We start from the raw sequence: 54,104 nt of genomic DNA, 5'->3' as shown, positions 1-54,104 counted from the left end.
AAGGGCGTCACCAACTTGAATCATGTTTGCTCCTTGTGCAATGTGTAAGTACCAATGAAAACGGCCCACATTGTGGGCCGTTTTCTAATCAACTGCAGTGATGAAGTCGTAAAGACTTAAACCGCAGCTGCCTTTTCCACCAAGCGGGTCGCAACCCAGTTCTTGGTTTTGGAAATGGGCTTGCTCTCTGTGATTTCGATCACATCGCCCAACTTGTACTCGCCTTTTTCGTCGTGGGCGTGATACTTGCTGGTCTTTGCAACGATCTTGCCGTAAAGCTCGTGCTTCACACGGCGCTCAATCAGCACGGTCACAGTCTTAGCACGCTTGTCGCTGACCACCTTGCCAATCAAGGTGCGCTTGAGGGATTTTTTAGCTTCCGTCATTTATCGCTCCTTATTTGGCGGATTTTTCAGCGCTTTGCTTTTCGACAAGAATAGTCTTGGCGCGAGCAATATCACGGCGCGCAGAGCGCAGCGAAGCGGTGTTGTTGATCTGTTGCGTGGCTTTTTGCATACGCAGGCCAAAGTGGGCTTTTTGCAGCTCTTTGACTTCGTTTTGCAGGCCAGCAACGTCTTTTTGGCGCAGTTCAGCAGCTTTCGTCATTTCGATATCTCCTGAATTACTGGCCGATCATGCGGCTGACAAATGTAGTACGCAATGGCAGCTTGGCAGCGGCCAAACGGAAAGCTTCGCGAGCGAGTTCTTCGGGCACGCCGACGATCTCAAACACAATCTTGCCGGGCTGGATTTCAGCCACGTAGTACTCGGGGTTACCTTTACCGTTACCCATACGCACTTCAGCAGGCTTTTGGGAGATCGGCTTGTCAGGGAACACACGGATCCAGATACGACCACCACGCTTCACGTGACGGGAAATTGCACGACGTGCAGCTTCAATCTGGCGAGCCGTCAGACGGCCGCGGTCAGTACATTTCAGACCGAAGTCACCGAAGGCAACCGAGCTTCCGCGGGTTGCGATACCGGTGTTACGGCCCTTTTGCTCTTTGCGGTATTTCCGGCGAGCGGGTTGCAACATGATTATTCTCCTTTACCGTCAGCTGCTGCAGCTGGCGCGGCGACTTTGCGAACGCGCTTAACGGCGGGTTTAGCGTCAGCACCAAGTGCTTCTGCGGGTTTGTCGCTGCCATCAGCAGGAGCGGCATTGCCACCTGCGGGACGACGTGCACCACGGGGAGCAGCGCCTGGGCGTGCACCACGATCGTCACGGCGGGGACCGCGTGGACGACGCTCTTCTTCAGCGCGAGGCTCAACGGCTACTGGCAGATCGTTGCGTCCCAAGGTATCACCCTTGTAGACCCAAACCTTCACGCCAATGATGCCGTAGGTTGTCTTGGCTTCAGAAGTACCGTAGTCGATATCAGCACGCAGTGTGTGCAAAGGCACGCGGCCTTCACGGTACCACTCGGTACGTGCAATTTCGATACCGTTCAAACGGCCAGACGACATGATCTTGATGCCAAGAGCGCCCAAACGCATAGCGTTTTGCATGGCACGCTTCATGGCGCGACGGAACATGATGCGCTTTTCGAGCTGTTGGGTGATGCTGTCAGCAATCAGCTTTGCATCGATTTCAGGCTTGCGCACTTCTTCGATGTTCACTGCCACTGGCACGCCCAATTGCTTGCCCAGGTCACGCTTCAAGTTTTCGATGTCTTCACCCTTCTTGCCGATCACCACGCCCGGACGCGCCGAGAAAATGGTGATACGTGCGTTCTTGGCAGGACGCTCGATCAGGATGCGAGAAACCGATGCGTTCTTGAGCTTGGCCTTCAGGTATTCACGAACCTTGATGTCTTCCGACAGCATGCCGGCGAAATCACGGTTGCTTGCGTACCAGCGAGAAGACCAGTTACGGCTGATCGCCAAACGAAAGCCGGTTGGGTGGATTTTTTGTCCCATATCTTCCTGGCCTCTTTCAGTTTCCAACCGTCACGTACACATGGCACGTGGGCTTGCGGATTTGATTGCCACGGCCCTTTGCACGGGCTGTGAAGCGACGCAAAGAAGCACCTTGCTCAACGTAGATAGTTTTCACCTTCAATTCGTCGATGTCAGCGCCGTCGTTGTGTTCAGCATTGGCAATAGCGGACTCCAGAACCTTCTTGATAATCACAGCAGCTTTTTTCTGTGTGAATTGCAAGATGTTCAGAGCTTGATCAACTTTCTTGCCACGGATCAGGTCCGCGACCAGACGACCCTTGTCAACAGACAAACGGACGCCACGAAGGGTTGCACGAGTTTCCATGGTCACCTCCTTATTTCTTCTGGACTTTTTTGTCCGCAGGGTGACCCTTGAAAGTACGTGTGAGCGCGAACTCACCCAACTTGTGGCCAACCATTTGATCGGTGATATAGACAGGCACGTGCTGCTTGCCGTTGTGAACGGCGATGGTCAAGCCGATGAATTCGGGCAGGATCATGGAGCGACGGGACCAAGTCTTAATCGGCTTCTTGTCCTTGGTTGCCACGGCCTTTTCGGTCTTGGCAATCAGGTGATGGTCGACGAAAGGACCTTTTTTCAGTGAACGAGTCATTTACCTACCCCTTACTTCTTGCGACGCGACACGATCATGACCTGCGTGCGCTTGTTGTTACGGGTACGGTAGCCCTTGGTCAGATTACCCCAAGGATCGACTGCATGACGGCCTTCACCGGTCTTGCCTTCACCACCACCGTGCGGGTGGTCAACAGGGTTCATCACCACACCACGGACGGTTGGGCGGATACCCATCCAACGCTTCACACCGGCCTTGCCCAACTGGCGCAGGCTGTGCTCTTCGTTGGCCACTTGACCGATAGTCGCGCGGCAGTCGATGTGGATCTTGCGGACTTCACCGGAACGCACACGCACCTGGGCGTATGTGCCTTCACGAGCCAACAGTGTGGCGGAAGTACCGGCAGATCGGATGATCTGAGCGCCCTTGCCCACTTGCAACTCTACGCAATGGATGATGGAACCCACTGGAATGTTGCGGATAGGCAATGTGTTGCCAACGCGGATAGGAGCTTCGGAACCGTTTTGAATGGTTGCGCCGACTTCCAAGCCACGTGGAGCGATGATGTACTTGCGTTCACCGTCTGCATAGCACACCAAAGCAATGTGTGCGGAGCGGTTTGGATCGTACTCAATGCGTTCCACTTTCGCGGGGATGCCATCTTTGTTACGGACGAAATCCACCACGCGGTAGTGATGCTTGTGACCACCTCCCTTATGACGGGTAGTGATGTGGCCGTTGTTGTTACGGCCGGCTTGCTGGAACTGGGGTTCCAACAAAGCTGCGTGGGGCGCACCCTTGTACAGGTGGTCACGCGAAATCTTCACCACGCCACGACGGCCTGGGGAAGTGGGTTTCATTTTAATGACAGCCATGATTACGCAGCCTCCCCGCCGAGGTTCAGCTCTTGACCAGGCTTCAGGGTCACGTAAGCCTTGCGAACGTTGTCGCGACGACCCACAGACTTACCGAAACGCTTAGTCTTGCCCTTGGTGTTCACCACAGAAACGCCTTTAACCTCGACCTTGAACATCAATTCCACAGCGGCCTTGATTTCATACTTGGTAGCGTCTTGCAGCACTTTGAAAGTCACAGCATTACTCTTTTCAGCAACCATAGTGGCCTTTTCGGACACGATGGGAGCGACGAGCACTTGCATCAAACGACCTTCGTCGAATTTGGTCAGATTGGGACCGTGGCTCATGCAAACATCTCCTTGAGTTTGTCCATAGCAGCCTTGGTTACCAATACCTTGCGGTAGTGAACCAGCGACAGAGGATCCGCATAACGGGGCTCAACCACCAAGACATTCACCAGGTTGCGGGACGCCAAGTACAGGTTTTCATCAACCTCGTCAGCGATCACCAACACGGATTCCAGATTCATTGCCTTGAACTTTGCAGCCAAAGCCTTGGTCTTGGGAGATTCCACTTTCAAGGAATCCACCACTGCCAAACGGCCTTCGCGCACCAACTGAGACAAGATAGAAGCCATACCTGCGCGGTACATCTTCTTATTGATCTTCTGGCCAAAGTTTTCATCAGGCATGTTCGGGAAAATACGACCGCCGCCACGCCACAGTGGGGAGGAAGTCATACCAGCACGCGCGTTACCGGTTCCCTTTTGCTTGAAAGGCTTCTTGGTGCTGTGCTTGACCTGCTCACGGTCTTTTTGCGCACGGGTACCTTGACGGGCGTTGGCTTGGAAAGCCACCACCACTTGGTGCACCAGATCTTCGTTGTAGTCACGACCAAATACCGCTTCAGGAGCGTCGTACTTGGAAGTTGCCTGACCTTGTTCATTCAGGAGTTCGACTTGCATCAGTTCGCTCCTTGAGAGGCTTTGGCTTTGACAGCAGGACGCACGGTCACGAAACCGCCCTTGGATCCAGGGATCGCACCCTTGATCAACAAGAGTTGACGGGCTTCGTCAACACGGATCACGTCCAGATTTTGAGTAGTCACGGTGGCATCGCCCAGGTGACCAGTCATGCGCTTTCCGGGGAAAACGCGACCAGGATCTTGAGCCATACCGATAGAACCGGGCACATTGTGCGAACGGCTGTTACCGTGAGATGCGCGCTGGGAGGACATGTTGTGGCGCTTGATAGTACCGGCATAGCCTTTACCAATCGAAGTACCTTGCACGTCGACCTTTTGACCCACCGAGAACACATCAGTCACAGGCACAGTAGCGCCTGTAGCGTATTTCGCAGCAGATTCAGCAGTTACGCGGAATTCTTGGATGATTTCGCCGGCTTCAACACCAGCTTTGGCCAGGTGGCCAGCAACGGGCTTGGTGATACGCGAAGCTTTGCGCGCACCGAATGTAACCTGCAAGGCCACATAGCCATCGTTCTCTTGGGTTTTCACCTGTGTCACACGGTTGTTAGACACATCCACCACGGTAACGGGAACTGCGTCCCCGTCGTCCGTGAATAGACGCATCATGCCAACTTTGCGACCCAGCAACCCTAAGTGATTGCTAAGACTCATTGTTTTCTCCGTAACTTCCACCCACGCCAACTTCAATTGGCCGCCGTGTTTTGATGATGGAAGACTGTTAATAAAACCCCGCTCTCCAGCCATAAGCCGAAGAGCAGAGCCAGTGAGTATAGCCTGCACTTGCGCTTGACGCAAGCTCCGGCCTTCTCACATAGAAAGTCCCGCATTTTCATGCGGGACTGATTCGCTTATTGCAGCTTGATTTCCACGTCCACGCCAGCGGGCAGGTCGAGCTTCATCAGTGCGTCCACGGTCTTGTCCGTAGGATCCACGATGTCCATCAAACGCTGGTGGGTGCGAATTTCAAACTGGTCACGACTGGCCTTGTTCACGTGGGGTGAACGCAGAATGTCGAAACGCTTCATGCGTGTTGGCAAAGGCACGGGGCCCTTGACAATTGCGCCGGTGCGTTTAGCGGTATCAACGATTTCAGCTGCCGATTGGTCGATCAGCTTATAGTCAAACGCCTTCAGGCGAATGCGGATTTTTTGCTTGGCTGCCATGGTAATTCCTTAATGTACGAATTACGCGATGATTTTGGCAACCACGCCAGCGCCCACGGTACGACCGCCTTCGCGAATAGCGAAACGCAGGCCTTCTTCCATAGCGATGGGGTTGATCAACTTCACAGTGATGGACACGTTGTCGCCAGGCATCACCATTTCTTTGCCTTCAGGCAACTCGATCGCACCGGTCACGTCCGTAGTACGGAAGTAGAACTGGGGACGGTAGTTGTTGAAGAAAGGAGTGTGACGGCCGCCTTCGTCCTTGGACAGAACGTAGATTTCGCCGGTAAAGTGGGTGTGGGGCTTGATGGAGCCGGGCTTGCACAGCACTTGGCCGCGCTGCACGTCTTCACGCTTGGTGCCGCGCAACAGGATACCGACGTTGTCGCCTGCTTGACCTTGGTCCAGCAGCTTGCGGAACATTTCCACGCCAGTGCAGGTGGTCTTTTGGGTGTCAGCGATACCAACGATTTCGATTTCTTCGCCGACCTTGACGATACCGCGCTCCACGCGACCGGTCACCACGGTGCCGCGGCCGGAGATGGAGAACACGTCTTCCACGGGCATCAGGAATGCGCCGTCCACTGCACGCTCAGGGGTGGGGATGTAGGTGTCCAGTGCGTCAGCCAGCTTCATGATGGCTTCTTCGCCCAAAGCGCCCTTGTCGCCTTCCATGGCGAGCTTGGCAGAACCACGCACGATGGGAGTGTCGTCGCCAGGGAAGTCGTACTTGGACAGGAGTTCGCGAACTTCCATTTCCACCAGTTCGAGCAATTCTTCGTCATCGACCATGTCGCACTTGTTCAGGAACACAATGATGTAAGGAACACCCACTTGACGAGCCAGCAGGATGTGCTCGCGGGTCTGGGGCATAGGGCCGTCAGCAGCAGAGCAAACCAAGATAGCGCCGTCCATCTGAGCAGCGCCAGTGATCATGTTCTTCACATAGTCAGCGTGACCGGGGCAGTCCACGTGAGCGTAGTGGCGGTTGGCGGTTTCGTATTCGACGTGGGCGGTATTGATGGTAATACCGCGTGCTTTTTCTTCAGGAGCAGCGTCGATCTGGTCGTAGGCCTTGGCAGATCCACCGAACTTAGCAGCCAACACGGTGGTGATAGCAGCTGTCAGGGTGGTCTTGCCGTGGTCCACGTGACCAATCGTGCCCACGTTCACGTGGGGCTTGGTACGGGTGAATTTTTCTTTTGCCATGTTTCAAATCTCCAAAGAGCTAATTCCGTGTGGTGGTTTTACGTCTGCACGGTGTTGCTGGTTCGCCCCGCACGGGAACAGGGCGGCACACCGTCGCAGACAACAAAAAATTACTTAGCGCGAGCTGCCATGATGGCTTCAGACACGTTACGCGGAGCTTCCGAGTAGTGCTTGAATTCCATCGTGTAAGTGGCACGGCCCTGCGACATCGAACGCAGCGATGTGGAGTAGCCGAACATTTCAGACAATGGCACTTCGGCTTTGATCGCCTTGCCACCGCCCACCATGTCGTCCATACCTTGCACCATACCGCGGCGTGAGGACAAATCGCCCATCACGTTGCCGGCGTAGTCTTCAGGCGTTTCCACTTCCACAGCCATCATGGGCTCCAGAATCACGGGGTTGGCTTTGCGGCAACCTTCCTTGAAACCGAAGATAGCGGCCATCTTGAACGCGTTTTCGTTCGAGTCCACGTCGTGGTACGAACCGAAGGTCAAAGTAACCTTCACGTCCACCACGGGGTAGCCCGCCATCACGCCTTGGGTCAGGGCTTCAATCACGCCCTTTTCCACAGCAGGAATGTATTCGCGAGGAACCACACCGCCCTTGATCGCGTCGACGAACTCAAAGCCCTTACCGGCTTCGTTCGGCTCCACGGTGAACACGACGTGACCGTATTGACCTTTACCACCGGACTGACGCACGAACTTGCCTTCGACGTCGGACACGCTCTTACGAATGGTTTCGCGGTAAGCCACTTGGGGCTTGCCCACGTTGGCTTCCACACCAAATTCGCGCTTCATGCGGTCCACGATAATTTCCAAGTGCAATTCGCCCTGACCACCAATGATGGTCTGGCCAGATTCTTCGTCGGTTTGCACGCGGAAAGAGGGATCTTCTGCAGCCAGACGGCTCAAAGCAATACCCATTTTTTCCTGATCAGCCTTGGTCTTAGGCTCGACGGCTTGGCGAATCACGGAGTCAGGGAACACCATGCGCTCCAGGGTGATCACGGCAGCGGGATCGCACAAGGTTTCGCCTGTGGTCACATCCTTCAAGCCGACGCAAGCAGCGATGTCGCCAGCGCGGATTTCGTCCACTTCTTCACGGTTGTTAGCGTGCATCTGCACGATACGGCCGATACGCTCTTTCTTGCCGCGCACCGCGTTGTACACGGTGTCGCCCTTCTTCAGCACGCCGGAGTAGACGCGAACAAAGGTCAACTGGCCCACAAACGGGTCGGTCATCAACTTGAACGCCAAAGCAGCAAACTTTTCGTTGTCGTCGGCCTTGCGGGTGACTTCCTTTTCGTCTTCGTCAAAGCCCTTGATGGCCTTCACGTCCAGAGGAGAAGGCATCAGTTCAATCACAGCATCCAACATACGCTGCACGCCCTTGTTCTTGAACGCGGTACCGCACAACATGGGCTGGATTTCACCAGCGATGGTGCGAGCGCGCAGACCAGCGGTGATCTCTTCTTCGGTCAGCTCACCCTCTTCGAGGTACTTGTTCATCAAGTCTTCAGAGGCTTCGGCAGCAGCTTCCACCATCTTCTCGCGCCACTCTTTGGCAACCGACACAAGTTCTGCGGGGATCTCTTCGAAGTTGAACTTCATGCCCTGGGAAGCTTCGTCCCAGATGATGGCCTTCATCTTGCGCAGATCAACCACACCGGTGAAGTTTTCTTCAGCGCCGATCGGGATCACGATAGGCACAGGGCTGGCCTTCAAGCGCAGCTTCATCTGGTCCACGACCTTGAAGAAGTTGGCACCGGTACGGTCCATCTTGTTCACAAAAGCCAAACGAGGCACTTTGTACTTGTTCGCCTGACGCCACACGGTTTCAGACTGGGGCTGCACGCCACCCACTGCGCAGTACACCATGCAAGCGCCGTCCAACACGCGCATGGAACGCTCCACTTCAATCGTGAAGTCCACGTGTCCGGGAGTGTCAATGATGTTGATGCGGTGTTCAGGGAAGGAAGAATCCATGCCCTTCCAGAAGCAAGTCGTAGCGGCGGAAGTAATAGTGATACCGCGCTCTTGCTCTTGCTCCATCCAGTCCATCGTGGCCGCGCCATCGTGCACTTCGCCGATTTTGTGGTTCACGCCGGTATAGAAAAGAATACGCTCGGTCGTGGTGGTTTTGCCGGCGTCAATGTGCGCAGAAATACCGATATTGCGGTAGCGCTCAATGGGGGTAGTGCGAGCCATGATGGATCCTTGGTTGATCAAATTCTTGAGGGGGTCTGCCGCACCATGCAGCAAGACAAACGACTTTCAGAGTGTGGCCAGCCCACATGACAGCGCCATTGCGCTGCCCGGACCTGCCAAGCTCTGAAAGCCGCGATTTCCGTTGCTTAGAAACGGAAGTGAGAGAAGGCCTTGTTGGCTTCAGCCATACGGTGCACTTCGTCACGCTTCTTCATGGCGCCGCCACGGCCTTCAGTGGCTTCCAACATTTCGTTGGCCAGGCGCTGAGCCATGGACTTTTCGCCACGCTTGCGGGCGGCTTCCTTGATCCAGCGCATGGACAAAGCCAAACGACGGACAGGGCGCACTTCCACAGGCACTTGGTAGTTAGCACCACCCACGCGGCGGGATTTCACTTCCACCATGGGTTTCACGTTGTTGATGGCAACGGTGAAGGCTTCCAAAGCGTCTTTATCGGGATGCTTTTTAGCGATCAGCTCGAGTGCACCGTAAATGATGCGCTCTGCAACCGCTTTTTTGCCGCCTTCCATGATCACGTTCATGAATTTGGACAGCTCGACGTTGCCGAACTTGGGATCCGGCAGGATTTCACGTTTAGGGACTTCGCGACGACGTGGCATATTTCACCTCATATTGCTTCAGTTGGCGTCTTCTCAGACACCGCGAGCGTTATTCAAAACACTCACTTACTCGACCCACACGGACAATTCCGGGCTTTGGGTCACTTCGCTGTATCTCCGCGCCACGCGGGGAACAGCACCGAAAAATTCGAACCTACAGAGCTTATTTAGCCTTTGGCTTCTTAGCACCGTACTTGGAACGAGACTGCTTGCGGTCTTTCACGCCTTGCAAGTCCAAAGAACCGCGAACGATGTGGTAACGCACACCTGGCAAGTCCTTGACACGACCGCCACGAACCAGCACCACGCTGTGTTCCTGCAGGTTGTGGCCTTCGCCGCCGATGTAAGAGATGACCTCAAAACCGTTGGTCAAGCGCACTTTGGCGACTTTACGCAGAGCGGAGTTAGGCTTTTTAGGCGTTGTGGTGTACACGCGAGTGCATACACCGCGACGCTGCGGAGAGTTCTGCATAGCAGGGCTCTTCGACTTGATGGTCTCGACCTCACGGCCTTGACGCACGAGTTGGTTAATGGTTGGCATTGAAAAACGTCCCTAAACGTTTGAATATTACGAAAACGTGAATCCCTTCGGAATTTCCGAAAAGCCTTCTAATGTAGCAGATCAAGGGTTTCTACGCAAACTGTGCGCCGCCATCAGCGGATCCACAGTCGCATGGCGTCCCAGGCACGGCCGATGATGCCGGCCTGCTCCACCCCGTCCAACGCCAGTAAAGGCACTTCCGCCACCACTTGCTCGCCCGCCCGCACCCTCAATGTGCCGAGCACCTGCCCCTTGGCGACCGGCGCCACGATAGGCTCGTTGCGGACCACTTCGGTCTTGAGTTGCGCGGCCGTACCGGCGGGCACCGCCACGATCACGCCTTGCGGGCGACCCAGCTTGACTTCCGAATTGGCGCCCTTCCACACCTTGGGCGTGACAACGGCGGCACCAGCGTCATACAGCTTGACGGCTTCAAAAGCGGTGTATCCCCAGTTCAGGAGCTTCTGGGATTCATTGGCGCGGGCATTTTCACTTTCGGTACCCAGCACGATCGACAGCAAACGGCGGCTACCGGCCGCCGCCGGCGTACCCGCAGGCGCGCCTGCCGTGGCCAGCGCAGGGAAATCGCGCTTGGCCGTCGCCACCAGGCAGTAGCCAGCGGCATCGGTGTGACCGGTTTTCAAGCCATCCACTGTCGGATCGCGGAACAGCAGCAAATTGCGGTTGCTGTCATTGGCGGCCGGCGTTCCGGGATAGCGGTATTTTTTGATGGCGTAGTAACCCACGTACTCCGGGAAGTCGCCCATCAGGCGGGTGGCCAGAATGCTCAGATCGCGCGCCGTAGTGGTGTGACCGGCTTCGGTCAAACCTTCAGGGTTTTTGTAGCCGGTGTTTTTCATGCCCAGAGCCTTGGCCTGGTCATTCATCATTTGCACGAAGCGCTCCACCGAGCCTCCCACTCCTTCAGCCAGCGCCATGGTGGCGTCGTTGCCGCTCTGGACAATCATGCCTTTGACGAGATCTTCCACCGGCACTTGCATCTTGGGGTCGATGAACATGCGGGAGCCGGGCATCTTCCAGGCGCGCTCGCTGACCGGCAGGGTCTGCTTCAAATCGATTTTTTTAGACCGCAAGGCATCAAACACCAGATACGCCGTCATCAGCTTGGTAAGTGATGCTGGTTCGACCGGCATGTCGAGGTCTTTGGACGCCAGAATTTGGTTGGACGTGACATCCAACAACAAGTAAGCGCGGGCCGCCACTTCGGGCGGGCGCGGGGCCTCAGCGGCAACAGCAAAGCTCAAGGCCGCCAGAACGGAGGCAATCAGAAGTTTCATAAATACGTCAAGTAGGGGGATTCAGAAAGAGAAGCGGCACGGCGTACGGGCAATACACCCTCAAGCACGGAGATGGCGGGCCACCAGGTTGCGCAGCAGCGGCAATTGTCCATGAAAGAAATGACCGCCACCGGGCACCACCGTCACCGGCAGGCTTTGCGGGCGGGCCCAATTCATCACATCGGCCAGGGGCACGGTGTCATCTTGCTCGCCATGCAGCACGAGGGTCCGGTCATGAAAGTCCGGCGTGACGGGTGCCACGGTAAAACGGCTGGCTGCCGTACCCACCAGCACCACTTTGGCCGGGTCACGCCCGGCCAGCGCTGCCAGCGCATGGCTGGTGACAAAGGCGCCGAATGAGAACCCGGCCAAAGCCAGAGCGCCATCCGGGGCCGCGTGCGCCACCACCGCCAGCAGGTCTTGCAACTCGCCGGTGCCGTTGTCATGGACACCGGCACTGCCCCCTACGCCCCGGAAGTTGAAGCGCACAGCACGCCAGCCGGTTTGCACAAAGGCACGTGCCACGGTCTGCACCACTTTGTTGTCCATGGTGCCGCCAAACAAGGGATGGGGATGCGCGATCACGGCGGTGCCGCGCCATGCCGAAGCCGGCGTATCCGCAGGCTCGTCGATCAGCCCCTCAATCACGCCAGCAGGGCCGGTGATTTGAAATTTTTGGGTAGAGGAATTCATTTTGCTACTAATTTCATAGCTACCCGCGCAATATGCACGAGCGCTACGACCTCAAAAGGCATGGATCAACGACCGAGATGTGCGGGGGTGAGCAAACGCTCCACGACCTTGCCGTTCTTCAGGTGGGACTCAACGATCTCGTCAATATCTTGCGCATCCACAAAGGTGTACCAAACCGCCTCGGGGTAGACCACGGCCACCGGACCGGCAGCGCAGCGGTCCAGACAACCCGCCTTGTTCACCCGCACCTGGCCGGGGCCGGACAAACCCGCCTCTTTGACCAGCTGCTTGCAACGGTCAAACCCTTCTTGGGCGTTGTGGTGGGCGCAGCAGTCCTCCCCGTTTTTGCGCTCGTTGAGGCAAAAGAAGATGTGGCGCTCGTAGTACGAAGGGGTGGGGGTTGTGGTGTCGGTCATGGAAGGATTTTAGTTTTTTGCATCCCGCCGCCCGAGATGGCCGAGCAGATAAACCGACGCCCCATAAGGCCACAACCAGCCGACCCACTGGGCCAGCCCGTTGAAACGGATGAAACGCCCCTGCTCCCACAGCTGCAGGGTTTGCGAAAAGTAAGGGCTCTCCGGTGCCTGATTGAGCAAACTCAGGTAGACCCCGAGCGACAACAACGCCAAAGCCGCACTCGCCCGCCAGGACGCGAACACCAGCAACAAGGCCAACGAGCCCCCTGCGAACAAACCGATCTGCGCAGGCACATCCAGCCACGCCCAGGCGTGCACCGGCCCCCAACTCAATGCGGCCGACAACGCAGACACCAGAATGGCAGACACCGAAGTCACCGCCACCACCACCGTGCGGCGCCACACCGCCCGCACCACACAAAAACCCAGCAAACAAGGAATCAGCAGCCCGAGCGCCACACACAGTAACTCGGTGCTGGGGGCCAGCGGCAGCAAATCGGCATCCCGCACAGGCAGCCAGGCTTCGAAACGCGAATCCTCTACATAGCTTTGCACCAGCGTTTCCAACCGCGTCACCACCTGCCCCAGCCCCAAAGGCACCGAGGCAGGAAACAACAAGCCCACAGGCCAAGTGGCAAGCAACACGATACCGCCGCGGGAGTGCGGCACAAACCAGCGGCTGCGCAGCTGATTCCAGCGGTCAATCACGCCCGCTTTTTGCAACACAAACGCGAGCGCAGCACCGCTCCACGCACCCGCAGCATTGAGCAAAAAATCCTCCCGAGACGGCACGCGCGAGGGCAGATAGCTTTGCAAGCCCTCCATCACCAAGGACAACAGCATCACCCCGGCGGGCGCCCACCAGACCTGGGACGAACGCCAGCCCGAACGCAAAGCTGCCAGGGCGACCAACCCGCCCAGCGGCACATAGCCGGCGACATTGACCGCGACATCAAACCCCGTCCAATATCGGGGCGTGGGGGCCAGCAAAAACTCCCAGCTGGCGATGCCTTGATCGCGCCACTCCACAAACGGGAACAGGCTGGCGTACACCACCAGCGCGGCATACAGCGCTGCCAAAGGCCATGCGGTGGATTTGTGCATGGCGAGCGCCGATCAGAAAGGTTTGACGACCACCAGAATGACGATGGCCGTGAGCAGCAGCACCGGGATTTCGTTGAACCACCGGTAAAACACATGGCTGCGTGGGCTCACACCCGCCTCCAGCTTGCGCAGCATGACGCTGCACGCGTGGTGGTAGCCCATGACGAGCAACACCAGCGTGAGCTTGGCATGCATCCAGCCACTGCCAGGGCCTTTGCCAATGCCGTAACCCAGCCAAAGGTACAGCCCCAGCCCTACTGCGGGCACCGCCAGCATGGTGGTGAAGCGCAGCAGCTTGCGCGCCATCAGCAACAGGCGGGCGCGCTCGGCGTCCGACCCGGCGGGCACCAAGGCCAAGTTCACAAAAATGCGAGGCAGGTAAAACAAGCCGGCGAACCAGCTGGCAATAAAGACGATGTGGAAGGCTTTGATCCAGAGCATGAGCAAGTGTAGCCCCCGCGCTCCGCCGCTGCGCGGATCAGCGCGCGCAACACTCCCGGGTCGGGCGGGGTGGGCGCTCTGCTCCATGTCCCCCGGCCTTCGGCCTCCTCCTTGACTTACGCAGAACGCCCACCCCGCCCGACTAACTCAGGGCGCAGCAAAACGTACAGGCAAAAAAACCCCAGCACACGGCTGGGGTGGTAAGCCTATTTGCTGTCACACATCAAGGCCCCGCTCAGGGAGGAAAAGCGGGGGATAGCAAGCTATCCGGAGCGGAATTTAGCAATGTTGCGAGCGTGTGACAAGTGTTTTTTCGCAATACCCTTTATATTGACTAAGGTATCTAACAAATTAACCAAATAGTCAAGTCGGCGGTGGCGAGGCTTTCGGGCACAATTTTGGGCATGACCACCTACGCACCCTTTCCTGCCGGACGCCCGCGTCGCCTGCGCCGCGACACTTTCACCCGCAACCTGGTGCGTGAAAACGCCCTGACTGCCCACGACCTGATTTACCCCGTGTTTGTGGTGGATGGCCAGGGACAGCGGGTGCCGATTGCCTCCATGCCCGGCGTGGAGCGGCTCAGCCTGGATTTGTTGCTGCCGGTGGCCGAGCAATGCGTGAAGCTGGAAATCCCGGTAATGGCCCTGTTCCCGGTGGTGGACCAGTCACTCAAAACCTACGACGGCGCCGAAGCCCTGAACCCGGACGGCTTGGTGCCCCGTGTGGTGCAAGCCCTGAAAAAAGAATTCCCCGAGCTCGGTGTGATGACCGACGTGGCACTGGACCCCTACACCACCCACGGCCAGGACGGCATTCCCGACACCCGCCCCGAGGAAAACGGCTACATCCTGAACGAAGAAACCACCGCCCAGCTGGTGCAGCAGGCCCTGACCCAAGCCCGTGCCGGCGTGGACATCGTGGCTCCCAGCGACATGATGGACGGCCGCATCGGCGCCATCCGCAACGCCCTGGAAGCCGAAAAGCTGGTGCACACCCGCATCATGGCCTACAGCGCCAAGTACGCCTCGGCCTTCTACGGCCCCTTCCGCGACGCGGTGGGCTCCGCCGGCAACCTCGGCAAGGGCAACAAAAAGGTCTACCAGATGGACCCCGCCAACACCGACGAAGCCCTGCGCGAAGTGGCGATGGACATCGCCGAAGGCGCGGATATGGTGATGGTCAAACCCGGCATGCCCTACTTGGACGTGGTGCGCCGTGTAAAGGACGAATTCAAAGTGCCCACCTTCGCCTACCAGGTGAGCGGCGAATACGCCATGCTCAAGGCCGCCGCGCAGAACGGCTGGCTGGACCACGACGCGGTCATGCTGGAGAGCCTGCTGGCCTTCAAGCGCGCGGGTGCCGATGGCATCCTGACCTACTTCGCCCTCGACGCCGCACGCGCGCTGAAAACCTGACGCTATCAAAACAGGAGCTGCTTGCGCATATTCCACGAGCGCTAGCGGCACTTTTTACCCATAAGGCACGCCATGCGCATCTTTCACATCGAGCCGGGGCCTATTCGCGAAAGCGCCGACCTGGAAGCCCTGTCCGCGCAGGGCTTGGACCCGCAGGGCTATGTGTGGATTGCCTGTGGCCGGCCGGAATTCGAGGCGGAGCAGGCGCGGGTGCAAGCGGCCTTGCAAGCCTTGTGCGGCGTGCAACTGGTGGACCTGCACATCTCTGACCTGATCAACAAACAGCTGCCCTCGCACTACGACTACACCTCGCAGTACGACCTGCTGGTGTTCCGCAGACTGGCGGCTGGCGCCACGGGCAAATCTGCCAGCACACCGGTCGCCGCACCGATGGGCAACCGCCTGAGCGGGCCGCCCATTCTGCGGCGCATCGACACCAGCCCCGTGGGCTTTGCGGTGTTTGACCGGGTGCTGCTCACCGTGCACCCCGACGACTGCACGGTGCGCGACACCTACGCCGACAAGCTGCTGCAAACCGCGAGCGCCGAGTCCCGTGCCGCGGGTGCACGCCTGCCCACCAGCCCGGCAGACCTGATGCTGCGCATCGTCAACTCCATGGTGGACGGCTACCTGGCACTACGGCGCGAACTCACCCAGCAACTCGACCACTGGCAGAGCGAATTGCTCAACCCGCAGACCCGATTCACCAATTGGGGCGCCCTGCTGGAAGCCCGCATGACCTTGCATCGCCTGGACGATGTGTGCGAAGAGCAACGCTCCAGCATTCAAGACTGGATCGAAGCCGTGAAAACCTGGCCCGAACCGGAAAGCCCGCTGGAGGCCCGCGAACGCGAGCTGCTGCAAGTGCGCAGCCGGGACGTGCTGGAACACATCGAGCGTGTGGTGCACCATGTGCGCCGGCTGGAGCAGAGCGTGGAAACCGCGGTGCAAATGCACTTCAGCGTACAGGGCAGCCGCACCAACGACATCATGCGCACCCTGACGGTACTTACCGCCATCTTTTTGCCGCTGAACCTGATGGCCGGCATTTTCGGAATGAACTTCGACTTCATCCCCCTGCTGCACCAGCAAAGCGGCTTCTGGTGGACCTTGGCTGCCATGGGCCTGACGGCGGCCGGGCTGGCCCTCATCTTCTGGCGCAAGCGCTACCTCGCCCGCACCACCCGCTGAGGCCGTGCCACGGGCGTCACGGGCCCCGCGGGACGCTCTGCCAACCGTGTCCCCTACCGCCCTGCTCTCGCAGGGCAGAACGGCGAGGGCCAGGCCCGATCAACCCACGTGCAGTTGCAAAAATGCCAACGTCCGCTGGCGGGCCAAGGCCGCCGCCTCGGCGTTGTAGGCACCGCGGTGGTCGCAGTTGAAGCCGTGTTGGGCCGGGTAGATCTGCACCTGCACGCCGGGCTGCGCCTCGGTAAACGCATGCACGGTATCGATGGGAATAGCGTGGTCCTGCTCGCCAAAATGCGCCAGCACCGGGCAGGTGGGCACCCGGGCTGCCTCGGCGGGCGTGGTCATGCCGCCACCGTAGTAGGGCACCGCAGCGGCCAAGCCCTTCACCTGCTCAGCGGCGCGCCAGCTGAGCCAACCGCCCCAGCAGTAACCGAGCACCGCCACCTTGCCGGCGCGGGCGGCATAGTCCACGGCGGCCTGCACGTCTTGCATCACGCCCGGGGCAGGCAAGGCCTCGACCTGCGCTTTCAAAGCCACACCGGCCGCAATGTCGCCTTGGGTGTAGCCCAGCTCCACGCCGGACTGCACGCGCTGAAAGGTCGCCGGTGCCACCACCCAATAGCCGTCCGCCGCATAGCCATCGGCTACCGCACGGATATGCGCGTTGACGCCGAAGATCTCCTGCAACAGCACCAAGCCGCCCTTGGGGGCACCCACCGGAGTTGCCACGTAGGCGGGAATGGAAGTGCCGTCGGCGGCGGTGAGGGTGATGGTGCTGCCCATGGATGCGTCCTGAAAAATCAATGTGAAATTACTGGGCCTGGAAGCCGCTGGCCTTGATCAGCTTGGCCCAGACCTGGGTGTAAGCCTGCTCGCGCTTGGCGAGCTGCTGCTGGTTCATAAAGCCCACAGTGAGGCCCATGGCCGTGAGATGGTCTTTGACATCAGGCATAGCGACCACTTTGGCCAGAGCGTCGGAGAGCTTGTCCAGCGTGGCTTTGGGTGTACCGGCAGGAGCGAACAGACCGTAATACGGCAAATCCTCCAGACCGGCCAGCCCCAGCTCGCTGAAGGTCGGCACATCCGGCAGGATGGCCTGACGGCTGCCGCCCAACACGGCCACGATGCGGATCTTGCCGGCCTTGTGGTTTTCGATAAAGTCCGGCACGGAGCCCACACCGGCGGCGATCTGGTTGCCCAGCATGTCGGCCATCATGGGGGCGCTGCCACGATAGGGGGCCGCCACCAGGTCCAGCTTGTATTTCTCGCCCAGCACCTTCACCAGGAATTCCGGTGTCGAGGCCGGTGCCGGCACGCCCAGCGTGCCTTTGCCGCCCTGGGTGCGTACCCAGGCCATGTACTCGGCGGTGGTCTTGGCAGGCGTACCGCCCGAGACGGCCAGCGCATTCACAAAGGTGGCGAAGCCGGCCACGGGCACAAAGTCGCGGGCGGGATCAAATCCGGGGTTTTTGACCACCTGCGGCAGGATGGAGATGGTGTGGTCGTGGCTCAAGAAGATGGTGTTGCCATCCGGCGCTGCGGCCTTGAGCGTCTGGGCAGCAATCTGGCCGCCGGCGCCGGCCTTGTTTTCCACCACCACGGCCACGCCAAGCTGGTCTTTGAGTTTGTCAGCCAAAGTGCGGGCAATCGCGTCGGTGCCACCGCCTGCAGGAAAACCCACCAGGATGCGCACCGGCCCGGTTTGGGCATGGGCCGCGCTGGCAAATGCCACGGCCATCAATGCAGCCACTGCAGCGCCTGAAGCAGTGCGAACACTGTGAGTGAAAGCGCTGCGTGCGCCTGCCATTGCCTGAGTCAACCAAGTCGTCATAAAACTCTCCGAATTCATGGGGTGATGCCGCCCCGCGCGGCCACAACGCGCTAGCGTAAGCCAAAACCGGGCCACACCGGTACCATGGGCGCATGCAAGCTATCGTTCTTATCACCGGCGGCTCCCGTGGCATTGGCGCAGCCACCGCCTTGGCCGCCGCAGAAGCCGGCTACGCCGTGGCCGTCAACTACGCCCACAACTCCCTGGCCGCCGATGAGGTGGTGCGGCAGATCCGCCAGCAAGGCGGCAACGCCATCACCGTGCAGGCGGATGTGGCCATTGAGACCCAGGTGCTGGCCATGTTTGCCAAGGTGGACGCCAAGCTCGGCCGCATCAGCGCGCTGGTGAACAGTGCGGGCGTGGTGGACCAGGCTTGCCGCGTGGCCGACATGACGCTGCCGCGCCTGCGCCGCATGCTGGACACCAATGTGCTGGGCAGCATGCTGTGCGCCCGCGAGGCGGTGCGCCGCATGAGCACCCGCTACGGTGGTGAGGGCGGCAGCATCGTCAACCTCTCCAGCGTGGCGGCCACGCTGGGCTCGCCGGGGCAGTATGTGGACTACGCCGCCAGCAAGGGGGCGATTGACAGCTTCACCGTGGGCCTGGCCCGCGAGGTGGCGGGTGAAGGGGTGCGGGTGAATGCCGTGCGCCCGGGCATCATCGACACCGACATTCATGCCAGCGGCGGGCAGCCGGACCGCGCCCAACGCCTGGCACCCCAAGTGCCCATGCAGCGCCCGGGCCGCGCGGAAGAGGTGGCCGCCAGCATCCTCTGGCTGATGAGCCCGCAGGCCAGCTACACCACCGGCGCGCTGATCGACGTGGCGGGCGGCCGCTAAAGGCGCCAAGGCGCTGCCAGACGCCCTTCTCCGCGCACCGCGCACCGCGCACCGGCCCGGTGCATTACCATGCGCCCTCTGCCCCCCCGGCAGCCAACCGGACCCTGCTATGGACCTCAAACCTCTGGTGACTCTGCTGGCCATCGTCAACCCGCTGGCCATCGTGCCGTTTTTCATTCACTACACCCAAGGCTTCTCGGGGGCGCAGCGGCGCAACACCATCTGGGTGTCGTCCTTCAGCGCGTTTGTGGTGATTGCCATCAGCGCTTTGCTGGGCCTGCAGATTCTGGAGTTCTTCGGCATTTCGCTGGCGAGCTTTCAGGTGGGTGGCGGCATGTTGCTGCTCACCAGCGCGCTCAACATGTTGAACGCCCAACCTGCAGAGGCCAAGCCCAGCAGCCATGAGCTGCAAGACGGCGCGGAAAAAGCCGCCATGGGCGCCAGCATTGCGGTGGTGCCGCTGACCATTCCGCTGCTGACCGGCCCGGCCACCATGTCCACCGTGGTGATTTATGCCGACAAGGCCAAAACCTTTTTCCAACTCAGCACCCTGGTCGGCTACGGCGTGGTGGTGGCGCTGGCCACAGCGGTGTGCTTTTCGCTGGCCCAGCCGATTGCCCGCTTTCTGGGCAAAACCGGCATCAATGTGATGACGCGGCTGATGGGTCTGATTCTGGCCGCGCTGGCGGTAGAAGTGATGAGCGACGGGCTGACCAAACTGTTCCCCGTGTTGCACGGCGGCTGAGCAGCCACTGCCGCCCTGTAAAGGGCATTGCAGTGCGGCTTACACCTCGGCGATGCCGCTGCGGTTCAAAAAGTCGCCCACCAGCTCAAGGCGCAGCAAAGGGCTGTCCAGCTCCAGCAGGCTCTGGCGCAAGGGCTGCGGCAATTGCAGCAGCTCACACCAGCGGTTGGCCACCCAGGCGCAGTCGTCAAACCGGTAGGGCAGCTGGGCCGAGAGGCGGTCGCCCTCACCCCGCAGGTGCAGGTTCTCCAACAATGATTGCAGGGCCTGCGACACCACCCGCAAGTCATCCGGCACCGGCACCGCCTGATCGGCGGGCAGCAGCTCCACATCGGCCACCCAGAGGCCGTGTTTCAAGCGCTCCCGCCGGGTGATGCGAAAACGCTCACCCGCCGTACAGCGCACCAGCAGCAAGCCGGCCTTCGGGGCCGACAAGGTACTCACGGTGGTCAGGGTGCCCACGTCGGCAAACACCTCGTCGGCCACGCCATCGCGGGCCTGCGGATCGGGGCGACGCACTTCCTCCCCTTTGGTGAGTGCCACGATCCCGAAGGGCGCACCGGTGTCGTCACAGCGGCTGATGAGGTCGAGGTAACGCACCTCAAAAATTTGCAGCTGCAAGCTCCCGCCCGGAAACAACACCGTGTTCAGCGGGAACAGCGGCAGCGACTGGAGCGTGAGCAGGTCCGACATGACGAGGCTGCCGCTTCAGGGCCGCGCGGGCTGGGCGGCCTGCGTTTGCTGCACCCACTGCTCCAACTGCTGAACGGCGGAGGCCGCCGCCGCCGATAGTGCGCGCACACCGCCTGCGGCATCGGCCGAGGCGGCGGGGCTTTGCACCAGCACCTGGCGCTGGGCCACCAGCGCTTCACCGCCGGGTGCCGGCTGGGACAGCGTGGCGCGCAAGCGCAGCAGCCCGGTGCTGGACTGGGGCGTGTCAAAAAGCTGGCTGAACTCCTCCAACTCCAGGCGCAAGATGAGAGCGCCTGCCGGGGCTTGCACGCCCTCGTTGGCATTGATGACGGCGCGGTGCTCCGCCAACGCAGCCCGCAGTTGCTGGCGCAGCAGCTGGGCGGGCGGCATGGTCCAGCGGGCCTGGGCGTAGGGCTGGAGCAGGTGGGCGTCGCTGTAATTCAGGCGATAGAGCACGGCCGTGCTGTCCAACGCGGCGGGCGCCAGCACATCGGCCAGCACCATGGGGGGCTGGGGCGCCATGCGGTTGGCAGGGGCCTGCACCACCGCACCGGGGCCGAAGTCATACACCAGTGCGGGGCCGGGACGTGAGGTACCGCAGGCAGTCAGCACACCAGCGAATACCAAGCCCAATACGGCTCTAGCGCTTGATTTACTTGCGCAAGTAGCTAGCATTTTGATAGCAAAAGAAGGCATGGCGTTTCCAATCCAATAGCGGGGCATATCACTCACGGTGCGGCCGGGGCCGCAGCGGGCGCCACAAAGCCCCGCTCCCCGGGGCCGGGCGCGGTGCCGCCACGCCCCCACAGCAGGCTTTGCGGGTTGTCGCCCACGGTTTCGGCAGTGCGCCCCACCTGGCGCACCGTGCGCCCGGTGTCTTCCACCGCACGGTTCAAGCGGGGTAGCAGCTGGCTTTGCACTTGGCGGCTGGTGGCAGCTAGGGCATCCGTGCTCTGGGCAATTTTGTCCAGGGTGCCGCCGGGCTCGCCGATACGGCGGTTGGTGCGGCGGAACTCTTCGGCCGAGTTGCGCACCGCCTCGGCACTGGTGCTCAAGCGCTCCGCCGTGGCCTGCATGCTTTTCAGGGTGAGGTCGGCCTGCGACACCATGCGTGGCAGGTTCATCGCGTCCGGAGCGGCATTGGCGCCCAGCACCTGGTCGGCCCGCTGGCTCAGGGCACTGATATTGGCCGCCGCCTGGCTGAGGTTGTTGATCGCGCCCATCAGCTGTTTCTGGTTGTCGGTGGCCAGCAAACCGTTCATGCGGATGCTGGCTTGCTCCAGCTGCGTCAGCAAATTCCCGCCCTGCTCGGTCAGGCGCGACACCATGCTCGCGCGCATCGGAATGCGGGGCGCTGCGTCGCCCTGCGCGACCAGGGCTTTGCTGCCCTCTTCCTTGTCATCCAGCTGAATGAACGCCAGGCCGGTCACCCCCTGAAAGCCCAGGGCCGCAAAGGTGCTGGTGGTGATGGGTGCGGCCTCGTTGACGGCAATACGCAAGAGCACGTTGCCGCGCTGCACCGGGTCCAGCGCAATCTCGGTCACCCGGCCCACCAGCACGCCCTTGTAGCGCACAGCAGCTTGGGGTTGCAGGCCGGTGACCCCTTCGGGGCTGGAGATTTCAAACACCCGCTGCTCCGTGGTGTCGCGGGTAAGCCAGACGGCCAGCGCCGTCAGCACGGCCAGCAGTAGCAGCACAAAGGCACCTGCGGCGAAGGCATGGGATTTGTTTTCCATCGTTGTGTCTTTCTAGGCGGGGTGCACCGGCGGGCGCAACAGTGCCTGTGCGCGGCGACCCCGGCCGCCCCGAAAAAAATCGTGCACAAAAGGGTGGTCAAAGTCCACCACCGCCTGCGGGGTGGCGTTGACGACCACATGCTTGTCGGCCACCACCGCCACGCGGGTACTGAGCTCGAAAATCGTATCCAAATCGTGCGTCACCATCACCACCGTCAGGTCCAGCTCATGGTGCAGGCTTTGCAGCAAGGCGCAAAAAGCGTCTGCGCTGTCCGGGTCCAGCCCGGCGGTGGGCTCGTCGAGCAGCAGCAGGGGCGGGTCCATGGCCAGCGCGCGCGCTAATGCCACACGCTTGACCATGCCGCCCGACAAGTCTGCCGGCATTTTGTGGGCGTGCTTGGCATCCAGCCCCACCATTTGCAGCTTGACCATGGCCACATCGCGCACCAAGCGGGCGGGCAAGGTACCCCGCTCGCGCAAAGGGAAGGCGATGTTTTCCAACACCGTGAACGCCGAAAACAAGGCCCCGTGCTGAAACAGCATGCCCACCCGGCTGGATGCGCCCGCGCGGCCTAGCTCCGCCGCAGGACGGCCCTGCACGGTCACCGTGCCGCGGGCCGGGGTTTCCAGCCCCAGCATCTGGCGCAACAGCACCGTTTTGCCGCCACCCGAACCACCCACGATGGACAGCAGTTCGCCCTGGGCGACGTCCAGGTCGAGGTCCTGGTGAATCACCGTGGGTACGCCGGCCGTTTTGAACACCGACCACAGCTTGTCGATACGCACCATGGGCTCAGGCAAGTTCATACCCCCACCGATTTGAAGATGACGGCAAACAAGGCGTCCACCAGAATCACCATGGTGATGGAGCTCACCACCGAGGCGGTCGTGCCTTCGCCCAGGCTTTGGGTGTCGGGCTTCACCCGCAGCCCGTAGTAGCAGGCAATCAGCGCAATCAGCACCCCGAACACGCAGGACTTGCCCACCGCCAGCCACAGGTTGGCAATGTTGACGGTTTTGGGCAGCGCCGTGAAAAAGTAGGCTGGGGTCAGGCCCATGGCCAGGTCGGCCGCCAGCATGCCCCCGAGCATCGCAGCCAGCGTGGTCCACACGGTGACCAGAGGCATCGCCACCGCCATGGCCAGCGTGCGTGGCATGACCAGCCGGAACCCTTTGGGGATGCCCATGACGCGCATGGCATCGAGCTCTTCGGTCACCCGCATGACACCGATTTGCGCGGTAATGGCCGAGCCCGAGCGCCCCGCAACCAGAATGGCCGCCAGCACCGGCCCCAGCTCGCGGATCAGTGCCAGGCCGAGAATGTTCACGATAAAACTGTCGGCCCCGAACTGGCGCAGTTGTTTGGACATGAGGTAGGCCAACACCACGCCGATCAAAAACCCCACCAGGGCGGTAATGGGCAGCGCAGTGGCGCCGATGCGGTACAGGTGGCCAGACACATCGCGCCACGGCGCGTGCAGGGGATGGCGCAGCAGCTGCAAAATGTCCAGCAGCAACTGGCCCATCAGACGCACCGCACCGGCAGCGTGATAGCCCACCCGGCTGACACGGCGCCCCAGCCCCAGAAACAAGGACAACACATTGGGCGACTCTGGCGGGGGCATGGGCACCGAGAAGCTGGCTACGCGCTCCAGCACGGCCTTTTGCACCGGCTCGGCATGCAGGGTCGCAGGCCAGTGGCGGCCCCAGGCATCCCACAGCACTTGCGCCCCGGTATGGTCCAGACGCTGCACCGAGGACACATCCCACGCCACCGGAGCCGCGCCCGCGCGGTTGGCCGATACCGGCTGCAACTGCTGCTGCAAGCGCCCCCATACCTGCGGGGCAGAGAGGCTCTCCGCCGTCCAGCGGCCGTGCAACACCACGCGCAGACCGTCGGGGCCATGGGTGGTGCTGAGTCCGGGCTGGGTATCCTCCACGATGCGGCAAATACAGAGTGAATAAGCTGCGCATGGTACCTGCTCACCAAGGCAGGCTACATTGCAGACCAACAAGAAAATGCACGCTATGGCTGAAACCTCGTCTTTACTCCAGCTCGTGGGTGCGGTGCTTTTTGGCATCGCCCTCGTCCACACCTTTTGCGCCAAGTTTTTTGAGTCGCTCGCGCACCGCCATCCGGCCCATGCGGGGCTGCTGCATTTGCTGGGCGAAGTGGAGGTGGTGTTCGGCTTCTGGGCCTTTGTGCTGGTGGCGGCCATGGCCTTGATGGCCGGCAGCCAGGAGGCGATTCGCTACGCCGAGTCGCGCCAATACACCGAGCCCTTGTTTGTGTGTGTGGTCATGGTGATTGCGGCCTCCCGCCCGGTGTTGGAAGCCGTGCGCGCCACGCTGGCGGGCATCAGCCGCCTGCTGCCGCTGCCACCGGCCATCGCGCTGGCTTGGTTGGGCCTGGCGGCGGTCCCTCTGCTGGGTTCTTTGATCACCGAGCCGGCGGCGATGACGCTGGCCGCGCTCATGCTCGCGCCCCAAATCTTCCGCCCGGAGGTGCCGGAGCGCCTCAAGTACGCAGCGTTGGGGGTCCTGTTTGTGAATATTTCCATCGGCGGCACGCTCACTTCGTACGCTGCGCCGCCGGTGCTGATGGTGGCCTCCACCTGGCACTGGGACACCGCCTACATGGCCAGCCACTTCGGCTGGAAGGCGGCCTTGGCGGTCGTCATCAACGCCACGACGGTGGTGTGGCTGCTGCGCAAGCACCTGACCCCCGCGTCACGCACCACCGCCCCTGCGGGTGCGCCCGTGCCCTGGCTCGTGAGCCTGGTGCACCTAGCATTTCTGGCAGGCGTGGTGGTGCTGGCCCACCATCCGGTGCTGTTTTTGGGGCTGTTTTTGTTCTTCCTGGGGTACACCCAGGCCTACTCGAAATTCCAAACGCCGCTGATTCTCAAAGAAGGCCTGCTCGTGGGCTTTTTCCTGGCCGGACTGGTGGTGCTGGGCGGTATGCAGCAGTGGTGGCTGCAGCCCATCGTGTCCAGCCTGGCGCCCACCGCGCTGTTCTTTGGAGCGCTGGCCTTGACTGCGGTGACCGACAACGCAGCCCTCACTTACTTGGGCTCGTTGATCCAGGGCATCTCGCCGGCCGCGCAGTACATGCTCATGGCGGGCGCGGTCGCAGGCGGCGGGCTCACGGTGATTGCCAACGCCCCCAACCCCGCCGGAGCCGCTCTGCTGCGCCAGGGCTTTGAAGACCAATCGATCGGTGCGGGCGGCTTGCTGCTCGGCGCCCTGCTCCCCACCGCCGTTGCAGCGGCCTGCTTTTTGATGCTATGACCCACGACACCACTTTCGACTACATAATCGTCGGCGCAGGCACCGCCGGCTGCCTACTGGCCAACCGCCTGAGCGCCAATGCCTCCAAGCGGGTGCTGCTGATCGAGGCCGGTCGCAAGGACGACTACCACTGGATTCACATTCCGGTGGGCTACCTGTATTGCATCGGCAACCCGCGCACCGACTGGATGTTCCACACCGCCGCCGAAGCCGGGCTGAATGGCCGCAGCCTGCGTTACCCCCGGGGTAAGACGCTGGGCGGCTGCAGCAGCATCAACGGCATGATTTACATGCGCGGCCAAGCCCGCGACTACGACGGCTGGGCCCAGCTCACCGGCGACGCCAGCTGGACCTGGGACAACAGCCTGCCCTATTTCAAGCTGCATGAAGACCACTACCAAGGTGCCAATGCCGCGCACGGCGCCAAAGGCAGCGCCTCTCCCCTGATCCAAAACGTCACCACCGACTACGGCAAGGTGCTGCGCCACCACAAGGCAGGGGGCGAGTGGCGGGTCGAAAAGCAACGCCTGCGCTGGGACATTCTGGACGCCTTTGCCCAAGCGGCCACCGAGGCCGGCGTGCCCGCCACCGACGACTTCAACCGCGGCAACAACGAGGGCGTGGGCTACTTCGAGGTGAACCAAAAAAACGGCTGGCGCTGGAACACCGCCAAAGCTTTCTTGCGCCCCATGTGCTACGCCCGCCCCAACTTCGAGCTGTGGAATGGCGCCCAGGTGGCCAAGCTGGTAGTAGAGCCCCACGCGGGCAGTGGCCCGCTGGATGCGCCCTTGCGCTGCACCGGCGTGCAGGTGTGGAACGGCAGTGAGATGGTGACCGCCACCGCCCGTGCCGAGGTCGTGCTGTGTGCCGGGGCCGTGGGCTCGCCGCACATCCTGCAGCTCTCCGGCATCGGCCCTGCGAACCTGCTGCAAAACCACGGTGTGCCGGTGGCGCAAGACACGCCGGGGGTGGGCGCCAACCTGCAGGACCACCTGCAGATCCGCGCGGTCTTCAAGGTGAAGAACACCACCACGCTCAATACCCAAGCCAACAGCCTGTGGGGCAAGGCCAAGATCGGGCTGGAATATGCCCTTAAGCGCAGCGGCCCCATGAGTATGGCGCCCAGCCAGCTGGGCGCCTTCACCCGCAGCAGCCCTGACCGGCCCTACCCCAACCTCCAGTACCACGTGCAACCGCTGAGCCTGGATGCCTTCGGGGAGCCGCTACACACCTTCAATGCCTTCACCGCCAGTGTGTGCAACCTCAACCCCACCAGCCGGGGCACGGTGACCCTGCAGTCCCCGGACTTCCGCGCCGCACCGCGCATTGCCCCCAACTACCTGAGCACTGATGAGGATCGCCAGGTGGCCGCAGATTCGTTGCGCATCACCCGCCGCATCGTGGCGCAGCCCGCCCTTCAGAAGTACCAGCCCGAGGAATACAAGCCGGGCGTGCAGTTCCAGACGGATGCGGAGCTGGCCCAGCTGGCCGGCGACATTGCCACCACCATCTTCCACCCCGTAGGCACCACCAAGATGGGGCGCGTGGAAGGCCCTGACCACGACCCCCTGGCCGTGGTGGACAGCCGCCTGAAAGTGCGGGGCGTCGCCGGGCTGCGGGTGGTGGATGCGGGCGTCATGCCCCTGATTACTAGTGGCAACACCAATTCGCCCACGCTGATGATTGCCGAGAAGGCCGCCCAGTGGATTGCAGAGGACGCAGAACTGCGGCAATGAAGGGTTTGTCCTGATGCCCAAGTGCATGCAGGGCGGCTACAGTCCTTTCAACGCTGAACCACACAGCAACTGCGAGGCCCCAAGCCAAGCGAGAAACGACGCCGAGGAGACGGCTAAAAACCACATCAAATAATTCTGCACATAACGATGCAGCTTCACAAAAGCACCGGCAACCCCGGTGCTTTTTTATTTTCCTCATCAAATCAGGTCCTAGCGCTCATGGAATATGCGCTAGTAGCTATCAAATCAGGAGCAAAGGGGCGCGTCTAGCGGATGCGACAATCCCCGCATGGAATTGCTCATCGCCTCGCTCGCTTCGGCTCTGGCCGGTTTTATTGACTCGATCGTGGGCGGTGGTGGCCTCATCCTCACTCCGGCGCTGTTTGCGTTGTTTCCCAATGCCCACCCGGCCACCCTGTTCGGTACCAACAAGGGCGCGGCGGTGGCAGGCACCGCATTCGCAGCGGTGCAGTACAACCGCCGGGTGAGCCTCGCCTGGCGGGCCATGTTGCCGGCCACCTTGGTGTGCTTTGCGGCTGCTCTGAGTGGTGCCTGGGTGGTAACCATGGTGTCGCCCCAGTACATGCGCAAACTGCTCCCGTTCATTCTGGTGCTGGTGCTGGCCTACACCCTGATGAAAAAGGACCTGGGCCAGCAGCACACGCCCCGCTTTGCCGGCCGGCAGGAGGTGTGGGTGGCTTGCGGTATCGGCGCTTGTATCGGCTTTTACGATGGATTTTTCGGCCCCGGCACGGGCAGCTTTTTTGTGTTTCTGCTGGTGCGGGTACTGGGTTACGACTTTTTGCACGCATCGGCTGGCGCCAAGGTGCTCAACACCGCCTCCAACTCGGCTGCGCTAGTGCTGTTCAGCCTCACCGGCCATGTCTGGTGGCACTACGTGGTGGTGATGGCGGTGGCCAATGTGCTGGGCAGCCTGGGCGGCACCCACTTGGCACTCAAACACGGAACGGGTTTTGTGCGCTCGGTGTTTATTGCCGTGGTGTCGGCCCTGATTTTGAAGACGGCTTACGACGCCTTCCTGCGCGGCATATAGCCCGTTGAGCGCCCGCTTATCGGCCTGCGGGCAACGGAATGTCTTTGGCAACGCGTGGCTTGCCAATCGGCGCCGTTGCCTTGCCTTGACTGACCGCCGCCAGATCTTCCTCGCTGGGGTACTGGCCCAGTAACCAATAGTCGAAGGTGCGACGCGCAATCGGGGCGGCAGAGGCCGCGCCGAAGCCCGCGTTTTCCACAATCACGGCCAGCGCGATCTTGGGGTCATCCGCCGGGGCAAACGCGATATAGAGCGAGTGGTCACGCTGGTGCTCTTCCATGGCCGAGGCGTTGTACTTCTGGTTTTTGCCCAGACTCACTGCCTGCGCGGTACCCGTTTTGCCACCACTGAGGTAACCGGCGCCGGCAAACACCCGGGTGCCCGTGCCGCCTTGCGTCACGCCCACCATGGCGTCACGCACCACTTTGAGGTTCTCCGGCTTGAAGGCCAAGTCAATCGGCGGCTCGGGGGCAATCGGGGTGCGCACACGGGTGGTGGCATCCTGGGTGGCAATCACCAATTGCGGCTTGTGTTTGACGCCGTTGTTGGCCACGGTGGACACCGCTTGCGCGATCTGCAGCATGGTGAAGCTGTTGTAACCCTGGCCAATGCCCAGCGAAATGGTTTCGCCCGCATACCACTTCTGCTGCTCGGGGCGCTTGTAGTACTTGCGCTTCCACTCCTGGCTCGGCAGCACGCCGCGCACCTCGCCATTGATGTCAATGCCGGTGATTTGCCCGAAGCCCAGGGGCTTCATGAAGTCGTGCATGGTGTCCACGCCCAGCTCGTTGGCTAAGGAGTAGAAGTACACGTTGCTGGACTCCACGATGGCGCGGCGCATGTCCATGATGCCGCCGCGCTCGTTCTCGGGGCTGCCGAAGCGGTTGCCACCGAACATGTAAAACCCGGGGTCATTGATCAGGGTCTGCGGTGTGCGCGTGCCCGTCTCCAACGCCGCCAGCGCCATGAAAGGCTTGTAGGTGGAGCCCGGCGGGTAGGTGCCGCGCAGCGCGCGGTTGAGCAGCGGCTTGTCGATGGACTCGTTGAGCATTTGCCAGTTTTCCTGGTCAATGCCTTCTACAAACAGGTTGGAGTCGAAGGTCGGTTTGCTCACGAACGCCAGCACTTCACCGGTTTTGGGGTCCATGGCCACCAGCGCACCACGCCGGGTGCCATACATCTCTTCAATCAGCTTTTGCAGCTTGATGTCGATGGACAGCACCACCACGTTGCCGGGGGTGGACGGGTTGCTGGCGAGCTTGCGCACCGCGCGCCCGCCAGCAGAAGTTTCGATGCGCTCTACCCCGGTCACGCCATGCAGCACCGGCTCAAAGCTCTGCTCCACGCCAAGCTTGCCAATGTATTCGGTGCCACGGTAGTTGGCCTGGTCGTCGCTGTCGTCAATCTTCTCTTTTTCCGAAGGGTTGATACGGCCGATGTAGCCGATCACATGGCTGGCCAACTCGCCATAGGGGTAGTTGCGAAACAGGCGCGCCTTGATCTCCACCCCGGGAAAGCGGAAGCGCTGCGCGGCAAAGCGCGCCACCTCGGTGTCCGTCAAGCGGGTGCGTATGGGCAAGGACTCGAAGCTCTTGGACTCGTCCATCAGCTTCTTGAAACGGCGACGGTCACGCGGCGTGATGTCCACGACCTTGGACAGCTCTTCCAGGGTTTCTTCTACGCCACCGCTTTTGGACGGCGTAATTTCCAGGGTGTAAGCCGAGTAATTGCTCGCCAACACCACACCATTGCGGTCGACGATCAGGCCCCGGTTGGGCACGATAGGCACAATCGATGTCCGGTTGCTCTCGGCCTGCGCGCGCAAATCGTCATGCCGGTAGATCTGCAGGTACATCAGCCGTGCCAGCAGCAACACAAAGCAGGCGAGCACCAGCACACTGACCACAAACACCCGGGTGCGGAACCGCGCCAGGTCCACCTGCACATTGCGCAACTCGGTCATGCAGCGGGCACCTTAGAGGGGGCGATTTTCATCGGGGTCCGGTGCGCGGCGCTGGGGAGCCAGCAACAGCACACTGGCCACAGGCCATAGCGCGGCCTCCAACACCGGTGCCAACAGGAGCAACCAACCCGGAAACGCGCCGCCACCCGACAAACGCAACAACAACTCCAGCGCATGCGCCACCGCAAACAGCGGGAACACCTGCGCGGCCTGTGACGGCACCGAGAACCACAACAAACGGCGGTGTACCGTGATCGCCATAAAACTCAGCACGGTGTACGACATCGCATGCTGGCCCAGCAGTGCGCCTTGGTGGACATCCATGAACAAGCCGAACACAAAGGCCGCACCAATACTGACGCGCAACGGCTGGTGCACCGTCCAAAACACCAAGACCAGGGCAAGCACATCCGGCATCCAAGCCGCACGGCCCCACAAGCCCATGTTGAACAACATATTGATCAACAAGGCCGCCAACAAACTGCCCCAAATAAACAGCGGCTTGGCCGGCAGCAGCAGTTGCTGCCCTTGACGCATGATCATGGTTTGGCCCCTTTGGACTTGGCTGCAGGAGCCACGGGCTCGGGTACAGGGCGGGGGGGGATTTTGTCGCTCAAAGGGTCCAACACGACAACGTGCTCTGCGCCGGACACCAAGCCCAAGGGCACGCAATAAATGCGGGCAAATACTGCATCTACGCGGCGCTCTACTTTCTCGACCCGGGCTACCGGCAAACCGGGCGGGTACACCCCATCCACACCGCTGGTGGTCAGCAAATCGCCCACTGCCACATCGGCGTTGGCGGCCATGTAGCGCAGCTCCAGCGCGTCCGCATGGGACGAGGTGTCGCCAAAGGCCACGCCGCGCGCGCCCGTGCGGGCATTCAACACAGGAATCGCATGGTCCCGGTCAGTCACCAAAGTCACTTCGCTCATCAAGGGGTACACGCGGGTGATCTGGCCGATCACCCCGGTCTCATCCAGCACCGGAGAGCCCACCGCCATGTGGTGGGCGAGGCCTTTGTCGATAATGACTTTGCGGGTGTAAGGGTCGGCAGCGTCATAAATGACCTGTGCCGCATGGAAGGTGGCCGTGAGACGCGGGGTCAGGTCCAGCAATTTGCGCAAGCGCTGGTTTTCCAGCTCCAGCTCTTCCACCTGGTTAGCACGCTGCGATTGCATGCTCAACTTGCGACGGGCTTCTTCTTGTGCAGTTTCTGCAGTGGCCAGGGTCGAAAAGTAATTGACGACCCGACCACCCAGCTCCACCGGCTGCAAAGCCAGCCACTGAACCGGGTACAGCGCCGCAGCCAAGGCCACGCGCACCGGTTGCATGACCTTGAAGCGGGCGTCCGCCACCATCAGCAGCAGTGCCAGCGCACTACAGACGGCCAACTTGGACAAGGCCGAAGGGCCTTGTCGGAAAAACGGAGGGGGGTCTCTATCCAGCGTACCGAGTGGCATCGCTGTGTCCGGTATTCAATAGGCGGGAAACTTATTCGCTGGTGAAAATGGAACCCAAACGCTCCATCTGCTCCAACGCGATACCGCACCCGCGCACCACGCAGGTCAGCGGGTCTTCGGCGACCAGCACCGGCAGGCCGGTTTCTTCCGCCAACAAGCGGTCCAGGTCACGCAAAAGCGCGCCGCCGCCGGTCAGCATCATGCCGCGGTCGGCAATGTCTGCACCCAGCTCGGGGGGGGTTTGCTCCAAAGCGTTCTTGACGGCCGACACGATGTTGTTCAGCGGGTCGGTCAGCGCTTCCAGAATTTCGTTGGAAGAAATGGTGAAGCTGCGTGGCACGCCCTCAGACAGGTTGCGGCCGCGGACTTCCATTTCCTTGACCTCGGAACCGGGGAAGGCAGAGCCAATCTGCTTCTTGATGGCTTCGGCGGTAGGCTCGCCGATCAACATGCCGTAGTTGCGGCGGATGTAGTTGATGATGGCTTCGTCAAACTTGTCGCCACCCACGCGCACAGAGCCCTTGTAGACCATGCCGCCCAGGGAAATCACGCCCACTTCAGTGGTACCACCACCGATGTCCACCACCATAGAGCCGGACGCTTCCGATACGGGCAGACCTGCGCCAATGGCAGCTGCCATGGGTTCTTCAATCAGATACACGTCGGAGGCTCCGGCGCCGAGCGCCGATTCGCGGATCGCGCGACGCTCCACCTGGGTGGAACCGCAAGGCACGCAAATGATGATGCGGGGGCTGGGTTTGAACACGCCACGGGGCAGCACCATTTTGATGAACTGCTTGAGCATTTGCTCGGTGACGGTGAAGTCGGCAATCACGCCGTCTTTCATCGGGCGGATGGCTTCGATGTTGCCAGGTACCTTGCCCAGCATGGCCTTGGCTTCTTTACCGACCGCTTGAATGGTTTTTTTGCCCTGGGGGCCGCCTTCGTGGCGGATGGCAACGACCGAGGGCTCATTCAACACAATGCCTTGTCCGCGGGCGACGATCAAGGTGTTGGCGGTACCCAAGTCAATCGCCAAGTCAGTCGAGAAGTACTGACGGAAAGCTCCAAACATTACAAATCCTCTCAGGCACGCAGCGCGCTTCGGCGCTGCGTCACCGGTTTTAACAAATTCAAAATCGTAAGATTGGCGTCAAAGTCCGCAGTTCTACGGTCTCTCGGCCAAAGGCAGGATAATAACCCATCGCCTGTGAATAACTTGCCGGGGCATGCGTGGTTTTTCACGAATTACCCTTGGTTTCAACTCTTCTACACCCATGTCACTGACATCTTCCGACATCGCGCGCATCGCCAATCTGGCGCGGCTTGAACTTCAGCCCGAAGAAAGTGAGCGCATACTCACTCAACTCAATGGATTTTTCGGCATTGTGGAAGCCATGCGGTCGGTAGACACCTCCGGCATCCAGCCGCTCGCCCACCCGGTGGCGGCAATTCAGGACATCGCCTTGCGCCTGCGCGAAGACGCCGTATCCGAGCCCGACCAGCGCGACGCCAACCAGCGCAATGCCCCCGCCGTGGAACGTGGCCTATTTCTGGTCCCCAAGGTTATTGAGTAAAGCACCGTATTGTTATGACGACTCCCCTCTCCACCCGCGCGCCGCACGACCTGAGCGTTCAGGAACTGGTGCACGCCCTTGCAGACAAGCAAATTTCCGCGACTGAGCTGGCCCGGCATTTTCTGGACCGCAGCGCCGCTCACGCCGATCTGGGCGCTTATGTCGATGTGCAAGCCGAAGCCACACTGACCCAAGCCCGCGCAGCGGATGCCCGCATTGCCGCCAGTACCGCAGGTCCGCTGGAAGGTCTGCCGCTGGCCCACAAAGACATTTTCGTGACCCGCGACTTCGCGACCACCGCCGGCTCCCGCATGCTCAAGGGCTACCACTCACCCTTTGACGCCACCGTGGTGCGCAAATTGGCCGACGCTGGCGCAGTCACCCTCGGCAAGGTCAATTGCGACGAGTTCGCAATGGGCTCCAGCAATGAGAACACCGCGATTACCCCTGTGGGCAGCGAGACCGTTCAGCCCGTACGCAACCCGTGGGACACCGCACGCATTCCCGGCGGCTCCTCCGGTGGCAGCGCAGCCGTGGTGGCAGCCCGCTTGGCGCCGGCAGCCACTGGCACGGATACGGGTGGCTCCATCCGTCAACCCGCTGCGTTTTGCGGCATCACTGGCATCAAGCCGACCTACGGCCGCGCGTCGCGCTACGGCATGGTGGCGTTTGCCTCCAGCCTGGACCAAGCCGGCCCGATGGCGCGCAGCGCCGAAGATTGCGCCTTGCTCTTGTCCGCCATGTGTGGCCCCGACCCGGACCGTGACTCCACTTCTCTGGACGCCCCCGCGGAGAACTTCTCTCGCAAACTCAACGACAGCATTGAAGGACTGCGCATTGGCGTACCGAAAGAGTTTTTCGGGGAAGGTTTGTCAGACGACGTGCGCACGGCTGTAGATGCGGCGCTCAAGCAGTACGAGCAGTTGGGCGCCAAGCTGGTGCCTATCGCCTTGCCGCGCACCGAATTCTCCATCCCGGTGTACTACATCATTGCGCCAGCCGAAGCGTCCAGCAACCTGAGCCGCTTTGACGGCGTCAAGTTCGGCCACCGCGCCAAGGACTATGGCGACCTGGCCGACATGTACAAGAAGACCCGCGCCGAAGGCTTTGGCGATGAGGTCAAGCGCCGCATCATGATCGGCACCTATGTGCTGAGCCACGGCTACTACGACGCCTATTACCTGCAGGCGCAAAAAATCCGCCGCATGATTGCCGACGATTTCCAGAACGCGTTCAAGGAATGCGATGTCATCGCCGGTCCGGTGGCGCCAACAGTGGCATGGAAGATTGGCGAAAAATCGGATGACCCGGTGGCCAATTACTTGGCCGACATCTTCACCCTGTCCGGCTCATTGGCGGGCCTGCCGGGCATGAGCATTCCTGTGGGCTTTGCCAAAGCGGATGCCGACAAGGGCCTGCCCATCGGCATGCAACTGCTGGGCAACTACCTGGACGAAGCCCGCCTGCTCAACGCAGCCCACCGCTTCCAACAAGCCACCGATTACCACCTCGCCAAGCCCGCTGGATTCTGAACATGAGTGAGACTGTGAACACATTTGAAGCACAACAACAGGGTCGCCCGACGGGCCCGCTGGTGCATGGCTACGAGGTCATCATCGGCTTTGAGACGCACGCCCAGCTCTCGACGCAATCGAAGATTTTTTCGCGCGCCAGCACCGCGTTTGGCGCAGAAGCCAATACCCAGGCCTGCGCGGTGGATTTGGCCCTGCCCGGCACCTTGCCCGTGATGAACAAAGGCGCGGTAGAACGCGCCATCCAGTTCGGCCTGGCCATTGGCTCCCACATTGCGCCGCGCAGCATCTTTGCCCGCAAAAACTACTTCTACCCCGACCTACCCAAGGGCTACCAGATCAGCCAATTTGAAATTCCAGTGGTGCAAGGTGGCGCGGTGGAATTCTTCCTCGAAACAGGCAAAGGCGCCGACTTGGTGCGGGAAAAGAAAACCGTGCGCTTGGTGCGCGCCCACTTGGAAGAAGACGCCGGCAAATCGCTGCACGAAGACTTCATCGGGCAAAGCGGTATCGACCTGAACCGCGCAGGCACCCCCTTGCTGGAAATCGTGACCGAGCCGGACATGCGCTCCAGCGCCGAGGCGGTGGCCTACGCCAAAGAGCTGCACAAAATCGTGACCTGGATCGGCATCTGCGACGGCAACATGCAGGAAGGCTCCTTCCGCTGCGACGCCAACGTGTCGGTGCGCAAACCCGGCCAGCCCCTGGGCACCCGCCGCGAAATCAAAAACCTGAACAGCTTCAAGTTCATGCAGCAAGCCATCGATTACGAGGTGCGCTGGCAGATCGAGCAGATTGAAGACGGCCACGAGATCCAGCAAGCCACCGTGCTCTTCAACCCCGACACGGGTGAAACACGTGCCATGCGCACCAAGGAAGACGCGGCCGATTACCGCTACTTCCCTGATCCGGATTTGCCTCCGCTATGCATTTCGGAGCAGTGGGTGCAGGAAGTACGAGGGCAAATGGCCGAATTGCCTCGCAACATGGCAGCGCGCTTCCAAGCCGACTATGGCCTGAGTGAATATGACGCCACGCAGCTCACACAGAGCTTGGCACTGGCCACTTACTTTGAAGCAGCTGCCAAAGCGAGTGGACAAGCGAAACTGGCCAGCAACTGGATCACCGGCGAATTGGCCCGGCGCCTGAATGGCCAAGACCTGCCGGTAGAGCAATCTCCGGTAGCCGCGCAGACATTGGCCCAACTGGTGACACGCATTGCCGACAGCACCATTTCCAACAGCGCCGCCAAACAGGTGTTCGATGCCTTGTGGGACGGCGCCATGGAAGTCGATGCCGTCATCGAGGCCAAGGGCCTCAAGCAAATGAATGACACGGGCGCGCTGGAGGCCATCGTGGATGAAGTCATTGCCGCCAACGCCAAAAACGTGGCGGAATTCAAGGCTGGCAACGAGAAAGCCTTGAACGGCTTGGTGGGTCAGATCATGAAGGCCAGCAAAGGCAAAGCAAACCCGCAACAGGTCAACGACTTGCTGCGCGCCAAACTCGCTGGCTGACGTTTACTTGGGCACAGCGGCTGCGGCAGCCCAGAGTTGCCTCAGCCGCCCCAATTCATCGTCAAACCGGGCGTTAACCCGGCGAGCCTCGGCCTCTTGCTCGCCGATAAAGCGGCGTTGCACCGCTTGGCTCTGGGTATTTTCTTCGAGCTGACGTCGGACATAGGCGGGGGCTTTGGAGGGGTCTTTGCGGTAGAACTCCATCTCCTCATCTATCAGCGAACGCTGGCGGGCCAACTCTTCCAAGCGGGTGCTGGCAGCCTTCACCACCACCGCAATTTGCGCCAAGGCGTCTGCCCGCTCCTGGTCATGCACCGTCTTGTTGGGGAAACGGGTCAGCAGGGCACGATCGCGGCGCTTCTCTTCGGCGGTGCGGCTGCGCTCCTCGGCCTCACGCTTGGCTTTGGCTTCCAGATCGGCCTCTTCCTTAGCCGTCAAACTAGGGCCGACCTTGGAGCGAACAGTACCACTGGGATTCAGGATTTTTTGCTCCCGGTCTATGCAATCCGGGATAGGCCGGTCCGCGGTGAGCTTACGCCCTTTGGCGTCCACGCAGGTGTAAACCACCCCCGTTACCGGTGCCTGCGCCACTGCAGGCGTTAGCACCTGCACCGCCGCACACAGTGCCACCGCCTGCGCGATCCCGAATACCTTGGTCATGCCTTAGCTTTCTTCTACACCGTAGCGTTGGCGGTACGCCTGAACGCGCGCTGCGTCTTGCGATGCGCCGCTACTGTGCTCCAGATACTGCATCAAATCCCCCAGCTTCGCAATCGCGCAAACTTGCAGGCCGAGTTGCGTGCGGACATATTGCACCGCGCTGTAGGGCACGTCCTGGCCGTTCTCGGTGGCTTTTTCCTGGCGGTCCAATGCAATACATACCGCGTGCGGCGTAGCACCAGCGGCACGGATGATGGCAATCGATTCGCGGGCGGCAGTCCCGGCGGACATCACGTCATCAATGATCAGCACGCGCCCCTTCAAAGTAGCGCCCACCAGGGTGCCGCCCTCGCCATGGTCCTTAGCCTCTTTGCGGTTGTAGGCAAAGGGCACATTGCAGCCCAGGCGCGCCAGTTCAATCGCGACCGCTGCCCCCAAGGGAATGCCCTTGTACGCGGGGCCGAACACCATATCGAACTCGATGCCACTGGCCAGCAAACGCTGCGCATAAAATCCGGCGAGTCGTCCGAGTTTGGCCCCGTCGTCAAACAGCCCGGCATTGAAAAAATAGGGGCTCATGCGCCCGGCCTTGGTCTTAAATTCGCCAAACCGTAGCACCCCGCACTCGATCGCAAACTGCACAAACTTTTGGGCCAACGGGTCTTTGTCCGACATGGGGAATTCCTTGTTTAAATTAACCAGCCTCAACCTCAACGGCATCCGTTCCGCCACCAGCAAAGGCCTCGAAGCCTGGCTTGCGCAGGCACAGCCTGATTGTATTTGCGTGCAAGAGGTCAAGGCCCAGGCACCAGACATTGCCGGCAAGTTCGAATCCTTCGGAGACTTGCGTGGGCATTTCCAGTTCGCCGAAAAAAAAGGCTATTCCGGTGTGGGCGTCTACAGCCGCCACGAGCCCAGCGAGGTGCGCATCGGCTACGGCTCTGCCGAGTTTGATGCCGAAGGCCGCTACGTGGAGCTGCGCTTCGACACGTCCTCGCGCAAGTTCTCCATCATCAGCGCCTACTTCCCCAGCGGGTCGTCAGGTGAAGACCGCCAGGCAGCGAAATTCCGCTTCTTGGAGGAGTTGTATCCACACCTGCAGCAACTTCGTGCCGAGCGCGACTTCGTACTTTGCGGGGATATCAACATCGCCCACCAGGAAATCGACCTGAAAAACTGGAAAGGCAACAAAAAAAATTCCGGCTTCCTGCCTGAAGAGCGCGCCTGGATGAGCAAGACTTTGAGCGAGGGCGGCTTGGTCGACGTGTACCGCAAGCTCCACCCCGACACCACCGACGATTGCTACACGTGGTGGAGCAACCGCGGTCAGGCCTACGCCAAGAACGTAGGCTGGCGGCTGGACTACCACTTGGCAACGCCTGCCATCGCATCCACCGCTCGCGAAGTCGCGATCTACAAAGCCGAAAAATTCTCCGACCACGCGCCTATCACTGTGGGCTACGACTTGGCGCTCTGATACCAAGTCCACCGTGCTTGAGACACAAAAAAAGAGCCCGAGGGCTCTTTTTTTCTTGGCGCGTAATGTATTTACGCTTGTTGCTTGCGGCGGCGTGCAACGGCACCCAACACCATCAAACCACCCACCATCAACGCATAGGTTTCTGGCTCGGGCACGGCGCTCAAAATGGACACTTTGATGACCATGTCGTCGTAGTCTTTATCGCTGCCCTTGTCGTTGAACATCAGCAAAGCGCTTTGCTTATCGCTGCTCAACACGATACCGACGCGCGAGCTTCCGTTACCAAAAGCCTGGAACAAATTGGAATTGGAGAAGAAGCTGAAGTTCAAACGGCCCTTGCTCACGTCGTCGAAAGCAAAGCTGGAGCCCACTGCAGAATTTTTGTTGGAGAAAGAGTCAATGTCATGACTGCCAACATTCAGAGCGCCGAATGCATTATTTAATGCAGCCTCTTTGCCAACAAAAGTGAACACCAGATCCGCGGCACTGCTCAAGGACAGAAAGCTGCCGACTTTGGCACCAATCAGGCTGAAACCTGTGGGCAGGGCAACATCGAAGCGGTTGGACGAAGACGTAGTGCTCAAAGAGATGCTCGAACCCCCGCTCAAAGAAAACTCGGGCGTGGTCACAGCAGTTGCCATCGCCTGGCCCGCAAATGCGAGACCTAGGACCAAACCACCAAGTATTTTTTTCAATGAAGTTGTCATCGCCATCCCTTTATCTGTAAGTGTTGGTAATTTTCATTGCGCCGCAGCAAACCGGCAATAGTCCGCGCGGACTACCGGACTGTGATATTTGCAACACTTTGGCCCATCAGAATTACGGCACACCGGGTCTGGGCGGCTTCTGCGCCTTGGTATAGATCGGCATAACTTGCGGCAGGGCGGCCTGTATGTCGGCGATGCGTGTCTCGCCGGCAGGGTGAGTGGACAGCCACTGCGGTGGTGCATTCTTGTTGGCCGCCGCCATTTTTTGCCACAGTGTGATGCCCGCACGCGGGTCGTAGCCCGCACGGGCTGCCAACTCCAGTCCCACCAAATCGGCCTCGGACTCGTCTTCACGCCCGAACTTCAAGGTCAGCAGCTGGGCGCCGTATTGGGTGACGGTTTGCCCTACTTGCCCCAGGCCCAGCACCTGACTCAGTAGGTTGGCACCCAGGCCGGTGGCGGCATTTTTGCCCATGCGCTCGCGGGCGTGCTCGCGCAAGGCGTGGGCAATTTCGTGGCCCATGACCATGGCGGCCTCGTCATCCGTGAGCTTGAGCGTGTCCAGAATGCCGGTATAGAAGGCGATCTTGCCACCGGGCATGCAAAACGCGTTGATCTGTTTGGAGCCAATCAGGTTGACTTCCCACTGCCAGTCCTTGGCCCGGGGGTTCCACTCCACCGCATAGGGGATGATGCGCCGCGCCATCGCGCGCAAACGCTGCAACTGCGGATGGTCTTTGCCCGCCAGTGCCCGCTGTTGTTGGGCTTTGGCCAGCATCTCGGCATATTGCACGCCTGCCGATTGCTCCACCTCATCCGCAGGCACCAATTTGCTGAACGCAGAATTACCACCGACCTCCACCCCCTCCCGGGCGTGCACAGGGGCCAGCGCCAAAGCAGACGCTCCCAACAACGCGATCGCAACACGGCGAACCCACACGCCCCGGACAGACAACACACAGGCAAACACAGAAAACATGGCGGACTTGCGCTCCAAAGTGGACGGGTATTATTCCCCGATGAGTTCCCTAACGCCTGATACCCCCCGCACCGACGACAAGCCCCACTGGTGGGACACCCTCAAGGTCTATGCGGAGCCGGCGTCGCTGCGCATGTTGTCGCTGGGGTTTTCTGCCGGACTCCCTTTGTTGCTGGTCTTCGGCACCCTGAGCTTCTGGCTGCGGGAGGCCGGCATCGACCTCAAAACCATCGGTTTTTTGAGCTGGGTCGGGCTGGTGTACGCCTTCAAGTGGGCCTGGTCGCCGTTGGTGGACCGCCTGCCCATTCCCTTGCTGACGAAGCTGTTGGGGCGGCGTCGCAGCTGGCTAGTGGTAGCGCAAAGCCTGATCGTAGGTGGCTTGGCCATGATGGCGTTCACCGACCCCCAAATTGCGCTGATGCCCGTGGTGTGGTGCGCCATCGCTGTGGCTGTCGGCTCTGCCACGCAGGATATTGCGCTGGATGCCTTTCGCATCGAGTCTGCGGACACCCGCCATCAAGCAGCCCTGTCGGCCACCTACATGACCGGCTACCGACTGGCCATGATTTGGGCGGGTGCCGGCGCCCTGTGGCTGGCGGCCAGCGCCGAAACGCCCAACACGGACAACTACCAATACGCCGCCTGGAAAACCGCCTACCTGCTCATGGCCGCCAGCATGGTGCCGGGCATGCTGACGGTCTTGTTTTCCAAGGAACCCGCCCAGCAGGCCTTGCCCCCAGCCCGCAACGCGGCCGAGTGGCTGCAGGGCGCTCTGCTCGACCCCTTTGCCGACTTTGTAAAGCGCTACCGCTGGCATGCCGTGCTGATCCTGGCACTGATCGCCAGCTACCGCATCAGCGACGTGGTCATGGGCATCATGGCCAACCCGTTCTACGTGGACATGGGCTTCAGCAAAACCGAAGTGGCCACGGTGAGCAAGCTCTACGGGGTGGTGATGACGCTGGTAGGCGCCTTTGTGGGCGGAGCCTTGGCCATGCGTTTCGGGGTGATGCGGGTGCTCATGCTGGGCGCGGTGCTCAGCTCGGCCAGCAACCTGCTGTTTGCCTGGCTGGGTGGCCAGGGCCACAACCTGCAGGCGCTGATTCTGGTGATTTCTGCCGACAACCTGTCCAGCGGCATTGCCACCGCCGCGTTTGTCGCGTATCTGTCGTCACTCACCAATGTGAGCTACTCCGCGACCCAATACGCCTTGTTCAGCTCCATGATGCTGTTGTTTCCCAAGTTCCTGGCGGGCTACTCCGGCTGGTTTGTGAGTGGCCACGGCTACCCCGCATTCTTCACCGCCAGCGCCTGTCTGGGGTTACCGGTACTGATTCTGATCGCACTGGCTTCACGCATCAAATAGCCCTCCAGCGCCGATTGAACATGCGCAAGCAGCTATATATTTGATAGCGAAATTTACCCAACTTTACGGAAACTTCAAGGCCGGCGCATCCGGCCCGCAGGCCTGCCGGATAGACTGACCCCATGCGCCAACACCTGCTCATGATCGAAGACGACGCCCGGCTTGCCTCCATGGTGGCCGAGTACCTGGACCAATCCGGTTTCACCGTGGCCCACGCCGGCGACGGCCACAGTGGCCTGGCCCGCTTGGCGCCTGACAGCCCGACCAACGCCCCGGAGCTGGTCATTCTGGACCTGATGCTGCCCGACATGGACGGCCTGGAAATCTGCCGCCGCATCCGCGCCCTGCCCGGCCCCATCGGACAAGTTCCCGTGCTGATGCTCACGGCCAAAGGTGACGCGATGGACCGCATCATCGGCCTGGAGATCGGTGCGGACGACTACCTGCCCAAACCCTTTGAGCCGCGCGAACTGCTGGCCCGCATCCGCGCCATCCTGCGCCGCAAAGGTGAGGCACCCACCACCAATAGCAAAGCCATGCGCTTCGGCAGCCTGGAAATTGACCGCGATGCCCGCACCGTCACCGTGTCCGGCAACCCTTGCGAACTCACGTCCTACCAGTTCGACCTGCTGGTGGCGCTGGCTGAGCGCGCCGGGCGGGTGCTGACCCGCGACCAGATCATGGAAGCCGTGCGCGGCCGGGAGTTGGAGGCCTTTGACCGCTCCATCGACGTGCACATGGGCCGCATCCGCGCGGCCATTGAGCTGGACGCCAAAGACCCCAAGCGCATTCTTACCGTGCGTGGCGTGGGCTATGTGTTTGCCCGCCAGCAGGACTAAACCGTGTTTTTGCGCAAGCTCTACGTCCGCATCTGGCTGGCCGTCATCGTGACGGTCATGGTGCTCACACTGCTGGCCGGCTGGGCGTGGCGCATGACCACCGAGCCCCCGCTGCGCGAAGTGGTGGTGCGCAATGAGTACGGCGAAGTCATAGGCACTGGCCGTGCGCGGCTGAGCCGGCCACCTCCGGTACCCGGCTTGGAGATGGGCAGCCCGCCCCCTGCCATCGACGCCAAAGACGACGGCCCCGACAACCGCGACGACGACCGCCCCGGCCGCTTTGGCCGTGGCCCCGAATTTTTGGTGCGCATGCAAGACGGGCAAACCATTCACCTGCACCTGCCCAAACCGCCCAACAGCAGCTTCCGCGCACCCTTCGGCTTTGTCTGGACGCTGGCGCTGGTGGCGATTGCGGTGGCCTTGGGCACCTACCCCATCATCCGCCGCCTCACCCGCCGGCTGGAAACCCTGCAGCACGGCGTCGAGCGCTGGGGCAATGGCGACCTGAGCGCCCGGGTGCCCATGCAAGGCGACGACGAGGTGGGCTTCTTGGCCGATCGCTTCAACCATGCGGCCGAGCAGATTGAAACCCTGGTCAAGTCGCGCGATACCTTGCTGGCCTCACAAAAGTCCCTGCTGGCCAATGCCTCGCACGAGCTGCGCTCCCCGCTCGCGCGCATCCGCATGGGCCTGGAGCTGATGGGCAGCTCCCCCAGCCCTGCCTTCAAGCAAGAGATTTCCCGCAACATCAGCGAGTTGGACCAACTGATTGAAGAGATTTTGCTGGCCAGCCGGCTGGACGCCAAAGAGGCAGACCTGGGCACCATTGAGCAGGTAGACCTGGTGGGCTTGGCCGCCGAGGAGTGCGCCCGCAACCAGGCGCAACTGGACGTCGCGGTGGCCGAACTGGATGTACCCGGCGTGGCCAAGCTGCTGCGCCGCGCGGTGCGCAACCTGCTGGAGAACGCCCGCCGCTACGGCGCCGGCGAAGTCCACTTGGTGCTGGCACAGGAGGCGGACATGGCCGTCATCCAGGTCTGCGACGGTGGCCCCGGCGTTCCCCCAGACCAGCAAGAACGTATTTTTGAGCCCTTTTACCGCCTGCCCGGCGCCTCAGAGCGCGAGGGCGGCGTCGGCTTGGGCTTGGCGCTGGTGAAGTCCATTGCCACGCGGCATGGCGGCAGCGTCACCTGCCGCAACCGGCCCGAAGGCGGGGCCTGTTTTGAAATCCGCCTGCCTCTGAAAACAGCCTGAGTCTCAGTCTGCCAAGAGGCCCGGCACCGGCGATCAGCCGGTCACTTTCAGGAACAAATCCCGGTCCGGTGCAAAGTTCTCGTGCAGGGGCAGCAAGGCGCCCCCCAAGGCCCGGGCGTCCGAACCCATGCTGCCCGCAATCACCTTGGCCGGCCAGATGCCTTCCCAGTTGTAGTTGCGCAGTGCCAGCGTGGTTTGCTCAATCACCCGCTTGAGCATGGGGCGGGAGAAAGAGCCGTCGATCACCACCGCGTCGATATCCAAAAAGGCCGTGCCACTGACCACGCACTGCGCCAGACCTTGGGCTGCGCTGGCAATCCAGGCGTCAGTCACCGGGGCATGGGCGCCTTCCATGGCACGGTCGTCGTAGGCGGCGCTGGGGTCCAGTCCACGTTCTTTGTAGTGCTGCTCCAGCTCCCACAGCGAGGCGTGCGCCAGCAACTGCTCGGGCACCGTACCGCCGCTGGCCACTTGCAAGGGCAGCGAGGCCACCGCACCCGCATTGCCGTGGATGCCGCCATGCAGGTGCGAGTTGAGCACCAGCCCGCCGCCCACAAAGGTGTCCACAAACAAATACAAAAAGCTCTTGAGGTCCCGGCCCCGGCCGGACACCAGCTCGGCCACGCAAGCGGCCTGGGTGTCTTTGGCAAAGCTCACCGGCACATCGGTCATGGCCTGCACCTGGGCGGCCAAGTCGATATGGTTCCACTGGTCCGACACGGTTTGGGAAAGGCCCAGCATCTTGTGCCAGCCCCCCAAGTTGAACGGAGCCGCCACCCCCACGCCCACAATCCGCTGGGCCAGGGGGCCCAAGCCCTCTTGCAGGGCGCGCATGCGCTTTTGCACTTCAGGCAGCAGCACTTCGGCGTCGGGGAAGTCGTAGGGCAGTGTTTCGCGCATCCGCACCGCGCCGGTGAAATCCACCAGCAACCAGTCTGCGCTGCGCCGGCCGATTTTGATCCCCATGGAGAACGCACCGTCCGGGTTCAGCGCCATCGGCACCGAGGGCTGACCGATGCGGCCGCGGACGCGGTCTTGCCGCAGCAGCAAGCCGTCGTCTTCCAGGCGGGTCGTAATCAGCCCGATGGTTTGCGCCGTCAGCCCGGTGAGGCGGGCCAGATCGGCCTTGGGCAAGCTGCCATTGAGGCGGATGGCCTGGAGCACCACCCGTTCATTGAACTGGCGCATGCCCACATGGTTGGACCCGCGCGGCCGCAGCACCGGCGGCGCAGAGGCACTTGAAAGTGCAAGGGCGTCGGGAATGGCGTTCGGCAGAGGGGCATCAAGATTCATGGTGGGCGGATTTTCCCCTAGGAACTCTCCGCCCGGCGGAAAAGTTTTTAGAGGATTTTCCCGATCCCACGGCCAGCGCTTTCCCATCGCTCTCAGGCGAGCGCCGACTCCGGCAAGTCTTCCACGGCTTTGGCACCTGTCATCACCGCAACAGTGTCACTCATGCTGATGGCCTTGGGGTTGACCACACAGGCCCGCTTGCCTAGGCGCTGGATGTGGATGCGGTCCGCAATCTCAAACACATGGGGCATATTGTGGCTGATCAGGATCACTGGCAAGCCCTTGTCGCGCACCCGGCGGATCAGCTCCAGCACCATATTGCCCTCCTTCACGCCCAAGGCGGCGGTGGGCTCGTCCATGATGACCACGTGCTGCGCGAACGCCGCCGCACGGGCCACCGCGACGCACTGGCGTTGGCCTCCGGAGAGCGTTTCCACCGCCTGCGTCATGGAGCGGATGCCGACCTTGAGGTCATTCATGCGGCTGATGGCTTCGTCCAGCATGCGTTTTTTGTCCAGCGAACGGAACACGCTGCCCAGCACGCCGGGGCGGCGCAACTCACGGCCCAGAAACAGGTTCTCGGCAATCGACATGGCAGGTGCCACCGCCAAATCCTGGTACACGGTTTCAATGCCATGGCGACGCGCGTCGATGGGCGAGCGAAACAGCACGGACTTGCCATCGAGCTCCATGGTGCCCTCATCCGGCACCACGGCGCCCGACAGGGCTTTGATCAGGCTGGACTTGCCAGCGCCGTTATCACCAATGACCGCCAAGATCTCACCGGCGCGCAGCTCGAAGTCCACGCCATCCAGCGCCGTGACACCGCCGTAGCGCTTCACCAGGCCACTGGCTTTAAGAACGATTTGGGGAGTGGACATATCAGCGAGCTCCCTTGCGAGAAAGTTGGTCTGCGGCCACCGCCAGGATGACCAGAATGCCGGTGATCAAGGTCTGGTAGACCGAAGCCACGTCCATCAGGGTAAGCCCGTTGCGGAACACGCCCACAATCACCGCGCCCACCAAGGAACCCAAAATCACACCCCGCCCGCCGAAGAGCGACGTGCCCCCCAGCACCACAGCGGTGATGGCATCCAGGTTTTCAGTCTGGCCGGCCTGCGGGTCGCCCACACCGGTACGCGCTACAGAAAGAAGAGCGGCAATGCCATACAGCACGCCGGCAAGCACGTAAACACCCAACAGAACACGCTCCACCGAGATACCGCTCAGGCGCACGGCTTCGGGGTTGTTACCCACGGCGTACACGTGGCGGCCGGAGGCGGTGTCACGCAGCAGGTGCCATGCGAGGACGTACAAAGCCAACATCACCACCGTGCCCCACGCCACCGAGGTGCCGCCCAGGGTAAAGGTGTTGCCCAAGCCTGTCATCACCTCGGGCAAATCACCCACAGTCTGGGCTTCAGAGTAAATCTGGGTAATCGCGAAGGCGATGTTCATGGTGCCTAGCGTCACTATGAACGAGGGCAACTTGACCTTGGTAACCAACAAGCCGTTCAGCAAACCGAACAGGGCTGTGACACCGATACCGCAGGCGATCCCCACCACAGGGGGGAGGCCCAAGTCCATGGTGAACTTGGTCATGATGATGCCGCCCAGCGCCATCACCATCCCGCAAGACAGGTCGATGCCGGCGGTCAGGATGATCAAGGTCTGGCCAATGGCTAACACGCCAACGATCATGACCTGCTGCAGCACCAGCGAAAGGTTTTCCCCGGTCAAAAAGCGGTCTGATTGCGTCGCAAAAAACGCGCATGCCGCCAACAGGGCCAGCCAAGGGCCGAGCATCGCCCAAGGGATTTTTTTAGGGGTAGGTTGAGCCATGGAAGGTTCCAAGGGGGAGCCACGCGGCGCCATAAAAACAAAATCGGAAAATGCGGCTTGCGATGAGTTCTGTCATCGGGTCCACAGAGAAGGCCCGGCGTCAGAACACTCTGACCTCCGGGCCGCGAGGCCCACACGGCGTGAGCCCGTTTCAGCTTACTTCTTGCCCCAGCACAGGTCGGTACCGACCTTGACGTCTTTGCTGTCCACGCCAGCCACGGGCTTGCCTGCAATCAGGGTCACGCCGGTGTCCACGTAGCCAGATGCCTTCTTGCCGGTCTTGGCGTATTCCACACCAGCGGCCACACCCATGGAAGCCATCTTCAAGGGGTATTGCTGCGAGGTAGCTGCGATCACACCCTTGCCCACGTCTGCAATGCCAGCGCAACCGCCGTCCACCGACAGGATGAGCACGCCTTTTTCCTTGCCGGCCTTCTTCAGTGCGTTGTAAGCACCGGCAGCAGCGGGTTCATTGATGGTGTAGACCACGTTGATGGCCGGGTCCTTTTGCAAACAGGTTTCCATGGCGGTCTGGCCCTTGGCCTGGTTGCCGTCGGTGTCGGCCGCGCACACAGTTTCTGCGGTCTTGGACAGCTCGTTGGACTTGGCGTCATTGGCTTGCAGGCCGAAACCCTTCATGAAGCCGTTGTGGCGCTGGGCACCCACAGGGTGGCCGGGGAACAGGTCCAACATGGCGATCTTGGCGGGCTTGCCACCCAAAGAAGCCTTGGCGTACTGACCGATCAGCTCGCCGGCCTTGTAGTTGTCGGTGGCGAACAAAGCGTCAGCGCCTTCAAACGGGCTGTCCAGAGCGATGACTTGCACGCCTTTTTCCTGGGCCTTTTTCACTGCGGGGATCACGGCGTCACCCGAGTAGGTGATCAGAATGGTCTTGGCACCGCGGGCGGTCATGTTTTCAATCGCGGCGATTTGGGAGGCGGTGTCGCCGTCCTTTTTGCCAGAAGCGGTCAGCAGCTTGGCGCCGAGCTTCTTGGCTTCAGCGGCAGCGCCTTCCTTCATCTTCACGAAGAAGGGGTTGGTTTCGGTTTTGGTGATCAGGCCGATCACGGGTTCGTTAGCGGCAAATGCGCCAGAAGCGGCCAAAGCCAATGCGGACAAGATCAGGGGTGCGGATTTTTTCATTCAAGTCTCCTCGGTCGGTACGACACTTGTGGTCATGAAACCCGGGGGACTCCCCGGGCAACTACGCTCTGGTTTCGGCGTGGCGGAACTATAGACTTTGAAACCTTATTAAATCAAGTTACTTTAATTATGGAAAACCCTAATCCCGCTGCAAATATTTCGACTCCCACCACCACCTCACCGCCCACCGTGACGCTGCCCGCCGAGGCCCTTGCGCGGGTCGAAGCGCTCTTGGCGCAGGGCCGGCGCGTCATTCTGGGCATTGCCGCTGGGCCGGGGGCCGGCAAATCGACACTGGCGCAGACCTTGCAGCAGCACTTCAGCACCCGCAGCCAGTACCTGCCCATGGACGGATTTCACCTAGCCAACCGCGAGCTGGAACGCCTGGGCCTGCGCCACTGCAAAGGCGCGCCCCAGACTTTTGACAGCGCCGGCTATGTGCATTTGCTACAGCGCATTCGTGCGCAACAGGCAGGCGACACTGTGTACGCCCCGGACTTTGACCGCACGCTGGAAGAGTCCATTGCCGGCAGCATCTCCGTCCACGCGGACAAGCCGCTGGTGATCACCGAGGGCAATTACCTGCTGATGGACGAAGGGCCCTGGGCCGGCGTGCGTGCCTTGCTGGACGAAGCCTGGTACCTCGACCTGGACCCCGGCGTGCGCCACACGCGGTTGCTGGAGCGGCACATGCGCTACGGCCGCAGCGAGCAGGCCGCACGCGACTGGATTGCCAGCACCGACGAGCCCAACGCCGTGCGCATCAACGCCACCCAACACCGGGCGGACTGGGTGCTGCCCTCGTTTTGAGGGCCCGAACCCGGTGGTAGACCCAAAAATGCTGCACAGCCGCAAAAATTTTTGGAAAAGTGTGCAAATTCACCCGAATGGGGGATGGCACTTTGTGCGCCATCGCTGGAAAATTCATCCCAGCTGCTGTCACAGTTCACAAGGATAGAAGAGAAGGCCAATCAATAGGCCTCCTTCAACAGGTTCCAACGACGTCCCTCCGGGGACTTTACAAAGCCACCCTCGGGTGGCTTTTTTTTGTGCCAAATTGGCCGCTAGCGCTTACAGAATGTGCGCAAGCAGCTACAAAACTGATAGCACCTTGTCCGGTGTGATGTCCTGCAGGCAGCGGGTATGGCCCAAGGGGCACTCGCGCTGAAAGCAGGGCGCGCAATTCAGCGGCGGCTGGTAAGCGGCATCGTTCTTGAGCCAGATCACCGTGGCCGCGTCATTCAGCGGCGGCGTGTGCAGTGGGCTGGACGAGCCAAAGAGCGCCACCTGCTGCACTCCGAAGGCGGCGGCCACATGCATGAGACCTGAGTCGTTGCTCACCATGGCGTGCGCACCGGCAATCAGTGCCACTGCCTCGTCCAGGCTGGTGCGCCCTGCCAGGTTGGTGCAGTGCCCGGGGCGCTGCGCGTTGACCGCCTCAGCAATCTCCGTGCACACCGCATCGTCTTTGGCGGAACCCAGCAGCAGCACCGGCAGCTCCAGGCGGGCGGCCAAGGCGCTGAAATGCGCGGCCGGCCAACGCTTGGCGGGACCGTATTCGGCCCCTGGCGCCACCACGTAAAACCCGTGGGCCTGCAAGCCGCGCGGGGCCAGCACGGTCTGAATGGTGTTTGCAGTCACTTGCAGCGTGGGGCGGTCCGCCTCCACCCCGGCTTCGCAACTCAACGCCGAGTAAAACGCCACCATGGGCGGGCGGCTGTGCTTGGGCGGGTTGGGCAAGCGACGGTTCAGCAAACCAATGCGCAGCTCCCCCCGGTAGCCGATGCGCTCAGGGATACCGGCGAAAAAAGGAATCAGCGCGCTCTTGAGGGAGTTGGGGCACACATAGGCTTTGGCGAACTGGCCGCGCAAACCCGCCGCATAGGCTCGGCGGGCGGCCCACTGCACGCCACCGCGCGCAAAGGGCAGGACCCACACCTCGGCGACCTGGGGCATGGCGCGGTACACCGGCGCCACCCACGGCACCGCCGCCACCGTGATGCGCTCGCCCCGCGCGGCTAGGCGGCGCAGGAGCGGCTCGGTCATCACCGCATCCCCTATCCATTGGGGCGCGATGACCAGAGACTTAATGATGGCCTTCGAAATGCTCGCCGTCCTTCAGCTTGTAGACAGTGCCGCAGTAGGGGCACTTGGCTTCGCCGGAACGGCCTACGTCCAGGTACACCTTGGGGTGGGTGTTCCAGGTTTGCATGCCTGCGACCGGGCTGGGGCAGAACACTCCGCCTTGGTGATTCAGGTCGGAGGCCAGGAGTTCAATAACAGCTTGGGACATGATCAGACTTTCGTGAGCCAGTGGGCGTATTTCGGGTTGCGACCGTTGACGATGTCAAAGAACGCGGTTTGGATTTTTTCGGTGATCGGGCCACGGCTGCCCACGTAGTCGCCCTTGCCCAGCTCGATGCGGTCCAGCTCGCGGATGGGGGTCACTTCGGCGGCGGTGCCGGTGAAGAAGGCTTCGTCGGCTATGTAGACCTCGTCACGGGTGATGCGCTTTTGCACGATTTCCAGGCCCAAATCTTTGGCGATGTGGAACACCGTGTTGCGGGTAATGCCGTTGAGGGCACCGGCCGACAGGTCGGGGGTGTAGATCACGCCGTTCTTGATCACGAAGATGTTTTCGCCCGCACCTTCGGACACGAAACCGGAGCTGTCCAGCAGCAGGGCTTCGTCGTAGCCGTCGTCGGTGGCTTCCATGTTGGCGAGGATGGAGTTGGTGTAGTTGCTCACCGCCTTGGCCTGCGTCATGGTGATGTTGACGTGGTGGCGGGTGTAGCTGCTGGTCTTGACGCGGATGCCGCGCTTCATGCCCTCTTCGCCCAGGTAGGCGCCCCAGGCCCAGGCAGCCACCATCAAGTGGATGGTGTTGCCCTTGGGGGACACGCCCAGCTTCTTGTCGCCGATCCAGGTGAGCGGCCGCAGGTAGCCGGATTCCAGCTTGTTTTCACGGATGACGGCGCACTGGGCTTCGTTCACCTGGTCCTGGGTGAAGGGAATCGCCATGCGCAGAATCTTGGCGCTGTTGAAGAGGCGCTCGGTGTGCTCCTGCAAGCGGAAGATGGCGGGGCCGTTGACCGTGTTGTAGGCGCGCACGCCTTCAAACGCACCGCAACCGTAGTGCAGCGTGTGGCTCAGCACGTGGATCTTGGCGTCGCGCCAGTCGACCAGTTGGCCATCCATCCAGATTTTTCCGTCGCGATCCGACATGGAAGGAGGTAGTACGCTCATCGGGGTGTCCTTGTAGGGTTTTGGTTGCAGGTTTTGCCAAAAGGCGGATTTTACGGGGCTGCGTCCGTCGCCAGCCCCAGGGGGCCGGCGGCGGTGGGTGCGGTGTCGTCCACCGGCGGGCGCTGCAAGTCCCAGCTTTGCAACTTGCCCGCTAAAAACACGCACAACACGCTGCTGCCGGACGCATCCGTCCAGCGGAAGCGCTCCGGCTGGGTGTCTTTGGGCGACTCCAGTTGCCCCAGGGAGCGGGTCATGGCCACCACATGCAACAGCGGCAGCCCGGCGCGCAGCTTGGCGTGGAGCATGACGGCGCTGTCAACATGCCCGATGGGGCGGTTCGCCGCCCGCTTGAGCACCTGCAGCATGCGGGTGAAGTGCAGCAGCTGCCACATCACCAAACCGCCCCCGACCAAGGCCACACCGGGCCAGCCGTAATGGCGATAACTCAAAACAAGCGCGGCCAAGGCGGCCAGCGGAATCACGATGCGTTGGAATTTTTGAAACAACATGCCGCGATTTTGGCAGGCTCCGGCGGCCTAGCCACAAAACCCCCTCAGGCCAACGCCACTACGCCGGAGGCGCCAGCGGCCACGCCACCTGCACCTGCAAGCCCCCCAAGGCCTTGGAGCGCGCCACCTGCACCTGCGCGCCCGTGGCCTGCGCAATGCGCCGCACGATGGAACAGCCCAGGCCGCTACCGGTCTGCGCATTGCCCAGCACCCGGAAAAAGCGCTCGCCCAGGCGCGCCATCTCGGCATCGGTCAATCCGGGCCCGCTGTCCTCCACCGTGAGCTGCACCCGGCCCTGCGCCACGGCCACTACCACGGCAAGGCGTGCGCCCGGGCCCGCGTAGCGGGAAGCGTTGTCCAGCAAATTGCGCAGCAGCACCCGCAGCAACACCTCATCAGCGGCGACCCCGCAGGATTCTGTTGCCTGCAACTCCAGATCCTGTCCCTGCGCCAAGGCTTGGGGAGCGATGTCGGCAGCCACGCTGCGGGCCAGGGCGCTCAGGTCGGTGCGCCCCGATGACGCCGTGGCGGCGGGCGCCTCCAACCGGGCGAGGGTGAGCAGCTGATCGACCAAGCGAGCCGCACGATCGCAGCCCGCCAGGGTGTGTTGCAGGGCGTGGCGGCGCTCATCGGCATCGTCCCCCGCGCCCATGGCCACCTGGGCCTGGGCGCGGATGGCGGCAATCGGCGTGCGCAGCTCATGCGCGGCATCGGCGGTGAAGCGCCGCTCAGCGGCGACCATGCCTTCGATGCGCTGCAAGAGCGCATTGAGCTCGTCCACCATGGGCCGCATCTCGCTGGGCAAATCGTGTTGTGGCACCGGCTCGGTGCTGTCCGGCGCGCGGCTGCTCAGGGTGCGGCCCAGCGCATCTAGCGGCGCCAGCGCCTTGCGCACCGCCCACCACAACAGTGCGGCCAGCAAGGGCAAAGCCAGCACCGAGGGCAAGAGCATGCCGCGCAACACCGCCATCAAAATGCTGTTGCGCGAGTCCAGCTGCTCGCCCACAAACACCTGGATATCGCGCTTGTTGCCACGGGTGGCAAAGACACGCCAGTACTCGCCGCCCTCCCCCTTGACGGTAGAGAAGCCCCGCGTCTCGCCGCTCATGGGCGTGGTGCCCGCATTGCCCGAGCGGGTGGCCAGTGCGCCATCGTGAAACACCTGAAACGCCACACGCGGTGCGTACTTGTGCAGCACCGGGGCCTCTAGCGCATCGTCGTCATCGTCCACATGGGCTTGCTGCACCACCAGCAACGCGGCGGCCTGGGCGAGGTGGCTGTCCAGCAGCTCGTCCACCTCGTGGCGCGCGTCCACCCAGGTCCACACGGCAGCCGCCAGCCAGACCAGCGCCACTCCCGCCGACAAATACGCCAGCAAGCGCAGTTGGATGGAATGCAGGCGCAAAAGCATCACACGCCCGCCTGGGTATTGAGCAGGTAGCCCACGCCGCGCACGGTCTGGATCACATCCGCCTGCAGCTTGCGGCGCAGGTGGTGGATGTGCACCTCAATGGTGTTGCTCTCCACCTCCAGGCCCCAGCTGTACATCTGCTGCTCCAGCTGCTCGCGCGAGAGCACGCGGCCCGCACTGCGCATCAGGGCATGCAGCAAATCGAACTCGCGGGTGGACAGCAGTACCGGCTCGCCGTGCCAGCTCACCTGCCGGGCGGCAGGGTCCAGGCGCAAGGCACCGGCCTGCAACACGTCTTGCGCCACGCCGTGCGAGCGGCGCACCAGCGAGCGCAGCCGGGCCGCCAGCTCGTGCAGGTCCACCGGTTTGAGCACATAGTCGTCGGCTCCCGCATCCAGCCCGCGAATGCGGTCGGGCACCGCGTCCCGCGCGGTCAGCACCAATACCGGCGTGGTGTTGCGCGCGGCCCGCAGGGCACGCAGCACGTCCATGCCGTCCTGGCCGGGCAGGCCCAGGTCGAGCACGGCCGCGGCATAGTCCACCGCGCGCAGCTCGCGCTCGGCGGCCAAGCCATCGCGCACCCAATCCACCTGAAAACCGGCTTGGCGCAAGCCGGCCCGCAGGCCGTCACCCAGCATGGAGTCGTCTTCAGCCAAAAGGATGCGCATGGTTCAGTATCTCCGATTCAATCGTCGCCGTCGTCCGTCTCGCGCCCGCTCACGAGG

Annotated in this window: 62 protein-coding genes (2 of these 62 running past the window's edge); 15 read left to right on the top strand and 47 right to left on the bottom strand. The window is 61.6% G+C overall.

Annotated elements, in window-relative coordinates; all coding sequences use genetic code 11:
• The 21 genes from FDM28_RS05100 to FDM28_RS05000 all read right to left on the bottom strand — a co-directional run.
• Positions 1 to 24: the 5' portion of a peroxiredoxin gene (locus tag FDM28_RS05100; protein ID WP_138513647.1), read on the bottom strand. Its footprint begins 483 nt before the window's first position; 24 of the gene's 507 nt are visible here — the first part of the coding sequence; its start codon is at positions 22 to 24; the stop codon falls past the left edge of the window.
• A 92-nt stretch (positions 25 to 116) separates the two neighbouring features.
• Positions 117 to 386, bottom strand: coding sequence for a 30S ribosomal protein S17 (gene rpsQ / locus FDM28_RS05095; RefSeq protein WP_087495485.1), 270 nt, complete (start codon positions 384 to 386; stop codon positions 117 to 119).
• A 10-nt stretch (positions 387 to 396) separates the two neighbouring features.
• Complete coding sequence (rpmC, locus tag FDM28_RS05090) at positions 397 to 606, bottom strand: 50S ribosomal protein L29 (RefSeq protein ID WP_138513645.1); 210 nt, start codon at positions 604 to 606, stop codon at positions 397 to 399.
• A gap of 16 nt (positions 607 to 622) precedes the next feature.
• Positions 623 to 1,039, bottom strand: a complete 417-nt coding sequence (gene rplP / locus FDM28_RS05085; protein WP_087495487.1) for a 50S ribosomal protein L16 — start codon at positions 1,037 to 1,039, stop codon at positions 623 to 625.
• 2 nt (positions 1,040 to 1,041) lie between these two features.
• Positions 1,042 to 1,923 (bottom strand): 30S ribosomal protein S3, encoded by an 882-nt coding sequence (gene rpsC / locus FDM28_RS05080; RefSeq protein ID WP_138513643.1) that lies wholly within the window; start codon positions 1,921 to 1,923, stop codon positions 1,042 to 1,044.
• A gap of 16 nt (positions 1,924 to 1,939) precedes the next feature.
• On the bottom strand, positions 1,940 to 2,269 hold the full coding sequence (gene rplV / locus FDM28_RS05075) for a 50S ribosomal protein L22 (RefSeq protein WP_075585605.1): 330 nt from the start codon (positions 2,267 to 2,269) through the stop codon (positions 1,940 to 1,942).
• A gap of 10 nt (positions 2,270 to 2,279) precedes the next feature.
• Positions 2,280 to 2,558: a 30S ribosomal protein S19 gene (gene rpsS, locus FDM28_RS05070; protein WP_087495489.1), complete on the bottom strand. Its 279-nt coding sequence runs from the start codon at positions 2,556 to 2,558 to the stop codon at positions 2,280 to 2,282.
• An 11-nt stretch (positions 2,559 to 2,569) separates the two neighbouring features.
• Positions 2,570 to 3,394, bottom strand: a complete 825-nt coding sequence (rplB, locus tag FDM28_RS05065) for a 50S ribosomal protein L2 (RefSeq protein WP_087495490.1) — start codon at positions 3,392 to 3,394, stop codon at positions 2,570 to 2,572.
• 2 nt (positions 3,395 to 3,396) lie between these two features.
• Positions 3,397 to 3,723, bottom strand: a complete 327-nt coding sequence (rplW, locus tag FDM28_RS05060; RefSeq protein ID WP_087495491.1) for a 50S ribosomal protein L23 — start codon at positions 3,721 to 3,723, stop codon at positions 3,397 to 3,399.
• Entirely contained in the window at positions 3,720 to 4,340 is a 621-nt protein-coding gene (rplD, locus tag FDM28_RS05055) for a 50S ribosomal protein L4 (protein ID WP_138513641.1), read from the bottom strand. Before rplD ends, rplW begins: the two co-directional genes overlap by 4 nt.
• Entirely contained in the window at positions 4,340 to 5,014 is a 675-nt protein-coding gene (gene rplC, locus FDM28_RS05050; protein ID WP_138514273.1) for a 50S ribosomal protein L3, read from the bottom strand. Before rplC ends, rplD begins: the two co-directional genes overlap by 1 nt.
• A 197-nt stretch (positions 5,015 to 5,211) precedes the next feature.
• Positions 5,212 to 5,526: a 30S ribosomal protein S10 gene (rpsJ, locus tag FDM28_RS05045; RefSeq protein WP_068674876.1), complete on the bottom strand. Its 315-nt coding sequence runs from the start codon at positions 5,524 to 5,526 to the stop codon at positions 5,212 to 5,214.
• A gap of 21 nt (positions 5,527 to 5,547) precedes the next feature.
• Positions 5,548 to 6,738, bottom strand: a complete 1,191-nt coding sequence (tuf, locus tag FDM28_RS05040) for an elongation factor Tu (protein ID WP_138513639.1) — start codon at positions 6,736 to 6,738, stop codon at positions 5,548 to 5,550.
• A 110-nt stretch (positions 6,739 to 6,848) separates the two neighbouring features.
• Entirely contained in the window at positions 6,849 to 8,951 is a 2,103-nt protein-coding gene (gene fusA, locus FDM28_RS05035; RefSeq protein ID WP_138513637.1) for an elongation factor G, read from the bottom strand.
• A gap of 146 nt (positions 8,952 to 9,097) precedes the next feature.
• Positions 9,098 to 9,571, bottom strand: a complete 474-nt coding sequence (gene rpsG / locus FDM28_RS05030) for a 30S ribosomal protein S7 (RefSeq protein WP_087495494.1) — start codon at positions 9,569 to 9,571, stop codon at positions 9,098 to 9,100.
• Positions 9,572 to 9,734: 163 nt separating this feature from the next.
• Positions 9,735 to 10,112, bottom strand: a complete 378-nt coding sequence (gene rpsL, locus FDM28_RS05025) for a 30S ribosomal protein S12 (protein ID WP_011466063.1) — start codon at positions 10,110 to 10,112, stop codon at positions 9,735 to 9,737.
• A 113-nt stretch (positions 10,113 to 10,225) separates the two neighbouring features.
• Positions 10,226 to 11,410: a D-alanyl-D-alanine carboxypeptidase family protein gene (locus FDM28_RS05020; protein ID WP_138513635.1), complete on the bottom strand. Its 1,185-nt coding sequence runs from the start codon at positions 11,408 to 11,410 to the stop codon at positions 10,226 to 10,228.
• 60 nt (positions 11,411 to 11,470) lie between these two features.
• A complete protein-coding gene (locus tag FDM28_RS05015) occupies positions 11,471 to 12,103 on the bottom strand; it encodes an alpha/beta hydrolase (protein ID WP_138513633.1) in 633 nt (210 codons plus the stop codon).
• A 65-nt stretch (positions 12,104 to 12,168) separates the two neighbouring features.
• Complete coding sequence (locus FDM28_RS05010) at positions 12,169 to 12,519, bottom strand: (2Fe-2S) ferredoxin domain-containing protein (protein ID WP_138513631.1); 351 nt, start codon at positions 12,517 to 12,519, stop codon at positions 12,169 to 12,171.
• A gap of 9 nt (positions 12,520 to 12,528) precedes the next feature.
• Positions 12,529 to 13,623: a VanZ family protein gene (locus tag FDM28_RS05005; protein ID WP_138513629.1), complete on the bottom strand. Its 1,095-nt coding sequence runs from the start codon at positions 13,621 to 13,623 to the stop codon at positions 12,529 to 12,531.
• A gap of 12 nt (positions 13,624 to 13,635) precedes the next feature.
• Complete coding sequence (locus FDM28_RS05000) at positions 13,636 to 14,064, bottom strand: CopD family protein (protein WP_138513627.1); 429 nt, start codon at positions 14,062 to 14,064, stop codon at positions 13,636 to 13,638.
• Positions 14,065 to 14,468: 404 nt separating this feature from the next.
• On the opposite strand from FDM28_RS05000, the gene hemB reads away from it, so the two are divergent.
• Positions 14,469 to 15,482: a porphobilinogen synthase gene (gene hemB, locus FDM28_RS04995; protein WP_138513625.1), complete on the top strand. Its 1,014-nt coding sequence runs from the start codon at positions 14,469 to 14,471 to the stop codon at positions 15,480 to 15,482.
• A 72-nt stretch (positions 15,483 to 15,554) separates the two neighbouring features.
• Positions 15,555 to 16,673, top strand: coding sequence for a magnesium transporter CorA family protein (locus tag FDM28_RS04990; protein WP_138513623.1), 1,119 nt, complete (start codon positions 15,555 to 15,557; stop codon positions 16,671 to 16,673).
• Positions 16,674 to 16,772: 99 nt separating this feature from the next.
• On the opposite strand, the gene FDM28_RS04985 is transcribed toward FDM28_RS04990, so the two are convergent.
• Together FDM28_RS04985 and FDM28_RS04980 are read right to left on the bottom strand one after the other, a co-directional pair.
• Complete coding sequence (locus tag FDM28_RS04985; protein ID WP_138513621.1) at positions 16,773 to 17,456, bottom strand: dienelactone hydrolase family protein; 684 nt, start codon at positions 17,454 to 17,456, stop codon at positions 16,773 to 16,775.
• A 28-nt stretch (positions 17,457 to 17,484) separates the two neighbouring features.
• Positions 17,485 to 18,480 carry a Bug family tripartite tricarboxylate transporter substrate binding protein gene (locus tag FDM28_RS04980; RefSeq protein ID WP_138514271.1) on the bottom strand — a complete coding sequence of 332 codons (996 nt, stop codon included), beginning with the start codon at positions 18,478 to 18,480 and terminating at the stop codon, positions 17,485 to 17,487.
• Between the two features lie 116 nt (positions 18,481 to 18,596).
• On the opposite strand from FDM28_RS04980, the gene FDM28_RS04975 reads away from it, so the two are divergent.
• On the top strand, positions 18,597 to 19,343 hold the full coding sequence (locus FDM28_RS04975; RefSeq protein WP_138513619.1) for an SDR family oxidoreductase: 747 nt from the start codon (positions 18,597 to 18,599) through the stop codon (positions 19,341 to 19,343).
• Between the two features lie 109 nt (positions 19,344 to 19,452).
• Entirely contained in the window at positions 19,453 to 20,088 is a 636-nt protein-coding gene (locus tag FDM28_RS04970) for a MarC family protein (RefSeq protein WP_138513617.1), read from the top strand.
• Between the two features lie 39 nt (positions 20,089 to 20,127).
• Here the strand turns inward: FDM28_RS04970 and FDM28_RS04965 are convergent, their stop codons facing one another.
• Genes FDM28_RS04965 through FDM28_RS04945 form a run of 5 tightly spaced genes read right to left on the bottom strand, consistent with a single transcriptional unit; the run spans position 20,128 to position 24,457 of the window.
• A complete protein-coding gene (locus FDM28_RS04965; protein ID WP_138513615.1) occupies positions 20,128 to 20,781 on the bottom strand; it encodes an LON peptidase substrate-binding domain-containing protein in 654 nt (217 codons plus the stop codon).
• 15 nt (positions 20,782 to 20,796) lie between these two features.
• The gene (locus FDM28_RS04960) at positions 20,797 to 21,477 is read right to left on the bottom strand and encodes an ABC-type transport auxiliary lipoprotein family protein (protein WP_240791897.1); all 681 of its coding nucleotides are present in this window, start codon (positions 21,475 to 21,477) and stop codon (positions 20,797 to 20,799) included.
• Between the two features lie 32 nt (positions 21,478 to 21,509).
• Positions 21,510 to 22,517, bottom strand: a complete 1,008-nt coding sequence (locus FDM28_RS04955; RefSeq protein ID WP_138513614.1) for an MlaD family protein — start codon at positions 22,515 to 22,517, stop codon at positions 21,510 to 21,512.
• A 12-nt stretch (positions 22,518 to 22,529) separates the two neighbouring features.
• Positions 22,530 to 23,324: an ABC transporter ATP-binding protein gene (locus FDM28_RS04950; protein WP_138513612.1), complete on the bottom strand. Its 795-nt coding sequence runs from the start codon at positions 23,322 to 23,324 to the stop codon at positions 22,530 to 22,532.
• The gene (locus FDM28_RS04945) at positions 23,321 to 24,457 is read right to left on the bottom strand and encodes an ABC transporter permease (RefSeq protein ID WP_240791896.1); all 1,137 of its coding nucleotides are present in this window, start codon (positions 24,455 to 24,457) and stop codon (positions 23,321 to 23,323) included. Before FDM28_RS04945 ends, FDM28_RS04950 begins: the two co-directional genes overlap by 4 nt.
• Positions 24,458 to 24,545: 88 nt before the next feature.
• Between FDM28_RS04945 and FDM28_RS04940 the strand changes: the two genes are divergently transcribed.
• From FDM28_RS04940 to FDM28_RS04930, 3 genes are all read left to right on the top strand, one after another.
• Positions 24,546 to 25,808, top strand: a complete 1,263-nt coding sequence (locus tag FDM28_RS04940; RefSeq protein WP_138513608.1) for a putative Na+/H+ antiporter — start codon at positions 24,546 to 24,548, stop codon at positions 25,806 to 25,808.
• Positions 25,805 to 27,544, top strand: coding sequence for a GMC family oxidoreductase (locus FDM28_RS04935; protein ID WP_138513606.1), 1,740 nt, complete (start codon positions 25,805 to 25,807; stop codon positions 27,542 to 27,544). Before FDM28_RS04940 ends, FDM28_RS04935 begins: the two co-directional genes overlap by 4 nt.
• A 289-nt stretch (positions 27,545 to 27,833) precedes the next feature.
• The gene (locus FDM28_RS04930; RefSeq protein ID WP_138513604.1) at positions 27,834 to 28,598 is read left to right on the top strand and encodes a sulfite exporter TauE/SafE family protein; all 765 of its coding nucleotides are present in this window, start codon (positions 27,834 to 27,836) and stop codon (positions 28,596 to 28,598) included.
• A 16-nt stretch (positions 28,599 to 28,614) separates the two neighbouring features.
• Here FDM28_RS04930 and mrdA read toward each other — a convergent pair whose 3' ends face one another.
• From mrdA to FDM28_RS04910, 4 genes are read right to left on the bottom strand one after another with little or no spacing between them, the layout of a single operon-like run.
• Positions 28,615 to 30,561, bottom strand: a complete 1,947-nt coding sequence (mrdA, locus tag FDM28_RS04925; RefSeq protein ID WP_138513602.1) for a penicillin-binding protein 2 — start codon at positions 30,559 to 30,561, stop codon at positions 28,615 to 28,617.
• Positions 30,562 to 30,573: 12 nt separating this feature from the next.
• Positions 30,574 to 31,104 carry a rod shape-determining protein MreD gene (mreD, locus tag FDM28_RS04920; RefSeq protein ID WP_138513600.1) on the bottom strand — a complete coding sequence of 177 codons (531 nt, stop codon included), beginning with the start codon at positions 31,102 to 31,104 and terminating at the stop codon, positions 30,574 to 30,576.
• Positions 31,101 to 32,024: a rod shape-determining protein MreC gene (gene mreC, locus FDM28_RS04915; protein WP_138513599.1), complete on the bottom strand. Its 924-nt coding sequence runs from the start codon at positions 32,022 to 32,024 to the stop codon at positions 31,101 to 31,103. Before mreC ends, mreD begins: the two co-directional genes overlap by 4 nt.
• A 31-nt stretch (positions 32,025 to 32,055) precedes the next feature.
• Complete coding sequence (locus FDM28_RS04910; RefSeq protein WP_138513597.1) at positions 32,056 to 33,099, bottom strand: rod shape-determining protein; 1,044 nt, start codon at positions 33,097 to 33,099, stop codon at positions 32,056 to 32,058.
• Between the two features lie 202 nt (positions 33,100 to 33,301).
• On the opposite strand from FDM28_RS04910, the gene gatC reads away from it, so the two are divergent.
• The 3 genes from gatC to gatB are packed head-to-tail and all read left to right on the top strand — an operon-like array spanning position 33,302 to position 36,650.
• Entirely contained in the window at positions 33,302 to 33,601 is a 300-nt protein-coding gene (gene gatC / locus FDM28_RS04905) for an Asp-tRNA(Asn)/Glu-tRNA(Gln) amidotransferase subunit GatC (protein WP_138513595.1), read from the top strand.
• Between the two features lie 14 nt (positions 33,602 to 33,615).
• A complete protein-coding gene (gene gatA, locus FDM28_RS04900) occupies positions 33,616 to 35,133 on the top strand; it encodes an Asp-tRNA(Asn)/Glu-tRNA(Gln) amidotransferase subunit GatA (RefSeq protein WP_138513593.1) in 1,518 nt (505 codons plus the stop codon).
• Positions 35,134 to 35,135: 2 nt separating this feature from the next.
• Positions 35,136 to 36,650 carry an Asp-tRNA(Asn)/Glu-tRNA(Gln) amidotransferase subunit GatB gene (gatB, locus tag FDM28_RS04895; protein WP_138513591.1) on the top strand — a complete coding sequence of 505 codons (1,515 nt, stop codon included), beginning with the start codon at positions 35,136 to 35,138 and terminating at the stop codon, positions 36,648 to 36,650.
• 3 nt (positions 36,651 to 36,653) lie between these two features.
• On the opposite strand, the gene FDM28_RS04890 is transcribed toward gatB, so the two are convergent.
• Positions 36,654 to 37,310: a DUF4124 domain-containing protein gene (locus FDM28_RS04890; protein ID WP_138513589.1), complete on the bottom strand. Its 657-nt coding sequence runs from the start codon at positions 37,308 to 37,310 to the stop codon at positions 36,654 to 36,656.
• Positions 37,311 to 37,313: 3 nt separating this feature from the next.
• Positions 37,314 to 37,985: an orotate phosphoribosyltransferase gene (gene pyrE / locus FDM28_RS04885; RefSeq protein WP_206021911.1), complete on the bottom strand. Its 672-nt coding sequence runs from the start codon at positions 37,983 to 37,985 to the stop codon at positions 37,314 to 37,316.
• A gap of 10 nt (positions 37,986 to 37,995) precedes the next feature.
• Here pyrE and FDM28_RS04880 point away from each other — a divergent pair, with 10 nt between their 5' ends.
• Entirely contained in the window at positions 37,996 to 38,787 is a 792-nt protein-coding gene (locus FDM28_RS04880) for an exodeoxyribonuclease III (RefSeq protein ID WP_138513585.1), read from the top strand.
• Between the two features lie 71 nt (positions 38,788 to 38,858).
• Here FDM28_RS04880 and FDM28_RS04875 read toward each other — a convergent pair whose 3' ends face one another.
• Together FDM28_RS04875 and FDM28_RS04870 are read right to left on the bottom strand one after the other, a co-directional pair.
• Positions 38,859 to 39,374, bottom strand: a complete 516-nt coding sequence (locus tag FDM28_RS04875; RefSeq protein WP_240791895.1) for a PEP-CTERM sorting domain-containing protein — start codon at positions 39,372 to 39,374, stop codon at positions 38,859 to 38,861.
• Between the two features lie 235 nt (positions 39,375 to 39,609).
• A complete protein-coding gene (locus FDM28_RS04870; protein ID WP_138513580.1) occupies positions 39,610 to 40,476 on the bottom strand; it encodes a M48 family metallopeptidase in 867 nt (288 codons plus the stop codon).
• 40 nt (positions 40,477 to 40,516) lie between these two features.
• Between FDM28_RS04870 and FDM28_RS04865 the strand changes: the two genes are divergently transcribed.
• From FDM28_RS04865 to FDM28_RS04855, 3 genes are all read left to right on the top strand, one after another.
• Positions 40,517 to 41,842: an AmpG family muropeptide MFS transporter gene (locus tag FDM28_RS04865; RefSeq protein WP_240791894.1), complete on the top strand. Its 1,326-nt coding sequence runs from the start codon at positions 40,517 to 40,519 to the stop codon at positions 41,840 to 41,842.
• 122 nt (positions 41,843 to 41,964) lie between these two features.
• Complete coding sequence (locus FDM28_RS04860; protein WP_138513576.1) at positions 41,965 to 42,681, top strand: response regulator; 717 nt, start codon at positions 41,965 to 41,967, stop codon at positions 42,679 to 42,681.
• A gap of 57 nt (positions 42,682 to 42,738) precedes the next feature.
• The gene (locus FDM28_RS04855; RefSeq protein ID WP_138514267.1) at positions 42,739 to 43,935 is read left to right on the top strand and encodes an ATP-binding protein; all 1,197 of its coding nucleotides are present in this window, start codon (positions 42,739 to 42,741) and stop codon (positions 43,933 to 43,935) included.
• 33 nt (positions 43,936 to 43,968) lie between these two features.
• Here FDM28_RS04855 and FDM28_RS04850 read toward each other — a convergent pair whose 3' ends face one another.
• The 4 genes from FDM28_RS04850 to FDM28_RS04835 all read right to left on the bottom strand — a co-directional run bounded on the left by FDM28_RS04850 (position 43,969) and on the right by FDM28_RS04835 (position 48,213).
• Positions 43,969 to 45,228 (bottom strand): ROK family transcriptional regulator, encoded by a 1,260-nt coding sequence (locus FDM28_RS04850; RefSeq protein WP_138513574.1) that lies wholly within the window; start codon positions 45,226 to 45,228, stop codon positions 43,969 to 43,971.
• Between the two features lie 92 nt (positions 45,229 to 45,320).
• A complete protein-coding gene (locus tag FDM28_RS04845) occupies positions 45,321 to 46,109 on the bottom strand; it encodes an ATP-binding cassette domain-containing protein (protein WP_138513572.1) in 789 nt (262 codons plus the stop codon).
• A gap of 1 nt (position 46,110) precedes the next feature.
• Complete coding sequence (locus FDM28_RS04840) at positions 46,111 to 47,070, bottom strand: ABC transporter permease (RefSeq protein ID WP_138513570.1); 960 nt, start codon at positions 47,068 to 47,070, stop codon at positions 46,111 to 46,113.
• A 156-nt stretch (positions 47,071 to 47,226) separates the two neighbouring features.
• Positions 47,227 to 48,213 carry a sugar ABC transporter substrate-binding protein gene (locus tag FDM28_RS04835; RefSeq protein ID WP_138513568.1) on the bottom strand — a complete coding sequence of 329 codons (987 nt, stop codon included), beginning with the start codon at positions 48,211 to 48,213 and terminating at the stop codon, positions 47,227 to 47,229.
• A gap of 129 nt (positions 48,214 to 48,342) precedes the next feature.
• Between FDM28_RS04835 and FDM28_RS04830 the strand changes: the two genes are divergently transcribed.
• Positions 48,343 to 49,023, top strand: coding sequence for a nucleoside/nucleotide kinase family protein (locus FDM28_RS04830; RefSeq protein ID WP_138513566.1), 681 nt, complete (start codon positions 48,343 to 48,345; stop codon positions 49,021 to 49,023).
• 282 nt (positions 49,024 to 49,305) lie between these two features.
• On the opposite strand, the gene waaF is transcribed toward FDM28_RS04830, so the two are convergent.
• The 7 genes in view from waaF to FDM28_RS04795 are tightly spaced (at most 58 nt apart) and all read right to left on the bottom strand, a layout consistent with a single transcriptional unit that may run on beyond the window.
• A complete protein-coding gene (gene waaF, locus FDM28_RS04825; protein ID WP_138513563.1) occupies positions 49,306 to 50,307 on the bottom strand; it encodes a lipopolysaccharide heptosyltransferase II in 1,002 nt (333 codons plus the stop codon).
• Positions 50,300 to 50,506 carry a zinc-finger domain-containing protein gene (locus FDM28_RS04820; RefSeq protein ID WP_138513561.1) on the bottom strand — a complete coding sequence of 69 codons (207 nt, stop codon included), beginning with the start codon at positions 50,504 to 50,506 and terminating at the stop codon, positions 50,300 to 50,302. Before FDM28_RS04820 ends, waaF begins: the two co-directional genes overlap by 8 nt.
• Positions 50,507 to 50,508: 2 nt before the next feature.
• On the bottom strand, positions 50,509 to 51,459 hold the full coding sequence (locus FDM28_RS04815) for a branched-chain amino acid transaminase (protein ID WP_138513559.1): 951 nt from the start codon (positions 51,457 to 51,459) through the stop codon (positions 50,509 to 50,511).
• 50 nt (positions 51,460 to 51,509) lie between these two features.
• Positions 51,510 to 51,968 (bottom strand): glycerate kinase, encoded by a 459-nt coding sequence (locus FDM28_RS04810; protein WP_138513557.1) that lies wholly within the window; start codon positions 51,966 to 51,968, stop codon positions 51,510 to 51,512.
• Positions 51,969 to 52,026: 58 nt separating this feature from the next.
• On the bottom strand, positions 52,027 to 53,379 hold the full coding sequence (locus FDM28_RS04805) for an ATP-binding protein (RefSeq protein WP_138513555.1): 1,353 nt from the start codon (positions 53,377 to 53,379) through the stop codon (positions 52,027 to 52,029).
• Positions 53,379 to 54,047: a response regulator transcription factor gene (locus tag FDM28_RS04800; protein ID WP_138513553.1), complete on the bottom strand. Its 669-nt coding sequence runs from the start codon at positions 54,045 to 54,047 to the stop codon at positions 53,379 to 53,381. Before FDM28_RS04800 ends, FDM28_RS04805 begins: the two co-directional genes overlap by 1 nt.
• A 17-nt stretch (positions 54,048 to 54,064) precedes the next feature.
• Positions 54,065 to 54,104, bottom strand: partial view of a cytochrome b/b6 domain-containing protein gene (locus tag FDM28_RS04795; RefSeq protein WP_138513551.1) — the 3' end only. Its footprint extends 716 nt past the window's final position; the window shows 40 of its 756 coding nt (coding positions 717-756); the start codon falls outside the window, past its right edge; its stop codon occupies positions 54,065 to 54,067.

This window comes from Rhodoferax bucti (assembly GCF_005876985.1).
In the GTDB taxonomy this organism is placed as follows: Bacteria; Pseudomonadota; Gammaproteobacteria; order Burkholderiales; family Burkholderiaceae_C; genus Allorhodoferax; species Allorhodoferax bucti.
Note: the sequence above shows the minus strand (reverse complement) of the source record. Positions and strands in the feature narration are given on the sequence as shown.

Bases quoted from the DNA above. Each gene is read 5' to 3' on its own strand.
- FDM28_RS04835 (WP_138513568.1), bottom strand. From the start codon at position 48,213: ATGAAAAAATCCGCACCCCTGATCTTGTCCGCATTGGCTTTGGCCGCT.
- tuf (WP_138513639.1), bottom strand. From the start codon at position 6,738: ATGGCAAAAGAAAAATTCACCCGTACCAAGCCCCACGTGAACGTGGGC.
- rpsG (WP_087495494.1), bottom strand. From the start codon at position 9,571: ATGCCACGTCGTCGCGAAGTCCCTAAACGTGAAATCCTGCCGGATCCC.
- hemB (WP_138513625.1), top strand. From the start codon at position 14,469: ATGACCACCTACGCACCCTTTCCTGCCGGACGCCCGCGTCGCCTGCGC.
- rplW (WP_087495491.1), bottom strand. From the start codon at position 3,723: ATGAGCCACGGTCCCAATCTGACCAAATTCGACGAAGGTCGTTTGATG.
- FDM28_RS04820 (WP_138513561.1), bottom strand. From the start codon at position 50,506: ATGTCCCAAGCTGTTATTGAACTCCTGGCCTCCGACCTGAATCACCAA.
- FDM28_RS04910 (WP_138513597.1), bottom strand. From the start codon at position 33,099: ATGTTTGGAGCTTTCCGTCAGTACTTCTCGACTGACTTGGCGATTGAC.
- FDM28_RS04810 (WP_138513557.1), bottom strand. From the start codon at position 51,968: ATGTTGTTTCAAAAATTCCAACGCATCGTGATTCCGCTGGCCGCCTTG.
- FDM28_RS04815 (WP_138513559.1), bottom strand. From the start codon at position 51,459: ATGAGCGTACTACCTCCTTCCATGTCGGATCGCGACGGAAAAATCTGG.
- rplV (WP_075585605.1), bottom strand. From the start codon at position 2,269: ATGGAAACTCGTGCAACCCTTCGTGGCGTCCGTTTGTCTGTTGACAAG.
- FDM28_RS05020 (WP_138513635.1), bottom strand. From the start codon at position 11,410: ATGAAACTTCTGATTGCCTCCGTTCTGGCGGCCTTGAGCTTTGCTGTT.
- mrdA (WP_138513602.1), bottom strand. From the start codon at position 30,561: ATGACCGAGTTGCGCAATGTGCAGGTGGACCTGGCGCGGTTCCGCACC.
- FDM28_RS04860 (WP_138513576.1), top strand. From the start codon at position 41,965: ATGCGCCAACACCTGCTCATGATCGAAGACGACGCCCGGCTTGCCTCC.
- FDM28_RS04985 (WP_138513621.1), bottom strand. From the start codon at position 17,456: ATGGGCAGCACCATCACCCTCACCGCCGCCGACGGCACTTCCATTCCC.
- FDM28_RS04965 (WP_138513615.1), bottom strand. From the start codon at position 20,781: ATGTCGGACCTGCTCACGCTCCAGTCGCTGCCGCTGTTCCCGCTGAAC.
- mreD (WP_138513600.1), bottom strand. From the start codon at position 31,104: ATGATCATGCGTCAAGGGCAGCAACTGCTGCTGCCGGCCAAGCCGCTG.
- fusA (WP_138513637.1), bottom strand. From the start codon at position 8,951: ATGGCTCGCACTACCCCCATTGAGCGCTACCGCAATATCGGTATTTCT.
- FDM28_RS05005 (WP_138513629.1), bottom strand. From the start codon at position 13,623: ATGCACAAATCCACCGCATGGCCTTTGGCAGCGCTGTATGCCGCGCTG.
- rplC (WP_138514273.1), bottom strand. From the start codon at position 5,014: ATGAGTCTTAGCAATCACTTAGGGTTGCTGGGTCGCAAAGTTGGCATG.
- gatA (WP_138513593.1), top strand. From the start codon at position 33,616: ATGACGACTCCCCTCTCCACCCGCGCGCCGCACGACCTGAGCGTTCAG.
- rpsJ (WP_068674876.1), bottom strand. From the start codon at position 5,526: ATGGCAGCCAAGCAAAAAATCCGCATTCGCCTGAAGGCGTTTGACTAT.
- rpmC (WP_138513645.1), bottom strand. From the start codon at position 606: ATGACGAAAGCTGCTGAACTGCGCCAAAAAGACGTTGCTGGCCTGCAA.
- rpsL (WP_011466063.1), bottom strand. From the start codon at position 10,112: ATGCCAACCATTAACCAACTCGTGCGTCAAGGCCGTGAGGTCGAGACC.
- FDM28_RS04855 (WP_138514267.1), top strand. From the start codon at position 42,739: ATGGTGCTCACACTGCTGGCCGGCTGGGCGTGGCGCATGACCACCGAG.
- FDM28_RS04990 (WP_138513623.1), top strand. From the start codon at position 15,555: ATGCGCATCTTTCACATCGAGCCGGGGCCTATTCGCGAAAGCGCCGAC.
- FDM28_RS04850 (WP_138513574.1), bottom strand. From the start codon at position 45,228: ATGAATCTTGATGCCCCTCTGCCGAACGCCATTCCCGACGCCCTTGCA.
- FDM28_RS04930 (WP_138513604.1), top strand. From the start codon at position 27,834: ATGGAATTGCTCATCGCCTCGCTCGCTTCGGCTCTGGCCGGTTTTATT.
- rpsQ (WP_087495485.1), bottom strand. From the start codon at position 386: ATGACGGAAGCTAAAAAATCCCTCAAGCGCACCTTGATTGGCAAGGTG.
- FDM28_RS04935 (WP_138513606.1), top strand. From the start codon at position 25,805: ATGACCCACGACACCACTTTCGACTACATAATCGTCGGCGCAGGCACC.
- FDM28_RS04960 (WP_240791897.1), bottom strand. From the start codon at position 21,477: ATGCCTTCTTTTGCTATCAAAATGCTAGCTACTTGCGCAAGTAAATCA.
- gatB (WP_138513591.1), top strand. From the start codon at position 35,136: ATGAGTGAGACTGTGAACACATTTGAAGCACAACAACAGGGTCGCCCG.
- rplD (WP_138513641.1), bottom strand. From the start codon at position 4,340: ATGCAAGTCGAACTCCTGAATGAACAAGGTCAGGCAACTTCCAAGTAC.
- mreC (WP_138513599.1), bottom strand. From the start codon at position 32,024: ATGCCACTCGGTACGCTGGATAGAGACCCCCCTCCGTTTTTCCGACAA.
- FDM28_RS04950 (WP_138513612.1), bottom strand. From the start codon at position 23,324: ATGAACTTGCCTGAGCCCATGGTGCGTATCGACAAGCTGTGGTCGGTG.
- FDM28_RS05000 (WP_138513627.1), bottom strand. From the start codon at position 14,064: ATGCTCTGGATCAAAGCCTTCCACATCGTCTTTATTGCCAGCTGGTTC.
- rpsC (WP_138513643.1), bottom strand. From the start codon at position 1,923: ATGGGACAAAAAATCCACCCAACCGGCTTTCGTTTGGCGATCAGCCGT.
- gatC (WP_138513595.1), top strand. From the start codon at position 33,302: ATGTCACTGACATCTTCCGACATCGCGCGCATCGCCAATCTGGCGCGG.
- pyrE (WP_206021911.1), bottom strand. From the start codon at position 37,985: ATGTCGGACAAAGACCCGTTGGCCCAAAAGTTTGTGCAGTTTGCGATC.
- FDM28_RS04830 (WP_138513566.1), top strand. From the start codon at position 48,343: ATGGAAAACCCTAATCCCGCTGCAAATATTTCGACTCCCACCACCACC.
- rplP (WP_087495487.1), bottom strand. From the start codon at position 1,039: ATGTTGCAACCCGCTCGCCGGAAATACCGCAAAGAGCAAAAGGGCCGT.
- FDM28_RS04955 (WP_138513614.1), bottom strand. From the start codon at position 22,517: ATGGAAAACAAATCCCATGCCTTCGCCGCAGGTGCCTTTGTGCTGCTA.
- FDM28_RS04870 (WP_138513580.1), bottom strand. From the start codon at position 40,476: ATGTTTTCTGTGTTTGCCTGTGTGTTGTCTGTCCGGGGCGTGTGGGTT.
- FDM28_RS05010 (WP_138513631.1), bottom strand. From the start codon at position 12,519: ATGACCGACACCACAACCCCCACCCCTTCGTACTACGAGCGCCACATC.
- FDM28_RS04840 (WP_138513570.1), bottom strand. From the start codon at position 47,070: ATGGCTCAACCTACCCCTAAAAAAATCCCTTGGGCGATGCTCGGCCCT.
- FDM28_RS05015 (WP_138513633.1), bottom strand. From the start codon at position 12,103: ATGAATTCCTCTACCCAAAAATTTCAAATCACCGGCCCTGCTGGCGTG.
- FDM28_RS04975 (WP_138513619.1), top strand. From the start codon at position 18,597: ATGCAAGCTATCGTTCTTATCACCGGCGGCTCCCGTGGCATTGGCGCA.
- FDM28_RS04890 (WP_138513589.1), bottom strand. From the start codon at position 37,310: ATGACCAAGGTATTCGGGATCGCGCAGGCGGTGGCACTGTGTGCGGCG.
- FDM28_RS04980 (WP_138514271.1), bottom strand. From the start codon at position 18,480: ATGGCAGGCGCACGCAGCGCTTTCACTCACAGTGTTCGCACTGCTTCA.
- FDM28_RS04970 (WP_138513617.1), top strand. From the start codon at position 19,453: ATGGACCTCAAACCTCTGGTGACTCTGCTGGCCATCGTCAACCCGCTG.
- FDM28_RS04805 (WP_138513555.1), bottom strand. From the start codon at position 53,379: ATGCTTTTGCGCCTGCATTCCATCCAACTGCGCTTGCTGGCGTATTTG.
- rpsS (WP_087495489.1), bottom strand. From the start codon at position 2,558: ATGACTCGTTCACTGAAAAAAGGTCCTTTCGTCGACCATCACCTGATT.
- FDM28_RS04940 (WP_138513608.1), top strand. From the start codon at position 24,546: ATGGCTGAAACCTCGTCTTTACTCCAGCTCGTGGGTGCGGTGCTTTTT.
- rplB (WP_087495490.1), bottom strand. From the start codon at position 3,394: ATGGCTGTCATTAAAATGAAACCCACTTCCCCAGGCCGTCGTGGCGTG.
- FDM28_RS04800 (WP_138513553.1), bottom strand. From the start codon at position 54,047: ATGCGCATCCTTTTGGCTGAAGACGACTCCATGCTGGGTGACGGCCTG.
- FDM28_RS04845 (WP_138513572.1), bottom strand. From the start codon at position 46,109: ATGTCCACTCCCCAAATCGTTCTTAAAGCCAGTGGCCTGGTGAAGCGC.
- FDM28_RS04865 (WP_240791894.1), top strand. From the start codon at position 40,517: ATGAGTTCCCTAACGCCTGATACCCCCCGCACCGACGACAAGCCCCAC.